Origin of the sequence: Microbacterium yannicii PS01 (assembly GCF_000304335.1) — a bacterium.
In the GTDB taxonomy this organism is placed as follows: Bacteria; Actinomycetota; Actinomycetes; order Actinomycetales; family Microbacteriaceae; genus Microbacterium; species Microbacterium yannicii_A.
In genome coordinates this window covers 1-55,639 of sequence record NZ_CAJF01000022.1, presented here as the reverse complement: position 1 = coordinate 55,639, position 55,639 = coordinate 1, and the positions used below count along the sequence as shown (strand labels likewise).

The following is a 55,639-nucleotide window of genomic DNA, read 5'->3' as shown; positions in this document are numbered from 1 at the left end:
GCAGCAGCCGGACGAGCGTGGACTTGCCCGATCCCGACTCGCCGATGATCCCCACCGACGAGCCCTCGCGCACATCGATGTCGGCATCCGCCAGGGCGGTCGAGAAGCCCTGACGCTCGAACAGCCGCGTCTTCGGCGCGGGATAGCGGCGCGTCAGGCCGCGGGCCCGCAGGAGCATGGTCTGCGATCCATCCGGCTGATCGACCGGAAGTCGCGGGTTCATGATCGTCCCCCCTGAGAATCGTCCCAGCTCCCGGGCCCGGCGGCGGGTCGCCCCACGGGTCGCCACAGCGTCGCCGTCGCATCCCGCAGCAGCCCGCGCGTCACGGCGGATCCCGGAGCAGTGAGCAGCTGCGACACCGGCGCCTCCTCGGCCACGCGACCGTCCTCGAGCACCACGCCGTGCGTCGCGATCTGCGACAGTACGGCGAGATCGTGGGTGATGAACACCAGCGACATGCCGTCGTCGCGCACCAGCGACAGCAGCAGCTCGAGCACGTCCGCCTGGATGGTCACGTCGAGCGCAGTCGTCGGCTCGTCGGCGATGAGCAGGCGCGGCCGGCACGCGAGCGCCATCGCGATCGCGACGCGCTGACGCTGCCCGCCCGAGAGCTGGTGCGGGTAGCGGGCGACGATGCGCTCGGGATCGGGCAGCGCGACGCGGGACGCCTCGGCGACGGCGCGGACGGCGGCATCCCGTTTCGTCAGCCCTTCGTGGATGCGCACCGACTCGGCGATCTGCCGGCCGACGGTGCGGACCGGGTTGAGCGCGGTGCGCGGCTCCTGGAAGACGATGCCGATCTCGTCGCCGCGGAGCGTCGCCAGCTCGCGATCGGGCAGCCCGAGGATCTCGCGGCCGTTCCACCGGACGCTGCCGGTGGCACGGGCGCCGTCGGGGAGCAGCCCCAGGATGGCGAGCGCCGTGACGGACTTGCCCGATCCCGACTCTCCGATGAGGCCGACACGGGCGCCATCGGGAACCTCGAATGAGACGCCGTCGACGACGCGGCGGCCGGCGATCTCGATCGTCAGATCGTGCACCTCGAGGCTCATGCGACGACCTCGTCGGCCCGACGCGTTCGCAATTCAGTCCGCGGGCGCGCTGCCCGGCCGATCGGGCGCGGAATAACGCCGATCTCGACCCCACGGCCGTGCGCGCAGACTGAATTGCGAACCGGCGACGGGGTCACGACACCACCTCCGGGATATGGAGGCGGGCCCGGCGGGTCGCGAAGGGACTGCGAGAGAGGGTCGGGTCGGTCGCTTCGCGCAGGCCGTCGCCCAGGAGGTTCAGGCCCAGCACCGTGAGCGTGATGGCGAGCCCGGGCCAGATCACCGAGAGCGGGTGGACCGTGATGAACCGCTGCAACTCGGCCAGGAGCAGTCCCCACGACGGCTCGGTGACCGGCGCGCCGAACCCGAGGTAGGACAGTCCGGCCTCTGCGAGCACAGCGACGGCCATGCCCCACGACAGCTGCACGATGAACACCGGGGCGACGTTGGGCAGCAGGTGGCGCACGAGGTTCTGCGCGGGGGTCAGCCCCGCCGCGCGGCCGGCCAGCACGAAGTCGCTGTGCAGCACGCGGCGCAGCTCGGGACGGGTGACGCGCGCGATGTTCACGCCGAAGCCGATGCCGACCGACCACACCACGACCCAGAGCGATCCGCCCCAGACCGCCGAGATCATCATCGCGATGATGAGCACCGGGAAGGCGATCAGGATGTCCACGAGCACGGCGACCGACTCACGCAGCCAGCGCGCGGTGAGGGCGCCGAGCGCTGCCAGGGCGATGCCGATCACCGTCGCGACGAGTCCGGCGCCGACCGCGACGAGCACCGTGGTGCGGGCGCCCGCCATCAGCAGGCTCAGGATGTCGCGGCCGGACGCGTCGGTTCCCAGCAGGTGCGGCCAGCCGGGCGGTGCCCAACGGTCGGAGATCTCGACCTGCTGCGGGTCGAACGGGGTCCAGAACACCGCCAGCACCGCTGTCGCGACCACGACTCCGACGACGATGAGCCCGAATCGCCCCGTCGACAGTGCCCACAGCCGGCGCAGCCACGCCCAGCGCGATCGCGGGCGGCGGGCTTCGGCGGGGCCCACGCGCCCGGAGGCTCCGGGCGGCGCGCCAGCGCCGTGTGGAGGGGGCGTGGGGACCGGTCCGCTCACGTCGCCTCCCGCTGACGGGGGTCGATGACGCGGTGCGCGATGTCGACGACGAAGCCGACGATCAGCACGAAGGCGGTCAGCGCGAGCAGCTCGCCCTGCACCTTGGGCAGATCGCGCGCGCTCACGTCGGACACGAGCATGCGCCCGATGCCGGGCAGCGAGAAGAGCTGCTCGATGACGACCGCGCCGACGATGATGCCGGCCACCTGCAGCCCGAGCACCGTGATGACCGAGAGTCCCACGACCGGAAGCCCGTGCCGGATCAGGGCGGCATTGCGGGTGAGGCCCTTGGCCGCCGCGCTGCGCACGAAGTCCTGCCCGACCGCCTGAAGCGTGGCGCTGCGCACGAAGCGCAACAGCATGGCGCCCTCGACGATGCCGATGGTGAGCGCGGGAAGCAGCAGCGCGCGCAGCGCCGCCCACGGCTCGCTCCAGCCCGCCCGCGGGAAGCCCTGGGCCGGCAGCCACCCGAGCCACACCGCGAAGACCACGACGAGCATCATGCCCGCCCACACCACCGGCACCGCGGCGAGCGCCTGCGCGCCCACGCTCAGCGCCGTGCCGTCGGCGCGGCCGCGGCGCAGCGCCGACAGCACGCCGAGCGGGACGCTGATGACCACCGCGATGAGCAGGGACAGGATGCCGAGGGGCACGGTCACCTGGGACTTCTCGGCCAGCTCGTCCACGACGCTCGTGCCCGTCAGCAGCGAGGTGCCGAGATCGCCGCGGAAGACGCCGCCGATCCAGGCGAGGTACTGCTCGGGCAGCGAGCGATCGAGTCCGAGTCGCTCACGGATGCCCGCCACCTGCTCGGGAGTGCTGTTGACTCCCGCGATGAGCTGCGCGATGTCGCCGGGGAGCACCCGGAGAGTCAGGAAGATCAGCACGCTGGCGACGAACAGCCCGAGCAGCAGCAGGGCAGACCTCGTCAGCGCGTACCGGATCACCCGTTGCTCTTGGCGATCTCGGCAAGGCTGAGGCGCTCGTTCACGTTGATCGAGGGCATACCGGCGATGTTAGTCCCGACGGCGATCACCGAGGCTCCGTTGTACAGCCAGTCGGCCGCGGCATCCTCCGACACGATGCGGGCGGCCTCGGCGAGCAGCTCCGCCGCCTCGGACTCGTCGGTCGCTGCCAGCGACTGGGCGTACAGCTCCTGCACCTCGGGGTTGTCGTACGTGAAGTAGTACTCGGGGTCGGCCCAGTTCTCGAAGTCGCGCGCCTCGGTGTGCAGCACGAAGCTGAGCTCGTAGTCCTTGTTGATGTACACGTCGTTGAGCCAGGTCGGGAAGTCGACGGACTCGACCTCGAGCGTGATGCCGACCTCGTTGAGGTCGGAGACGAGGATCTGCGGGATCGTGGTCGCGTAGAAGTTGGGGATCGTGAGCGTGAGCTCGAGATCCTCCTCACCCGCCTCCTCGAGAAGGGCGCGCGCGGCATCGGGATCGTAGGGCGCGACGTCGGCGAGATCCTCATAGCCGGGATCGAGTTCGGGGATCGGGCCGTACTGCGCCTGACCCGAACCCAGTGCTTCGACGATGGCGTCGTGATCGATCGCCTGGCGGATCGCCTGCCGCACGCGCTCGTCGGCGAGGGGCCCCGAGGTCTGGTTGAACGCGAGGGTGCCCTTGTCGGTCGACTTCCCGAGGACGAGAGCGAAGTCGCCGTTCTCCTCGATCTGCTCCTGCAGGTTCGCATCGAACCCGGTGACCACGTCGACCTCGCCGGCGAGCGCGGCGTTCAGGGCAGCCTGGTTGTCGGGGATGTAGTCGAAGACGACCTCCGCGACGCCGGCGGCCTCGCCCCAGTACGCGTCGTTGCGCGCGAACGTGATGCTGTCGCCCTGCCGCCAGTCGTCGAGGACGAACGGGCCGGTGCCGTTCGCCGCCGTCTGGTAGTCGACCGTGTCGCCCTCCTTGAGAACGATGCCCGCGCGGCCGGTGAGGTTCCACAGCAGGGACGAGTCGGGCTGGGCGAGGGTCAGGGTGATCTCCTGGCCCTCCGCCGCGATGCTCGTGACATTCGCCAGCCGCGACGAGTCGCTCCACTCCGGCGTGTTCTTGCGGGTCGTGAGCGACCAGACCACGTCCTGCGGGGTGAGCGCCTGACCGTCGTGGAAGGTCACGCCCTCGCGGAGGGTGAACGTGTACGTCAGTCCGTCCGGAGACACCGTCCAGTCGCTCGCCAGGGCGGGGACGATGTCCTGCTCGGGCGTGCGGGCGACCAGGCCCTGATAGACGTTGTCGACGAGGATCTGGTCCAGCGCCGCTCCGGCCGTCTCGCGGATGTCGAGGTTGCCGGGCTCGAGCACCAGACGGATCGCCACCGACGCATCGGGGTCCGGCTCGCCGGTCGCGCTGGGCGAGGGCTCGGCTCCGCCACCGGCGCAGGCGGTGAGGGCGAGCACGCCCGCGGCGAGCAGAGCGGTCGCGGCGAGGGTGGAGCGACGGAGCATGGAGGTCCTTTCGAACGGGTCCCGGTGCTGAGCGGGTGCCGGCGGGGCGATCGGATCGGTCCCACAGGTGCGGGCTCTCCAGCCTAGGGACTGTGCGATGCGGAGCGGGAACCCGGTACTCGGAACGTAAGAGAACCGTTAGAGCTTCCCACGGCAGCCGCAGGGGCGGGCTCAGCCGGCGAGGGCTGCCGTGCGCAGGCGCTGTCCGAGCTCGATCGGGATCTCCTCCTGGACGTTGTGTCCGGAGGGGACCACCACGACGGATGCCTCGGGCACGCGACCTGCGAATTCCGCGGCATCCACGTCGGTGACATACCCGCGCTCGCCGCGGATCAGGGTGATGCGTGCCGTGACGGCGGCCAGATCCTCCCAGCCAGCCTCGCCGAGGACCGCCGAGACGGCGTCCGCGGCGGGCGCCCCGGAAGGCGCTTCGGCGTCGAGCGTCGAGGGCGGCGCCGCGTTGGCGAGGTGGGCGAAGTGGTGCTTCCACTCCACGCGTCCGTCGGGGCGGACGCGGGAGTTGAAATAGACGCCCCGTTCGGCCCGCCGCCGCGTTCCGCCGCCGAGACCGAACGCCAGCGCGCGGTCGACGAGCTCGTCGCGGGAGGCCCAATCCACCGGGCCGGCGAAGAAGTCGCGGATCTGGGTCGGCCCGGCGTTCGAGTCGACGCCCGGCGTGATGTCGATGACGACGAGCTCGCGCACCAGGTCCGGACGCGAGGCCGCCACCGCCGCGGCGGTGAGCCCGCCGAGCGACTGACCCACGAGCAGCTGCGGCCCTCGGGTCCACGCGGCCATCCCTGCCGCGACGTCGGCAGCGAGCACCCGCCCGACGTATGCCGCGTCGTCGCGCCATGAGGAGTCGCCGTGACCGGGGAGATCGATCGAGAGCGCCGGCAGACCCAGCGCGAGGATGGTGGTGTCCCACGTGTGCGCGTTCAGTCCCGCGCCGTGCAGGAAGGTCACGACCGGGGCGGCTTCGCCGGCACCCGGTGGGATGTAGCGCAGCGCGCTCAGCGTGCGGCCGTCCTCCAGCGTGAGCGAGACGCGCTCGCCGCGGGGGATCTGGCCCTCGATGCCGGTCTCGGCCGCCTGTTCGGCGAGAAAGGAGAACTCGTCAGCGGGAAAGGAGAACTCGTCGGTGGGTTCGCTCACCGGGCCATTCTCTCGCACGCGCCGAGACGAGAGGGCCCGATCCGCGGCGCCGGCGGGTGGGTAGGCTGGCGCCATGACGGAAGAACACCGCGTCCATCTGTCGCGTTCGGCCCCGCCGGCCTACAAGGCGCTCGCGGCGGTCTCGAAGACCGTGGGCGATCTCGCCGGCCAGAGCGGTGTCGACGACCGGCTCAAGGAGCTCGTGCAGATCCACACGTCGCAGCTGAACGGCTGCGCGTACTGCGTGCGGGTGCACATCGAGCGGGCCGTCACGGCGGGTGTCACCGCCGACATCATCGGCCAGATCCCGGTGTGGCGCGACTCGGGCGTCTTCTCCGAACGCGAGCGCGCGGGCCTCGAGCTGGCTGAGGCGTTCGTCTTCATCCACGAGGACGGGATTCCCGATGACGTCTACGACCGAGTCGGCGGCGTGCTGAGCGAGCAGGAGTACGTCGCCCTCAGCTGGATCCTGGTCTCGATCAACGCCTTCAACCGCATCGCCATCGCGGGCCGCTACAGCGTGCCGCCGCGCGACGACCTCTCGCGCGAGGACGACGACGCCAAGACGGGCGCCGCCTGGTGACGACCCCCACCCCGGCCGATCCGGTGGTGCCGGGGGCCGTCAATCTGCGCGACGTCGGCGGTCTGCCCGCCGAGGGGGCGGTCACGCGCCACGGCGTGCTCTACCGGTCGGGCAATCTCGCCCGGCTCGATGCGTCCGGCACGCGGGCGCTCGGGGAGCTGGGCCTGCGGCGCATCATCGATCTCCGTGCGGACGACGAGGTGCGCTACGAGCCGAGTCGCATCGACGGCATCGACGTGGTGACGCAGCGGGTGCCGCTGTTCCTCGGGTCGGTGGAGTCGTTCTTCCGCGACGACATCGGCCTCGACGAGATGTACCGCCGGCTGGTCGAGGACTCCTCGGCGGGCGTCGTCGAGGTCGTGCGCGGCATCCTGGCCGATCAGCCCGTCCTCGTGCACTGCACGGTGGGCAAGGACCGCACCGGGGTGACGGTGGCGCTGACGCTGGCGGCCGCCGGTGTGGACACCGAGGCGGTGGTCGGCGACTATGCGCGCACCGAGGGCCTGCTGCCCGAGCAGCGCAATCGGCGCATCGTCGAGCTGCTGCGCGCCATGCATCCCGGGGCGGTGCACCTCGAGGACCTCGCCACCCGCTCTCCCGCCCCGGTCATGCGTGCGCTCCTCGACGAGGTGAAGGCGCGCTACGGCTCGGTCGCCGACTATCTGCGTGCGCACGGGCTCGCCGACGATGCGCTCACGGAGCTGCGCCGCGTGCTGCTTCGTCGCATATGAGCCGCGGACGGTCGGAGTCGTCATCCACCGTCACGATCCGGTGACTGAGGTAAGGCAACCCTTCTTTCGGTTATAGTGGAGGGGTCATGAGCCACCTCACCACCCCGCACTCCGCGCAGCGCACCGCCGAGCACAGCGCCTCGGCGTGTCGTTCGTCGCGTCACACGCGGGTGCAGCAGCTCATCACAGCCGACGAGTCCTCGCTGGCGGAGCTCGAAGCGCTGCTCGCGACGCTGCCGATCTGCTCGACGGGTCGGGTGTTCATCGAGATCCCCGAGGCCTCGTGGCAGGCCGAGATCTCGGCTCCGAGCCGCATGGTCGTGACGTGGCTCGACCGCTCGCAGCGCAGCGGAGCCCCGGGCACCGGTCGCGGCTGCGCGACCGGCGAGGCCCTCGCACGCGCCGTCACGGCCTGGGCGAACGAGATGCTCTGCGTCGAGGACGACGAGACCCGCATCCACCTTCTCGGCGGCTACCTCGGCACCGCCGACATCGTCGACCACCTCGTGGGGATGGGCGTGCGCCGGGAGTCGATCGACGCGCCCGAGCAGTACGGACTCACCTCGACGCGCTGACGAGTCGGTCAGGCCGCCCCGCGGGGGACGTAGTTGCCGTCCGCCAATCCGGCCTCGATCTCGAACCTGTTGCGCAGCGGGTCGCGCCCGGCGAGAGCGTAGAGCAGAGGCATCAGCAAGCCGTACCGCTGCCATTGGCGCTTGTGGACGGCCTCATGACGCAGCAGAGCCGCCGAGACGCGGTGATCGCCGGTCAGGAAGCACCCGCCCACGCACACGCCGCCCCGTGGGAACGTCGCTCGCGGCATCCCGCGGAACACCCACAAGCCCTCGCGCTTCTCGACGCGACCGGTGCTCCACAGCGATCCCCACACCCAGCCGACCGCGCAGCCGTACCAGTAGCCCACGCGACTGATCGGCGAGTCGAGCAGGAAGGAGGGGATGCACCGGTCGATGCGTCGCCCCCGCGCCACGGCGCGATCCGCCGCGGCGCGCCAGCCCGGCGGCGGGGCGGCGATCGGGCTCACGCGAGGGCCCCGACGACCCGCAGGATCGCGCCCAGATCGTCGGTCGCGGTGGCCGCCGAGGCGGGGGAGTACCCCGCGAGGGACGAGCCGACGAGCGGGACGCGCGCTCTGAGCTGCGACACCGAGGCCGTGAGCTCGGACACGGTGACCCCGAATGGCTCGGGATGCGCGTTGCCGACCACCTCGGCCGGGTCGAGGACGTCGACGTCGATGTGGATGTAGACGGCATCGGCGCCGGTCGCTGCCACCGCATCCGCCAGGGCATCCGGGTCACGCAGCGCGTCGACCGTCAGAGCGGCGATGCCCATCGCCTCGACCGCCTCGAGCTCGGCCTCGTCGAACGAGCGAGCGCCGGCGATCACCACACGGCCGGGCGCGACCGTGCCCGCGTCGATGACCAGGCCCGCGTCGCCGTCACCGAGCACGGCGCGCAGCACCATGCCCGCGAAAGCCCCCGATGGCGACGAGTCGGGAGTGTTGAGGTCAGGGTGGGCGTCGATCCAGACCACGGCGAGTCCGGGTGTGCGGCGCACGGCGTGGGCGATGGGCGCGAGAGCGATGCCGCAGTCGCCGCCGATCGTCAGCACCGGCTCGTGGTCGTCGTCGAGCGCGTCGGCGACCATGTCGTGCACGCGGCGCAGCGAGCTCAGGCGATGGATGCCGCTGCCCTGCGCCTCGCCGGCTTCCATCGGCACGTCGAGCACGGTGGTCGCCGATCGCGGCAGGTCGCCGGCGATCGCGTGCGCTCCGTCGAGCAGCTGCATCGCGCGGGACGACGGACTGCCCTGCCACTGAGGGACCACGAGGTATCGCGTCATCCCCTCATCCTCTCGTACGAGGAGCGGCCGCGGCATCGGGGCCGCGACGGGCCGGGGCGCCGGATCCTCGCGGATTCGGCGCCCCGGTCATCGCTCGTGCGATCAGTTGCCGATCGCGGCCTGCGGCGTACCGCCGGTCTTCAGCGCGGCCAGCCGCGCCTCGACCTCGGTCAGCTCGCCGACGTCCTCGAGCTGGTTGAACTGCGCGTCGAGCGTCGACGCGGCCAGCTCCTGCTTGCCGGTGGCGAGCGCCTCCTGGCGGCGGACCTTGTCCTCGAACCGGCCGAGCTCGCTCGTCGGGTCGAGGACGTCGATCGACTTGACGGCGTCGTGCACCTTGTTCTGCGCCTCGGCGACCTTGGCGCGCGCCAGCAGCTCGGAGCGCTTCGTCTTGAGCTGCTCCAGCTTCTGCTTCATGCCGTTCAGGCCGTCCTTGAGCTTGTCGACCACCTCGTTCTGCGCGGTGATGGTCGGCGCGATCGCCCGGGCCTCGTTCTCCTCGCTGATCTGGCGCTGGAGCGCGATCTTGGCGAGGTTGTCGAACTTGTCGGCGTCGGCGGTGTTGCCGGCCGTGCGCAGCTCGTCGGCCTTGCGGCTCGCGGCGAGGGCCTTGTTGCCCCACTCGGTCGCCGCCTGGATGTCTTCCTGGTGGTCGCGCTCGAGCAGGCGCAGGTTGCCGATCGTCTCGGCGATCGCCGACTCGGCGTCGGCGATCGAGTTGGTGTAGTCGCGCACCAGCTGATCGAGCATCTTCTGCGGGTCCTCGGCAGAGTCGAGGAGCGCGTTGATGTTCGCCTTCATGAGGGTCGAGATTCGACCGAAGATGGACTGCTTCGCCATCGGATTTCCTTCCTTTGTCGGACAGAGTGAGTTCAGGTTCGGGATGCCGGGGCCGCGAAGGGCGAGTGTGGCATCGGTCGCTGTGATCGAGCCGGGGGAGTCAGAAGCGACCACCTCCTCGGCGTCCGCGGGTGCCGCCGCCGCCGAAGCTTCCGGGCCGGAAGCCGCCGCCACCGGACCCACCGCCGAGCATGCCGCCCGGGCCGCCCCCGAGGCCGCCGAGTCCGCCCGAGGAGCGGCCTCCGCCGCCGAGCAGCGAGTTCAGGACGATTCCGCCGAGCACCGCACCCATCATGCCGCCGCCGCCGGACTGCCCGCCGCCGCCGAACATCCCGCCGCCGCCCTGGAAGGCGCCGACGTCGCTTTGGGCGAGCTGGATCGCCAGCCCGGCGAGCTGATCGGCTCGCTGGGCGTGCTGCGCCGCCTGCTCGGGGTCACCCGCCTGCAGCGCCTGGGCACGGGCGAGCGAGGCTCCCGCCTCCGCCAGGCGCGTGCGTGCCTCGGCTCCCACGGCGCCGCGGCGGGCGGTGACGTAGTCCTCGGCCGTCGACACCTGCGCCTGCGCCTGCAGGATGAGCTGACCGGCCATCTGGCGTGCGCGCTGGGCCCGCGCGTCGGCATCCCGCACGCCCTGGACGAGGGCGTCGATCTGGGCGTTGGCCGCCTCGAGGCTCTGCAGCGCGATCAGGGGGCGCTTGGCCGTTCCGGCGAGGTGCGTGCGAGCGGTGTCGAGCTGCTGCCTCGTCGCGGCGATGACCGCGGCGATCCTGCCGTCCGGGTCGGGAAGAGCGGATGCCGCGGCGATGTCGCGCTCGAGCTCGGCGACGAGCGCTGTCGCACTCCTCTCGCCTTCGGCGAGGTCGGAGGCGAGCTTGCCGATCGCCGTCTCGAGCAGTTCCGCCTGGCCGACGGCCTCCTCGGCGGCGCGGATGCCCACCGCTGCCTGGCCGCCCTGGCCACCGCCGATGGCGGCCTGTGCGGCGGCGAGCTGCTCGTCGGCGAACGCGAGACGCTGCCGGGCCTGGTCAGGGTTGTCGGCGACCGTCGAGAGCGCCTCGGGGGCGTACGAGGTCTGCAGGGTCTGCAGGCGCCCCGCGGCCTCGTCGAGAGCTGCGGCGGCCTTGTCGCGCTCGTCCTGCACGCGGGCGAGCGCCTCGGGCGCGTTCTGCTCGAGCTTGCGCAGCTCGTCGAACGCCTCGGCCTTCTCGTCCAGGAGCGCGTTCGCCGCCTCGCAGAGCGCGATGATGCGCTCATTCCAGGCGCGAGCGTCCTGCTCGGAGTCGGGGGTCGCGTCATCCAGCTGCTGCTGGAGGGTGAACGCCTCGTCAAGGCTCTGCTTGGCGGTCACGAGCGCCGCCTCGAACTCGGAGGTCGCGGCATCCCCGAACTGCGCGCGAGCGAAGCCGAGCTCCTGCGCACTGGTCTTCAACGCATCGTCGGTCTCGACGAGGAGCGATGCCCCGCGCCGCTCGAGCTCTTCCAGGCTCGGCTGCGCGACCTCGGGGGCTCCGGGACCTCCCGCCACCGCACCCTTCCGGCGTCGTCGCACCAGCACCACGATCAGCACCACGCCGACCACGACGGCGGCGATGACGAGGATCCAGGTGAGAGCCGCCCCGCCGCCGGAACCGCCGGCGCCAGCGCCGCCGAGCGCGGACTGCATGCTGTCCGCGGCGGCGGTGATCGCCCCCGCGTAGTCGCCGTCGGTCAGGTGGGGCCGTACGTCGGCCTCGATGTCGCTGAGCTGCTGCTCGCTGAGGGGCCCGCTGCTGTCCGCAGAGATGTAGAACTGCCGGCCGTCGGTCGCGACGGCGAGCAGATACTGGACCGGGCCGAGACCGTTCTCCTGGGCGACGGCGTCGGCCCACTGCTGCCGATCCGCGGGGTTCGTGAAGTCGTCGACGAACACCACGTACAGCTGCGCATCGGTCGCCTCCGACAGGGACTCCAGTCGCGCCTGTGCGTCGTCGACCTCACCGGCCGAGAGCACCTGCGCGTCGTCTGTCACGTAGCCCGATCCGAGCGGAACGGGATCGGTCGCCCACGCGGATCCTGTGATCGCGGTGAGGGCGACCGCGGCAGCCGCCGTCAGCGCCGCAACCCATCGCGCACGCATCGATTTCCCCTCCGGGACGCGGAACCATGCCCCTCACGCGAGTCTATGCAGGCCCGGGCATGACGCGGTAGCCCGCGATGCCGGGCGGCCGCCTCCGCGGGTCGCTGCCCGAGGGAGGAGGGAGGACCGGGTAGCCTTTCCGATCCGAGGGAGGACCATGGACGATCGCTACGGCACCGACGTGCTCGCCGCCGGGTTCCGGGGGCATGGAAGGCGAGAGCTGGCGCGGGTCGAGGCATCCCGCGATCTCGTGATCGAAGTCGCCGACGACGGATTCTGCGGCGCGGTCGTGGCCGTGTCGGGCGGCATGGTGGAGCTCGAGGACCGGCATCGCCGGCGACGGCTGTTCCCGCTCGGACCCGGGTTCCTCATCGACGGCGCCGACGTCGTGCTCATCCCGCCGAGCGCGGCACCCGCAGCGGGCGGGCCGCGTCGCACCGCCTCCGGTTCGTTCGCGGCGGCCGACAGCCGCGCCCGCACGGCCCGCGCCAGCCGCATCCTCGTCGAGGGCCGCCACGATGCGGAGCTCGTCGAGAAGGTGTGGGGCGACGACCTGCGGGCAGAGGGTGTGGTCGTCGAGTACCTGCAGGGCATCGACCTGCTCGAGGCCGCACTCGACGAGGAGCCCCCGTCGGCCTCCCGCCGCTACGGCGTGCTGGTCGATCACCTCGTGCCCGGTTCGAAGGAGTCGCGCGTCGCCGATGCGATCGGCCGCGGCCGGCACGGCGCGCACGTGCTGATCGTCGGGCATCCGTGGATCGACGTCTGGCAGTGCGTCACGCCTCAGGCCATGGGCATCGAGCGCTGGCCCGTGGTGCCCCGGGGCATCGAGTTCAAGGTCGGCGTGTGCCGTGCGCTCGGCTGGCCGGCCCGGGACCAGGCCGACCTCGCCCGCGCCTGGCAGCGCATCCTCGGGTCGGTGAAGTCGTATCGAGACCTCGAGCCGGCGTTCCTCGGCCGGGTCGAGGAGCTGATCGACTTCGTGACACAGCCCTAGGCCGGCCGGACGCCACGGGTGAGAGCCGCCTCGAGCGCTGGGTAGCCTGGACGGGTGCCCGATCCCGCCCCCGCGCCCCTGCCCGCCAACGCCGACGACCGCCGGTACCGCGATCGCCCGGTGTCGTTCGTGCGCCGCAGCGGGCGGATGTCGGAGGCGCAGGAGCGTGCGTGGAGCGACCTTGCCGCCGCGTACGTGATCGACGCCCCTCGCGACGCCGCCGCGACCAGCATCCTCCCGGGCTCCGCCGTCGACCCGGCCGCAGTCTGGGGGCGCAGCGCCCCTCTCGTGGTCGAGATCGGCTCGGGACAGGGGCATGCCATCGTGCACGCCGCCTCGTCCCGCCCCGAGGCCGACTTCCTCGCGATCGAGGTGTTCCGCGCCGGCCTGGCCCGCACCATGCTCGACGCAGACCGGGCCGGTGTGCGCAATCTGCGGCTCGTCGAGGCGAACGCCCCCGAAGTGCTGCAGCACCTGCTGCCCGAGGCATCCGTCTCCGAGCTGTGGGTCTTCTTCCCCGATCCGTGGCACAAGAAGAAGCACACCAAGCGCCGGCTGGTCACACCCGAGTTCGCCGGCATCGCGGCCCGCGCCCTTCGCGACGGCGGCACGCTGCGCCTGGCGACGGACTGGGAGGACTACGCGCTGCAGATGCGGGAGGTCCTGGGCGCGGCAGAGGATTTCGACTCGGCGTTCGCGGGGGAGTGGGCCCCGCGTTTCGAGGGCCGTACGCTCACCGCGTTCGAGCGGAAAGGTGCCCGCGTCGGGCGCGAGATCCGCGACCTCTCGTACCGGCGGCGGTCGCGCCCGTGAGTCTTCGACCGCCCTCGTCCGCACTCCGGCTGGTGAGCTGATGCCCGCTCATCCCGGACTGACCGACATTCCCGCGCGCCGCGCGTGGTCGTGGGGGCTCGTTCCCGCTCTCCTGGTGTGCCTTGCGGCGCCGGCCTTCTTCGTCGTGCGGGTGCCGTGGATCGGGTGGGCGCTGCTGGCCGCCGGCCTCGTCGCGGCACTCGCGATGCGGCGGGCGGATGCCGCGGCCCCGCCGACGCCGCAGCTCACGACGACCGCGGATCGCGGCATCCCTCGTCCGCCCTCGCTCCTGCGCGATCTGTCTCTGATCGCCGTCGGCATGCTCATCGTCAGCGCCATCCCGCTCGAAGCCGAGCTCGACAACATCGCTTTCGTTCGCTTCGGCCTTGCGCTCGGAGGAGCGGTCGCGGTGCCGTACGCGATCTCGCGCTGGATCTACCGTGACGGCGCCGACGGGCGGGGGGCGATCCGCTTCCCGTGGCGCGGCGGCGGACGGTGGACCACGTTCCAGTGGACGTGGCTGGTGGCGGTGCTGGTGCTCGGCTGGCTGATCCTGCCCTTCTACTTCATCTCGTCCGGCGTCTATCAGAACTGGCCGGTCGTCGACACCCCCGACCTCATCGCGCGCCTCTTCGTCGGCGTCGGGGCGGTCGGCATCTGGGACGAGCTGTTCTTCATCTGCACCTGCTTCGCGCTGCTGCGCCGCCATTTTCCCGACTGGCAGGCCAACGGGCTGCAGGCGGTCGTGTTCGTGTCGTTCCTGTGGGAGCTCGGGTACCGCGCGTGGGGTCCGCTGCTCACGATTCCGTTCGCGCTGCTGCAGGGCTTCATCTTCTTCAAGACCCGCTCGCTCGCCTACGTCGTGACGGTGCACCTGCTGTTCGACGCCGTCGTCTTCCTCGTGCTCGTGCACGCGCACAATCCAGGGATGCTCGACTGGCTCTTCCTGGCGTGAACCCGCCACGCGGCTGCACACGCGCTGCCCAGAGGCTGCACAGGCCCGTCGGCTAGCCTGGATCATGGATCCCGACCGGATCCCCGGACGACGGATCAGTACCCGGTGAGCGACAAGACTGGCCAGGAGAACAGTCATGTCGTGGGTCATCCTCATCGTCTCGGGCGTCCTCGAAGCCGTCTGGGCCACCGCGCTCGGCAAGTCCGAGGGCCTCACCAAGCTCTGGCCGAGCGTCGTCTTCGGCGTCGCGCTGGTGGCGAGCATGGGCGGCCTCGCGTGGGCCATGCGCGACATCTCGACCGGTACGGCGTACGCCGTCTGGGTCGGCATCGGCGCCGCCCTCACCGTCGCCTACGCCATGATCACCGGCGCCGAGGCCTTCTCGATCGTCAAGCTGCTGCTGATCCTGGGACTCGTCGGCTGCGTCGTCGGACTCAAGCTCGTCGCGCACGAGTGACCCGGCCGCGCTACGGCCTGGCACACTGACGGAAGTCTCACGGTTTGCCGGCCACCGTGCCAAGGTGGGACGTGCCGCCTCAGCGGAGGAAGGCCACCCCACCAGGGAGCAGGAATGCAGCGTCCCCTCGCCGGGCTGACCGCCCGCAACCTCGTCACCGAGCTCACCGCGGGTGTGACGCTGCTGGCCATCGCGATCCCGCTGAACATCGGGTACGCGCAGATCGCGGGGCTGCCGCCGACGGCCGGTCTGTACGCGCTCATCGTGCCGACGGTGGTCTACGCGCTCGTGGTGTCGTCGCGTCAGGTGGTCGCGTCGCCGGATGCCGCGGCCGCGGCCCTCGTCGCCTCGTCGGTCGGAGGGCTGGCCGCGGCGGGGAGCGCGAGCTATGCGACGCTCGCGCTGGCGCAGGCGATCATCTGCGGTGTGATGTTCACGCTGCTGTCGGTGTTCAAGCTCGGGTTCCTCGCGAACTTCCTCTCGAAGCCGATCCTGATCGGATTCGTCGGCGGGCTCGCACTCGACATCATGGTGAGCCAGATCGCGAAGATGCTGGGCGTCAAGATCGATTCCGGCGACGAGTTCGTCGACAAGGTGGTGGGCTTGGTCACCGGAATCGGCACGACGAATCCCTGGTCGGTGTGCATATCCGTGGTCTCGGTTGCCATCCTGCTGGTCGGGCGGAGGCTCGTCGGAAGCGTGCCGTGGGCGCTTGTGGTGCTGGTGCTGACGACGGTCGTCGTCGTGATGACGGGGCTCGATCAGCGCGGCGTGGACGTGCTCGGCGAAGTGCCCGCCGGTGCACCGGCGCTGACCTGGCCGGTCATCGACTGGGCGATGTGGCTCGCGCTGATCCCGTCGGCGATGGCGCTGACGCTCGTCACGACCGCCGAGGGACTGCTCGTGTCGCGGTCGTACTCCGAGCGGCACCGGTACCCGTTCCACGCGAATCGCGACCTTCTGGCCTTCGGCCTGTCGAACGTGGCCGCCGGCGCGCAGGGCAGCTTCGCCGTCGGATCGTCGACCTCGCGCACGGCGGCGATGGATCAGGCGGGATCGCGCACGCAGCTTCCTTCGCTCGTCCTGGCGGCGGGCACGCTGATGCTTCTGCTCTTCGGCACCGCGCTGCTCTCCGACATCCCCTCGCCGGCGATCGGGGCGGTCGTGGGTGTCGCGATCCTTCCGCTGCTGGGCGTCCGCGAGTTCCGGGACCTCTGGCGGAAGGACAGGTTCGAGTTCGCGATCGGCGCCTCTTGCTTCCTCGTCACGCTGCTGGCGGGTGCGATCCCCGGCATCCTGGTGGCGTTCGTGCTGGCGCTGGTGAACATGGCGCGGCGCGCGGCGAACCCGGCGATCGACGTGCTGGCCGCGGGGGGAGACCCCCAGGAGTCCCTGCTGTCGGATGCGCCTGAAGGCACCATGACCGCGCCGGGAGTGCTCGTCATCCGGCTCGCGGCGCCGCTCTTCTTCGCGAATGGCGCGGTGTTCGCGGGCGCCGTCAAGCGCGCCGTGACCGCGGCGAGCGATCCGGTGACGCACGTGGTCATCGACATGGAGGCCGTCACCGATGTCGATGTCACAGGCGCCGAGGCGTTCGAGTCGCTGATGGAGTGGCTCGACGATGAGGGCGTCCTGCTGGCGTTCAGCCGTATGCGCCCGCAGGCGCGGCAGCGGCTCGTACAGCTGGGACTGCTCGAGGAGCAGCCGGTCTTCGCCACGAATCGCGCGGCGATCGCCGCTCTCGCTCCCCGCCAGAGCTGACTCAGGCGCGTCCGACCAGCTCGGCCAGCAGCGCGACGGCCCGATCGACGGTGGCCTGGAGGATCTCCTCGGGCTCGCCGTCCATAGCCAGCGCGACGTGTCCGGCAGACCCGTCGAGGGCCCAGCCCAGGAACACCGTCCCGGCGGGATGACCGCCCTCGGATCCGGGGCCGCCCACGCCGGTCGTCGACACGGCGATGTCGGTCTGCAAGAGCTCCTGCGCACCGCGTGCCATCTGCTCCGCGCATTCGGCCGACACCGGGTCCAGGCCCGCAGTGACTCCGAGCACGGTGACCTTGGTCTGCGTCTGGTAGGCGATGACACCCCCGCCGAACCACTCTCCGGCGTTCATGCCCTTTCCGACGGTGCCGGCCAGCAGTCCGCAGGTGAGCGACTCCGCCACCGCCACGCGGAGGCCTTTGCGCCGCGCTTCCTCTGCCACGTCCTGGATCGTGTCGCTCATCGTCCGTCCTCGCCTGCCTTTCCGGTCCGAGCCAGGGTAGGCCATCCGCTCCCGCGGTTCTCATTCGGCACGCGGAGCCCATCCGCGTCTCACGCAGATGTGTGCGCCGCGGCGAGGTCACCACCTGGCCGCACACGGGTGAGCGAGACTTAAGCATGCTCACACGGCGACGCATCACTGCGCTGTCCGCACTTCTCCTCGTCGGCTGCCTCTCGGGGTGCGGGCTCGCGGTGCCGGCCGACCCTGACGGCACCCTCGATCGCGTGCGCGGCGGGGAGCTGCGCGCCGGAGCGTCGGCATCCGGCTCGCTCGTGACGGTGAACGGCGACGAGGTGGACGGCTCGCTCGTCGAGCTGGTCGAGGGCTTCGGGGCCTCCCTCGAAGCCGAGGTCGAATGGACGGTCGGCAGCGAGGAGGAGCTCGTCGATGCGCTCGAGGCGGGATCCCTCGACCTCGCGGTGGGGGGCATGACCGATAGGACGCCGTGGTCCGATCGCGTCGGGGTGACCCGCGGGTACACCGGGATCCCCGGATCGGACGGGCGCACGGTGGTCATGCTCGTTCCGATGGGCGAGAACGCATGGCAGAGCGAGCTCGAACGCCACCTCGACGCGGAGGTCGGCCGATGAAGTCGATGGGGCGCACCGATCTTCCGCCGACCCAGCAGGAAGCGATGCGCAGCGCCGTGCGGTGGGAGTGGTTCACGATCGGCTACACCTGCGTGACGATCGTCGTCATCGCATTCGTGGTGGGCAACTCGCAGGCGATGCGGACGGCGTGGATCGAAGACATGCTCTCTCTCATCCCGCAGGTGACCTTCCTGATCGCGCTGCTCTTCATCCGCCGCCGGCCCACACAGCGGTTCCCGTTCGGGCTCCACCGCGTCATGGGAGTGGGGCACCTCGTAGCCGGCGTCGCACTGCTGGCCGTCGGCGGCAACCTGGCGTACGAGTCGATCAGCGGCCTCGTCCGTGCCGAGCATGCGTCGATCGGGACCATTCAGCTCTTCGGCTACACCATCTGGCTCGGGTGGCTCATGATCGCGGCGATGAGTGCGATCGTGGTCGGCCCGTTCATCTACGGTCGTGCGAAGTCCAGGCTGGCCGTGGTGCTGCACAACAAGCTGCTGTACGCCGATGCCGACATGGCGAAGGCCGACTGGCACACCAATGCGGCCTCGATCATCGGAGTGCTCGGCATCGGCGTCGGCTGGTGGTGGCTGGACGGGGTCGCGGCGCTGTTCATCTCGCTCGGCATCGTGTGGGACGGCTGGCGCAACGCCCGGGCTGCCGTGCGCGACCTCATCGATCAGCGGGCGCGGACACAGGACGACGCCGGGCCGCACCCGCTCATCGACCGCATCGCCCGGCGCGTCGACGAGCTGGCGTGGGTGAGCGAAAGCGCCGTGCGCATGCGCGACATGGGGCAGGTGTTCCACGTCGAGGTGTTCGCCGTGCCGGTACGCGAGAAGGTGCGCGTACGAGAGCTGGAAGAGGCGCGAGCAGCGGTGAGCGCACTGGACTGGAAGGTGCAGGACATCGTGGTCGTCCCGACCCACACGCTTCCCGCCGAGGCGCAGCGCGCCGGCCAGGCACGCTGACCTGCACGAGCGCCGCGCAGCACTGCGTCAGGCGATCAGGTCCCGCTCCGCCTCGTGGTCGGGCTCGTGCGCGGCGGGCGGTACCGGCTCGGGCACAAGGTGGAGCCCTGCGGGTGAATTGGCCGTGTACGCGAGCGCGTCGATCCACGCCGGATTCAGCCGCGGCATCCTGCTGCCGTAGTACTTGTACACGAGCGAGCAGCGAGGGTGGACCCAGACCGTGGTGCGCCCGTCCCCGATGCTCGCGTCGTCGCGCCACGTGAAGTGGAAGGGTTCACCACGGCGCAGCTTCGTACCGATCACCAGCTGCAGATGGGCGAGCGTCCGATCGTCGAAATCGACCTTGACCGTTCCGTCGTAGATCAGCTTTCCCATGGCGTGCCTCCCCACGGAGCGCGTCGGAGATGGAGAGCGCGAGGTCGCAGACGGCGTCTCTCGGTGTGCTCGGTTCTCATCATCCTCCGATGCCTGTCCGGTCGCTACCTATCGGGCCGTTCGAGTGGGGGGTGGCCGTCGCCCTGGTCATTCGCTCTCCACTGAGCTGACGTGATGCGGTGCTCCCACCGGTTTCGACTCGGCCGAGCCTCGCTGACGCAGGAACATCGAGAGCGCGATCATCGCGCCCACCGCGAGGAACTCCGACTGCCAGTTCTGCAACGTGCGGCTCCAGAAGTCCGGTGTGCTCAGATACTCGAGCCAGCTCATCGACGGCTGGCCGTGCTCGGCGTTCTCGGAGTTCATCACCACCGTTCCCGCGAGGGACTGCGCGAACCACGACAGCGCGAACACCGCGCCCATCACGATCAGGAGCGAATTGGAGAAGAGCGTCTGACGGATGCCGCGGGCCCGCGCCCACTCGGGAGAGTCCGGCTGCGCGTGCTCGCCGATCAGCTGCTCCTCGTCGCTGCCGACGCCCTCGTCGCCCGGCTTCTTCGACTCGGGAGAGCCGCGCTGCACCAGCCAGATGGTGGCGGCGATGAACAGGAAGAACTGTAGGAACTCCGACTGCCAGTTCTCGGCGACGTCGACGACGAACTCCGACGACGTCACGAACGCGCCGAACGACTCCATAGGCAGGCCGTGCTGCTCCTGGGTCTCGTTGAACTGCAGCCATCCCGCGATGGATTGCGCGGCGAGTGTCACGATGAAGAGCCCGCCGAACAACAGACTGAGGGCGTTGTCGCGAATCGGTCGCACCACGTCACCGCCCCGCCAAGGGGATCGCGATCATGTAGGCGAGTCCGACCGCCAGCACCGCGATCCAGGACCAGAACACCACCGCTTCTCCGCGCCGCGCGCCTTCCTCTTCCGGAGTGAAGTCAGCCATGATGCCCTCCTCCCGACGACGTGCCGATCGATGCCATCAGCTCATCCTGTCGTCGCAGCACGCGGGCTGTCAGGGCCTTGACAGGGGGACGCCACCTGGGGAAAGGGGACGTGCGAGAGGCCGACCCTCACGGACCGGCCTTCAGCCTCACGCCACTGGTGCCCCCGACAGGAATCGAATCTGCGAGGTCCGTTACCCGAATCCTGTACGTTGTCCACGCGACCAGCGCTCTCGCGCGCATCGGTCTATGGCAGGACGATCTCGAAGTTCGGGTCGCCGGGGCTGAGGACGCTGAAGAGCCGCTCCAGCACGCCGAAGTCTCCGGTCACGGAGAGACCGTCGGACTGGAGGTCGCCGCCGGCGAGACGGATCAAGCGCTCCTTCTCGAGGCTCAGATGCAGGGCGGCATCCGTATCCGGTTCACGGACCCGTTCGACGTAGACGAGGACGCCGTTGCGGAGCGTGACATGAAAATCTCGGTTGAGGTCGCTGATCGTGATGTCGAATGCGAGGTCGAGGTCCCAAGCGTTGGGGCCATCGATCGTGATCGCGATTGCGTCGAACACCTGCTCGGGACTGAGCTGGGCAAGGATTGCGGGCGCATTGGTCACGGTCGGTGTGCCGAAGTTTCCGCCGCGTAGTTCGGTGGCGCCCGAGAGGAAGAAGTTGCGCCAGGTGCCGTTCTCCGACCCGTAGCCGAGCTGTTCGAGCGTGTCGGCGTAGAGAGCCTTGACGGCTCCGTTGGACGCGTCGACGAAGACGGCGTGATCGAGCAGCGTGGCAGCCCACCGGAAGTCGCCGGTGTCGTACGCGGCGCGCGCCATCTCGAGCACCCTGTCGATACCGCCGATCGCCTCGACGTAGCGCTCGGCGAGAGCGGCAGGAGGATGGGGCCAGAGGCGGGCGGGATTGCCGTCGAACCAGCCCATGTAGCGCTGGTAGATGGCTTTGACATTGTGGCTCACCGAGCCGTAGTACCCGCGGGCGTGCCACGCGTTCTCCAGCGCGGGCGGGAGCTGGATCACCTCTGCGATTTCAGCTCCGGTCAATCCCTGATTCAGCAAGCGCAGCGTCTGGTCGTGCAGGTAGCCGTAGAGGTCGCGTTGCAGGCTGAGGAATTCGACGATCTCGGCGTTGCCCCACGTCGGCCAATGATGGGAGGCGAACACCACCTGGGCGCGACCGCCGAATCGCTCGATAGCCTCGGTCAGATACCGCGACCAGACATTCGGATCACGCACAAGCGCACCGCGAAGGGTGAGCAGGTTGTGCAAGGTGTGAGTTGCGTTCTCCGCCATGCACAGCGCTTCGTATCGCGGAATGTAGAAGTGCATCTCGGTGGGTGCTTCGGTTCCGGGCGCCATCTGGAACTCGAACTCGACCCCGTCGATGGTGTGGGTCTCGCCGGTCGTCGTGATCTCGAGCGTCGGGGCGAGGAGAGTCGCCTCGCCGGTCGACGTCGTCTGGCCGAGCCCGGCACCGACCGCGCCCCTCGTGCCGCGGGGCAGTGCGGCGCCGTACATGTAACCGGCGCGCCGGCCCATTGCAGTGCCCGCGTAGACGTTCTCGGCGACCGCGTGCTCGACCAGACCCTCGGGCGCGATGATCGCAACGTCTCCGGCGTCGACCTCCGGCTGGGTGACGATGCCCTGCACGCCGCCGAAGTGGTCGATATGAGAGTGAGTATGGATGACGGCAACGATCGGCCGGTCGCCGCGGTGCTCGCGATACAGCGCGGCAGCTGCCGTCGCGGTCTCCTTCGAGATGAGCGGATCCACCACGATCACGCCCGTGTCACCCTCGATGAACGACATCACCGAAAGGTCCAGACCGCGCACCTGGTACAGACCGGGCACGACCTCGAACAGTCCATGCTTCGCGACCAGCTTGCTCTGTCGCCAGAGACTGGGATTCACCGTGTCCGGCGCCGCGCCGCCGTCAAAGAAGTCATAGGTGGAGGCATCCCACACCACCTCACCGTCTGCGTCCAGAACCCTGGGCTCCGCAAGCGTTCCAATGAACCCCTTCTCCGCAGCAGCGAAGTCAGCGTCATCATCGAACGGCAAACGGGACGTCAGATCTGCGTGCGCGGCGACGATCGCACTAGTCGCTTCCGGATTACCCATGTCTCGATCCCTTTCAACGGGGCGCAGTTGCCCGGGCCTTCAGTTTGGCCAGGCGTCTTGCGTGAGACAACCGCTTGAGATGGCCATCCAACGTTCCGCCGTGTTGTGCACGCCACCCTCCCGCACGCAAGGGATCGCTCAGCGGGCGCTCATGAGGTCATTGCTGGACGAATCGGATGGGCAGGTCAGCGATGTGCAGCCCGGAGGATCGAATGGCGTCCTCGATCGCGGGGTGCTGCTGATCCGGGTGTGCGCGGTGGTCCGATCAGGCACTATTGCTGGTGCGTGATTCGCGGGGTGGCAAAGATTGCTGAGGCGAGTGCTGTCCCGATTGCGGCTCCGATGAGTTGTGCGGCGATGAAGGGCAGCACCGAGGTGGGTGCGATGCCGGCGAAGGTATCGGTGAAGATGCGTCCCATGGTGACGGCGGGGTTCGCGAAGGATGTGGAGCTGGTGAACCAGTAGGCGGCTCCGATGTAGGAGCCGACCGCGACGGCGATCGTGGGGACGCTGCGGCCGGTGCGTGAGAGCCCGACGATGAGCAGCACCAGTCCGGTTGTCGCAACGACTTCTGCGAGGAAGGTCGCGGGTGTGGCGCGGTCGGTGCTCGAGAGCGCAGCCGGCGTGGCGAACATGACGTTGGCGAGGAGGGCGCCGCTGATCGCCCCGGCGATCTGCGCTGCGATGTAGACGCCGAGCGCGCTTCCGGTGAGTCCGGTGCGGTCGCGTCGGCCCAGGGTGTAGTCGGCGAGGGAGATGACGGGGTTGAAGTGTGCTTCCGAGACGGGTGCGAACAACAGGATGAGCACGCCGAGGCCGAGCGCGGTGGCGATGGCGTTCTCGAGTAGTTGCAGGCCGGTGTCGGTCGACAGTCGTTGTGCGGCGATGCCGGAGCCGACGACCACGGCGACGAGCAGTCCGGTGCCGAGGAACTCCGCGAGAGCGCGTCGCCAGAGCGGCGCGCTCGTGATCACGGGGGCGTCGACGGTCACGGGGTGGTGACCGGGCTGAGCTCGGTGAGTAGTTCCTCGACGTGGCGGCGGATCTCGTCGCGGACCTGGCGGATGCCATCGAGGTCGAGGTCGGCGGGGTCTTGGAGGTCCCAGTCGAGGTAACGCTTGCCGGGGTAGAACGGGCAGGCGTCGCCGCAGCCCATGGTGATCACGGCGTCCGCGGCGCGCACGACGTCGTCGGTGAGCGGCTTGGGGAACTCTTCGCTGACGTCGATACCGACCTCTGCGAGCACCGCGACGACACTGGGGAGGATGCCAGAGCCGGGCTGCGAACCGGCGGAACGGACGTGCACGCGGTCGCCGGCAAGGTGCCGCGTGATCGCGGCGGCCATCTGGGAGCGACCGGAGTTCTGCACGCAGACGTAGAGGATCTCGGGAACCGGCTTGGCGATCATTCCCCGCGACTGGGCGAGTGCGGTGAGCCTGTCGCGGGAGAACTTCTCCGCGATGGATGGCAGATGCGTGGACACGGTCGCGGTGCGGGCGAGTGCTGTGTAGGACTCGAACACGACCCGCTCAACGGTTTCCGCGTTGACCATCCCGGTGAACTGCTGCGCGAGGCGCTCGGCCGCCCGATGCAGCACCTCATCCGGCGACAGCAGTCCGTCCTGCCCGCGCGCGCCAGTCACGACCGCTCCCCGGCCGGGACGAGCTCACCGATGAGCGATTCGACGCGGGCGCGGATGTCGTCCCGGATCCGACGGACTGCTCCGGCATCCTGCCCGGCAGGGTCATCGAGCTGCCAGTCTTCGTAGCGCTTGCCTGGGAAAATCGGGCAGGCGTCGCCGCAGCCCATCGTGATGACCACGTCGGACTCTTTCACGGCGTCGACGGTAAGCAGCTTCGGGGTGTTGCCTGCGATGTCGATGCCCTCCTCGGCCATCGCCTGAACGGCGACCGGGTTGATCTGGTCCTTCGGCTCAGATCCGGCCGAAAGCACCTCGATGCGGTCGCCGGCAAGGGACTGCAGGTAGCCGGCGGCCATCTGGGAACGGCCGGCGTTGTGGACGCAGACGAACAGGACGGTGGGCTTGCTCATGAGTGATCTCCGCTTCTCTCGCTCTAAAGCATAGACCGCCATCTATGTTTTATGAGACGGGCGAAGATGAGGGCTGGATGAACAGTTCGGAAAGCAGGTCCCGGACGCGACGGTCGATGTCATCTCGGATGCCGCGGACGGTGGGGAGGGGTTTGTCGACGGGATCTTCGAGGTCCCAGTCCAGATAGGTGCGACCGGGGTAGACGGGACAGGCGTCGCCGCAACCCATGGTGATGACCACGTCCGCGGCCTTGACGGCATCGTCGGTGAGAGGCTTGGGGAATTCGCCACCGACCGATACGCCGATCTCGTCGAGCGCGGTCACGATGGCCGGTCGCACCGAGACGGCAGGGGCCGAACCGGCGGTGCGGACGATGACGCGGTCACCGGCAAGGTGGCGCAGGATCCCGGCGGCGAGTTGGGATCGGCCGGCGTTCTGGACGCAGACGAACAAGACCGTCGGGGTGCCGCCGTGATCGTCCCCGCGGGCGAGGTCGTCAAGCCGTGAGGCGGCGAACGCCGCAGTGCGGGACGCCAGCAACGGTGCGGTGCTGCCTGCAGCGAGGAGGTCGCGACTGTCGGCGATGTAGCGGGCGACGGTCTCCCGGTTGAACGTGCCGCGGTAGCGGGCGGCGAGGTCATCCGTGACCCGCTCCCAGTCCGGGTCTTGCTGACTCACGCCAGCGCCGCCGAGGAGCGAGTTGACGCGCTCCTGGTGGTCGGGGTGGACCGAGTACCAGACCCGGCGGCCGTCGCGTTCGCGGATCACGACACCTTCGGCGTGCAACGCGGCCATATGGTGACTGACCGTCGGCTGCCGCAGGCCGAGCTCGTCCGCCAGTTTCCCCACCAGAGCTCGCCGGTCAGGCGAGGCGCCGATCAGCTGCAGAATCCGGGCACGCGTCGGGTCCGCGACCACACTGAGCGCTGAGCCGGCGGTGCGAGAAGTCATAGACAGCAGTCTATGACTTCAGTGAGTGGACGGTCCCGTCAGGTCCATGCAGTGACGGCGTTGGCAACGACGCCCAGCGCATCAGTCCGCAACATGCCCGCCAGGCGGCGCCTCGGGAAGTTCTGCGTCGTCGTGGTCAGTCGGAGTGGCCGTTCGCCGGGGCGGAAACGGACAGATCAATGGCGTCGAGGTGGTTGATGATCGCCTTCGTCACCTCGCGCATCCGCGGGTACGGGAATGGGTGTCCGGCGTCTTCGAGCCAGAGCCCGTGGGCTGACGGGATGCCTGCGGCGAGCCGGTGACCGTGCTCGATCGGCAGAAACGCGTCGTGCTGTCCGTGGATAACGAGGGTGGGTGTCATGATCGTGCCCAGCAACGGGTCGCGAGAGCGTGTCACGGTAACGGCAGCCTGATGTTGCCGCAAAGCACGGAGGTTGATCCCACCACGCTCGCGGAGGTCGTAGAGAACGATCTTCGTCCACGCCTCCACATCGACAGGATCGTCCCCACCCTGCGCGATCAAGCCAGCGAGCAGCTCCTTCACGAGGTTCGTCTCACCGCCCAGAATGCGGTAACGCAGCAGTGGAAGACCCGCAATCGCAGACCTGATCAGCGACCACGTCCGCGGTCCGGGCATGGTGGTGTCGGTCGGGTCGGCGGAAGTCGACATCAGCGTGAGCGCTGGACACGTTCTGGGTACGCGATCGCGATCTCTTGGGCGATGAATCCTCCGAGGGAGAGCCCGACGACGTGAGTGCGGTCGATGCGGAGCTCGTCGAGGACGGCGACTCCATCGCGCGCCATGTCAATCAGCGAGTACGGATGCTGTCCGCTCCAGTTCGGCATCCGACTCGACGCACCGGTGCCGCGCTGGTCGTACCTGACCACCCGGTACCCCGCATCCGACAGTGCACGCAGGAACGCAGGTGGCCAGTACAGCGAGCTCGCACCGAGTGAGATATTCAGCAGAACGACACCTCTCTCGGCACCGACCGGGGGAATGCACTCGTACCAGATCGGGACGCCGCTGGACTGCGCATACCCCGTCTCGCCTACGACCACCCCGGTCACCGGGCCGGATCGAATGCGCGAGATGGTCTCCGCCGTGTCGCGCGGCAGACGCGGCCCTCGCAACGCAAGAACGGTGAGTCCGGCGAGCCCCAACCCTGCCGATGCCAGCACCACCCACTTCCTCATCGGCTCAGCATACGGACGAGTCGTCGCGTATGGCTTTGTCGATGATGCTCGCCAGCATTCGGCACTCGACGTCTATGCGGACCTCTTCGACGACGATCTGGACGCCGTTGCGGCCGCTCTCGATCGAGCCAAGCGCGCTACAGATGTTTGTCAAAGTGTTGTCACGAGAAAGGGATCGAGAGTCTTGATGACTCTCGATCCCTTGTCCCCACTGGTGCCCCCGACAGGAATCGAACCTGCGACCTTTGGTACCGGAAACCAACGCTCTATCCCCTGAGCTACGGAGGCGTGCCGATCGAGATTACCATCCCGGCGCACGCGATCCCGCCGGTCAGGGGGCGACGAGCTGCTCGTCGTGAGGCGCCTCGGCCACGACCTCCGGCTGCTCGCTCAACGCACGGATGGCCGCGGCGACGCGCCCGGCGAGGTACGCATGGCCCTCGGTGGACGGGTGATCGCGCCCGACCGGACCCGAGTCGATGACCTGCGCGTAGTTGGCGGTCGAGATCCAGTCGTCGCCCAGAGGCGAGACGTACCACCAGCCGCGCGCACCGGCCAGCTCCTGCAGGTCCGCGTCGATCCGCCGGGTGGCGTCTTCGACCGGCAGCACCTGGGGTGCCGGTCCGAGGATCACGATGCGGGCGTCGGGGTAGCGGGCCTCGAGCGCATTCCACGCGGCGGTCACGGCATCCCGATACCCGTCCGGATACAGTCGACGGTCGTTGATCGACCCTTCGAGGATCACCAGGTCGGGGTCGAGCGCCGGGTCGAGCTGTGCGATGCGCTCGCCGTACGCCGGCCCGTCGAGACCCGGCTTCAGGTAGCCGCTGCCGCGCACCCCGTCGACGATCGTCTCCCAGCCGAGCTCGCCGGCCAGTCGGTAGGCGAAACCGAGCGACGGAGACAACGCGGCGGAGCCGTAGACCCACGAGTCGCCGAACACCAGGACGCGAGCACCCTCGGGAAGGCTCAGCGCCGCCGGGGCGGTGACGGCAGCGCCGCCGTTCTCGGCGGCGACCGCGCCGACGGGCTCGAGCGCGGCTCCCGGTCGCAGCACGGCCACCAGGCACACGGCGGCCACGGCGAGCGCGGCACCCAGCAGGGGCAGGCCTCCCCACGCGCCATCGACTCGCCGTCGGCGCGTCGAGCGGAGCCACTGGGAGCGTGGGCCCAGTCGCCGTCCACGGAGGCGACCGGGCGCGTGCATGCATAGAGGGTAAGTCACTTCACCGCACGTCGCTGACACCCGGGCGCAAGGTGGGGAAAGACCGCGCAGATCCTGAGCCGGGACGGCAGGCTTGGAACCCGCCGAGAGTGATTCCACACCCGCGCGGGCAGTTCGCCGCGGCGTGCGAGGATGTCTCGGTGCAACGCGTGGTGACCGCCGAGATGGACCTCGACCTCGGGGGCTCCGTCGACCTCATCTTCCAGATCGCCGCGTCCCAGGCGGTGCCCGTCTCGAACGAGCGGCTCACCTTCACCCAGGGCGACCGTGTCTACACGCCGACCGAGATCGTCGACCAGTCCGGCAGCCGCCTGCACCGTCTGCAGGGCGAGGCCGGCCGGGTCGAGGTCCGCTACGAGGCGACCGTCGACGGACAGGTCGCGACCAGCCGCACCAGCGATCTCGAGGCGATCACCTATCTGCGCCCGAGCCGGTACTGCCAGTCGGATGAAGTGTTCCAGCAGGCCCGGCGCCAGTTCCGCGGCCTCTCGGGGCACGAACTCATCGCCGCCGTCTCCGAGTTCGTCTCATCGAGCACTACCTACACACCCGGGCTCAGTCAGGGCACCGACAGCGCGGTGACGACGCTCATGACCGGCCAGGGCGTCTGCCGCGACTACGCCCACGTCGTGATCGCGCTGCTGCGGGCGATGGACATGCCCGCGCGGTACGCCGCCTGCTACGCGCCGGGTCTGCAGCCCATGGATTTCCACGCCGTCGCCGAGGCGTATCTCGACGGCGCCTGGTACGTCATCGACGGGACGCGCCTGGCGAACCGCCGCTCGCTCGTGCGCATCGCGACGGGACGGGATGCCGCGGACTGCGCGTTCCTCAGCTATCACGGCGGGTACGTGGGCTTGCAGCGGCTGCGTGTGGACGCGTGGGTGGTGCCCGATGACGCGTCCCTGACCGGATTCGACGCGCAGCGCTCGGCGCTGCCCGACGTCGCCGACCCGGCGCTCGACGACTTCACGGCACTGATCCAGCTCGGCTGAGCGAGCCAGGGGCGCCGGCCCCGGCGAACTAGACTGGGGCGGTTATGAATCCCGATGCCCTCTCCGCCGCACTGCTCGCCGTCGTCGCCCCGCTCGCCGAGGCGCGACGACCGGGTTCGTCGGAGGGGCTGACCGCCGGCGACCTGCCGCTGGAGCGGCCCAAGAACCGCGATCACGGCGACTGGGCGTCCAATGCCGCCCTCAAGCTCGCCAAGGCCGTCGGTGCGAACCCCCGCGAGCTCGCGACCGAGATCGCCGCCGGCCTCGCCGAAGTCGACGGGATCGCGGGCGTCGAGGTCGCCGGGCCCGGCTTCATCAACATCCGGCTGGATGCCGCGGCCGCCGGCGCGCTGGCGAAGACGATCGTCGATGCCGGCGCCGCGTTCGGGACGAACGACTCGCAGCGGGGCAACACGATCAACCTCGAGTTCGTCAGCGCCAACCCGACCGGTCCGATGCACATCGGGCACACGCGGTGGGCGGCCCTCGGTGACTCGATGGCGCGCCTGCTGCTCGCGAGCGGGGCGACGCTGGTGCGCGAGTTCTACATCAACGACGCGGGCGCGCAGATGGAGCGCTTCGGGCGATCCGTGCTCGCGGCGATCAAGGGCGAGCCGACGCCCGAGGACGGGTACGCCGGCGCGTACATCGACGAGCTCGCTCGCCGGGTCGCCGCGGCACGGCCCGACATCGTGGATCTGGACGGCGTGGAGCAGGTCGAGGCCGCACGGGACCTCGCCTATGAGCTGCAGCTCGGCGAGCTGCAGGCGTCGCTCGAGAAGTTCAACGTGCACTTCGACGTGTGGTTCTCGGAGCGCACTCTGCACCGCAGGCCCGCCGACGGCGGCCCGAGCCTCGTCGACGAGGCCGTCGACCGGCTGCGCGCGCAGGGGCATGTCTTCGACGAGGAGGGTGCCGTCTGGGTGCGCACCACCGACTTCGGCGACGACAAGGACCGCGTCATCCGCCGCTCCAACGGCGAGTACACCTACTTCGCCGCCGACGCCGCGTACTACCTCAACAAGGGCGACCGCGGCTTCGCCCACAAGATCTACCTTCTCGGCGCCGACCACCACGGCTACGTCCACCGCCTGAAGGCTCTCGCCGGTGCTGCCGGCGATGACCCCGACAAGGACATCGAGGTGCTCATCGGGCAGCTGGTGTCGGTCAACGGCGCGCGGCTCAGCAAGCGCGCCGGAAACATCATCGAGCTCGACGACCTGCGCGACTGGATCGGCACCGATGCACTTCGGTACTCGCTCGCGCGGTACCCCGCCGACTCGCCCCTCACGCTGGACCCCGAGATCCTGCGCAAGCGCACGAACGACAACCCGGTCTTCTACGTGCAGTACGCCCACGCCCGGACGCACAACGTCGGTCGCAACGCCGAGGCGTCCGGCGTCGACCGCTCCGAGTTCGCGCCCGAGACCCTCACCCACGTGACCGAGTCGGCGCTGCTCGGGGCGCTTCAGGAGTTCCCTCGGGTCGTCGCCTTCGCCGCCGAGGTACGCGAGCCGCACCGCGTCGCCCGCTACCTCGAGGAGCTCGCCGGCCTGTACCACCGGTGGTACGACAACTGCCGCGTGATTCCGCTCGGCGACGAGACCGTCGAGGCGGTGCACCGGACGCGGTTGTGGCTCAACGACGCCACCGGTCAGGTGCTGCGCAACGGACTGACCCTGCTCGGCGTCGGCGCTCCCGAACGGATGTGAAGCGATGACCGCGGGCGACACGCAGCCGACTGAGCCCCTTCCGGACTGGGCGCGGCTCGAGGAGTCCGCCGAGCCGCCGCGTCGCCGGCGTCGCTGGGGGTGGATCGTCGCCCTCATCGTGGTGGTCGGGCTGGTCGTCGGCGCCTGGTTCGCGGCCGAGGCGATCGCCCGGCAGGTCGTGACCGGCATCGTGCAGGATCAGGTGCGCTCGCAGCTGTCGCTGCCCGCCGAGCAGCCGATCGACGTCGACATCCCCGGCGTCCTGATTCCGCAGCTCATCGGCGGCACGCTCGATCAGATCACGGTGTCATCGCCGGATGTCGTGATCCAGCAGTTCGAGGGCGATGTCTCGGTGACCGCGCGCGAGGTCCCGATCCGCAACGCGACCGCGATGAGCGGTGCCGACGCGGTCGTGCGCCTCGACGCGGAGCAGCTGCGCGCCCTCATGTCGACCGTCGAAGGCTTCCCCGCCGACAGCCTCGGCCTCGCGGCTCCGAACGTCACCATGGCCACCGATCTGCAGCTGTTCGGCATTTCGTTCCCGGTAGGGGCGGCCCTGACTCCGAGCGCGGTCGAGGGTGACATCGTCCTCACCCCGGCCTCGGTGCGCCTCGGCGAGAACGACGTCACCGCCGATGCGCTGCGCGAGCAGTTCGGCGACCTCGCAGGCACGGTGCTGCGGGACTGGACGGTCTGCATCGCGCAGTATCTGCCTTCGGGAGCGACACTGAGCGGGGTCGCCGTCGAGGGAGAAGAGCTCGTCGCCTCCTTCGACGTCGCCGGCGGCATCCTGTCGGATCCGGCTCTGCAGGCGAACGGCACGTGCGGATGAGCCGCCGTCGCCGAGCGTCACACGCCACGGGACCCCGATGCCAGGTGCCCTAGACTTCTAGCACCGCCGGGCGCGTGACCCCTCCGGTTCGCGGCCGTCGCATCCGGTGCGCAGCGCGCCCGTGATATCCGCGCCGTCCCGGACCCCGGACGGCTCCCCGCGTCGAAGCTCCCACCGATTGGCCCACCCGTGTCCGCCGACCCGCACTCCCGCCCCGTCGCACCGGCATGGCTGGTCGCCCCGCGCGACGCCAATCTGCTGTCTCCGGCGGTATGGCCCGAGAACGCCCGCCGTGCCGCCGACGGCGGGATCGAGCTGGGCGGTGTCCCGGCGAGCGAGCTGCGCACGCGTTTCGGCACCCCGCTCTACGTCCTCGACGAGGACCAGGTCCGCGCGACCGCGCGTCGCACCCTCGACGCGTTCCAGGCTGCAACGGCGGTGCACGGCGTGCGGGCGCGCGTCTATTACGCGGGCAAGGCGTTCCTGAGCACCGAAGTGGTGCGCTGGGTCACCGAAGAGGGTCTCGCCGTCGACGTGTGCACCGGTGGAGAGCTCGCGGTGGCGCTCGCCGCGGGGGCTGAGCCGGGCCGCCTCGGCTTCCACGGCAACAACAAGTCCGTGGCCGAGCTGGAGCGCGCCGTCGAGGTGGGCGTGGGGTCGATCGTCATCGACAGCCTCATCGAGATCGAGCGCCTCGCCGCCATCGTCGAACGGCGCGGCGCGACGCAGGCCGTGCTGCTGCGCGTGAACAGCGGCGTGCACGCCGAGACGCACGATTTCCTCGCCACGGCGCACGAGGACCAGAAGTTCGGCTTCACCCTCACGGATGCTGCGGCCGCCGTCGCCCGGATCCGCGAGCTCCCGGGCCTGCAGTTCGTCGGCCTGCACTGCCACATCGGGTCGCAGATCTTCGGCACGGCCGGCTTCGAGGAGTCCGCGGCTCGCATCGTCGAGCTGCACGCCGAGCTTCTCGAGGGCGGCGACCTGCCGGTGCTCAACCTCGGCGGCGGATTCGGCATCGCCTACACCTCGGTGGACGACCCGACGCCCATCGAGCAGCTCGCGGCCGGCATCGCCGACGCGGTCGCCCGGCAGTGCGAGGTGCGCGGCATCCCGATCCCGGATCTCGCGTTCGAACCGGGCCGCGCGATCGTCGGCCGCGCCGGCGTCACGCTGTACGAGGTCGGGACGACCAAGCCCGTGGCGCTCGGGGGCGGCGCCACTCGCCTGTACGTGAGCGTCGACGGCGGCATGAGCGACAATCCCCGCGCAGCCCTCTACGGTGCCCAGTACTCGGCGCGCATCGCCTCACGCTCCAGCGACGCCGAGCCGACGCTGGCGCGCGTCGTCGGCAAGCACTGCGAGTCGGGCGACATCGTGGTGGATGCCGAGTACCTTCCCGCCGACGTCTCCCCGGGCGACCTGCTCGCGGTGCCGGCCACCGGCGCGTACTGCTTCTCGCTCGCGAGCAACTACAACTACGTCCCCCGCCCGCCCGTGGTGGCGCTGCGCGGGGGAGAGGCGCGCGTGATCGTGCGCGGCGAGTCGGTCGACGACCTGCTCGCGCGCGACGCCGGCCCCGCCACGACCCCCAGGGAAGGGATCGCATGACCGACTACCGACGTCTTCGCGTCGCACTGCTCGGAGCCGGCTCGGTCGGCTCACAGGTCGCAGGGCTGCTCCAGCAGCATGCCGACGAGCTCGCCGATCGTGCGGGAGCCCGGCTCGAGCTGGTCGGGATCGCGGTGCGCGACGTCGACGCCCGGCGCGACGTCGAGCTGCCGCGGGAGCTGCTGACCACCGACGCCGAGCAGCTCATCGTGGGCGCCGACATCGTCATCGAGCTGATGGGCGGCATCGAGCCGGCCCGCACCTACGTGCTCGCGGCGATCAACTCCGGCGCCGATGTGGTCACGGGCAACAAGGCCCTCCTGGCGACCCATGGACCCGAGATCTTCGATGCCGCCGACCAGGTCGGCGCCGAGGTCTACTACGAGGCCGCTGCCGCGGGCGCGATCCCGATCATCCGCCCGCTGCGCGACTCGCTCGCCGGCGACCGCGTGCAGCGGATCATGGCGATCGTCAACGGCACCACCAACTACATCCTCGATCGGATGGACACCGAGGGCGCGGAGTTCGCCGACGTCCTCGCCGACGCGCAGCGCCTGGGCTACGCAGAGGCCGATCCGACGGCCGACGTCGAGGGCTTCGACGCGGCGCAGAAGGCCGCGATCCTGGCGAGCCTGGCGTTCCACACGGCCGTGCCGCTGGACGCGGTCCACCGCGAGGGCATCACGTCGATCGACAAGGCGATGATGGACTCGGCACGCCACGCCGGCTACGTCATCAAGCTTCTCGCCGTGTGCGAGCGACTCACCGGGGAGTCCGGGGATTCGATCTCGGTGCGGGTGTATCCGGCCCTCATCGACCGCGCGCACCCGCTGGCGAGCGTGCACGGCGCCAACAACGCCGTCTTCGTCCAGGCCGAGGCCGCGGGCAACCTCATGTTCTACGGCGCCGGGGCCGGCGGCGTGCAGACGGCGTCCGCCGTGCTGGGCGACGTCGTCTCGGCCGCGCGCCGGCACATCGCCGGCGGCGTGGGCGTCGGGGAGTCCACGCTCGCGAACCTGCCGGTCGTGCCGGTCGGTCGCGTCACGACGCGCTACCAGATCACCCTCGAGGTCGACGATCAGGCCGGTGTTCTGGCGACCGTCGCAGGAATCCTGAGCGAGGGTCGCGTCTCGATCGCGACACTCGAGCAGACCGTCGCCGGGGAGCACGCCGCGACGGCGCGGCTCGTCGTGGGCACGCACAAGGCATTGGAGCAGGACCTCAGCGAGACGGTCGACCGTCTCGCCGCGAGCGGCGTCGTCGAGCGCGTCGTCTCGGTCCTGCGTGTGGAAGGAGACTGACCGACATGGCAGCACACGTCTGGCGCGGAGTCCTGCGCGAATACGCCGACCGTCTGGGCGTCACCGACGCCTCGACCGTCGTCACCCTCGGCGAGGGCGGCACGCCGCTCCTTCCGGCACCGGCCCTGTCGCACCGCACCGGCGCCGACGTCTGGGTGAAGTTCGAGGGCATGAACCCGACCGGCTCGTTCAAGGACCGCGGCATGACCGTCGCCGTCTCGCGCGCGATCGAGCACGGCGCGAAGGCCGTCATCTGCGCCTCGACGGGCAACACGTCCGCCTCGGCGGCGGCCTATGCGGCGCACGCCGGAATCACCGCGGCCGTGCTGGTGCCCGAGGGCAAGATCGCCATGGGCAAGCTCAGCCAGGCCGTCGCGCACAACGGCCGGCTCATCCAGATCCGCGGCAACTTCGACGACTGCCTCGAGATCGCCCGGGAGCTGGCCGACAACTATCCGGTGCACCTCGTCAACTCGGTCAACCCCGACCGCATCGACGGGCAGAAGACGGCGGCCTATGAAGTCGTCGAGCAGCTCGGCGACGCGCCCGACTTCCACTTCATCCCGGTCGGCAACGCCGGCAACTACACGGCGTACACCCGCGGGTACCGCGAAGAGGCCGCGTCCGGCGTGTCGACGCGGGTGCCCCGCATGTTCGGCTTCCAGGCCGCGGGCTCGGCCCCGCTCGTGCGGGGCGAGGTCGTGAGGAACCCCGAGACGGTCGCCAGCGCGATCCGCATCGGCAACCCGGCGTCGTGGGAGCTCGCCCTCGAGGCGCGCGAGGCCACCGACGGCTGGTTCGGCGCCATCGACGACGACCGCATCCTGGCGGCGCAGAAGCTGCTCGCGGGCGAGGTCGGCATCTTCGTCGAGCCGGCCTCGGCGATCAGCGTCGCCGGCCTCCTCGACCGGGTCGAGCAGGGCGTCGTCCCCGCGGGCGCGCGCGTCGTGCTGACTGTCACCGGCCACGGCCTGAAGGACCCGCAGTGGGCGCTGCGGAACGCCGACGGCAGCCAGGTCGAGCCGACCGTGGTCGACGCCTCGACGTCGGACGTGGCATCGGTTCTCGATCTCGCACCCGTCCAGGCCACCACGTGAACGCAGCCGTCTCTCCGGCGCCGGGGCGACGGATCGTCGTGCGGGTGCCGGCGACGAGCGCGAATCTCGGCCCGGGCTTCGACACGCTCGGGCTCGCACTCAGCGTCTACGACGAGCTCGAGGTCACGACGCTCACCGAGGGATCGTTCGAGATCCACGTCGAGGGGGAGGGCGCCGACGACGTGCCCCGGGATGCCTCGCACCTCGTCGTGCGCGCCATCGCCTACGCGTACGAGTCGGTGGGGCGACGGATGCCGGGGCTGCGGCTCGTGGCGAAGAACGTCATCCCGCACGGGCGCGGGCTCGGTTCGTCCGGCGCCGCCGTGGTGTCGGGCCTGCTCGCGGCCAAGGGCCTGCTCGAAGGAGACGTCGAGTTCGGACCCGACGCGCTACTGCGCCTCGCGACCGAGCTGGAGGGTCACCCCGACAACGTCGCACCGGCGCTGTTCGGGGGTCTCACCATCGCGTGGGTCGACGAGGGCGCCCCGCAGCACAAGAAGCTGCTGGTGCACCGCGGCGTCTCGCCGCTGGTCTTCGTGCCCGAGTTCACCATGTCGACCAAGCTCGCCCGCAGTCTGCAGCCGCTGCAGGTGCCCCGAGAGGACGCCGTCTTCAACGTCTCGCGCTCGGCGCTGCTGATCGCCGCCCTCACGCAGAGTCCCGAGCTGCTGCAGGCGGCCACCGAAGACAAGCTGCATCAGAACTACCGTGCGAGCGCGATGCCCGAGACCGACGCGCTCGTGCGCGCACTGCGCGGAGCCGGATTCGCCGCGGTCGTCTCGGGCGCCGGACCGAGCGTCCTCGTGCTCGCCGACGGCCCCGGACGACGCCTCGAGGCGGCGGCGCTTGCGAGCACGGTGACCGACACCCCGTGGGAAGCCCTCATGCTCGCCGTCGACTTCAAGGGTGGTACAGTGAGGGAGTACGCGGAGGGTTCCACGTAAACACGTGAATCTGGCCTCCGTCGCAAATCTGCGAAACCACCGCACGGCCGCCGTGCCTGTAGACGGTCTCTGAGCACCATCTCGGTCCTTCACTCCGTCAACGGGTCTCTCGGCGGGTTCAGCAACCGGCCCTCGGCCGGGAATGAGCCGCCGAGCAGCCTGCGCCGTGCGATCGTGCACATTCCGTTCGTTTCACAAGGGAGAACTCGTGGAGTCCATCTCCGAGATCCACACCGACGCCGAGGCCGAAGAGCGCGTGGAAGCGCCTGACGCCCCCGAGAACGTCGAGACCACCGCCGCGTCCGAGGACGCCGGCACCCCGCAGCCCGAGGGCACCGAGCCCGCGGCGGCCGGCGAGGGCGATGGCCCCGTCGAAGCCGAGGCTGCCGCAGCAGAGCTCGACGCCGCTGAGGCCGAGTCCGCTGAGGCCGAGCCCGCCGCGACGCCTGCGGCCGACACCGACGAAGCCGCGCCTGCTGCCGAGGCCCCCGCCGAGCCGGCTGAGCCGGCCGAGCCCGCCGTCGAGGCTCCGGCCGAGCCCGCCGTCGAGGCTCCGGTCGAGGAGCCCGCTCCGGTCAAGGCGCCGCGCAAGCGCGCTCCGCGCCGTGCGAAGAGCACGGATGCCGCCGCGAAGGCCGCCGCCGAGACTGTCAGCGAGCCCACCCCCGAGGCTCCGGTCGATGCCGCGGCCGAGCAGGCCGCCGAGGTCGCTCCGGCAGCGGAGGAGCAGCCCGCAGCCGCCGCACCGGCCGAGGACGCGGCATCCGCGCCCGCCGAGGCCGCCGCCGACACCTCCGCGCCCGCCGACACGTCCGGCGAGACCGCCGAGTCGGGCGACCAGAACGCCGAGGGCGAAGGCGGCGAGACGCCGAGCCGCGGCCGTGGCCGCAGCCGCAGCCGCAGCCGCAACCGCAACCAGAGCGGCGGCGCCCAGAACGGCAGCCAGGGCGGCAACGCTCAGGGTGGCAACGCACAGGGTGGCCAGTCCGCTCAGGCGCAGCCCGCCGAGTCGACCAAGGCCGACAGCTCCGACGACGACCAGCCCCAGGGCAACGGTCGCAACCGTCAGCGCAACAAGCGCCGCGGCGCCCAGACGACCGACGAGTTCGACACCGAGATCGGCGAGGACGACGTCCTGATCCCGATCGCGGGCATCCTCGACGTGCTCGACAACTACGCGTTCGTCCGCACCACCGGCTACCTCCCGGGCCCGAGCGACGTCTACGTCTCGCTCGGCCAGGTCAAGAAGTACAACCTCCGCAAGGGCGACGCCGTCGTCGGCGCGATCAAGCAGCCGCGTGAGGGCGAGCAGTCGAGCCGTCAGAAGTACAACGCGCTGGTCAAGGTCGACGCCGTCAACGGCCTGTCGGTCGACGACGCAGCGACCCGTGTGGAATTCGGAAAGCTCACGCCGCTGTACCCGCAGGAGCGCCTGCGCCTCGAGACCGCACCCGAGAAGCTGACCCAGCGGATCATCGACCTGGTCGCGCCGATCGGCAAGGGCCAGCGCGGCCTCATCGTCGCCCCGCCCAAGGCGGGCAAGACGATCGTGCTGCAGCAGATCGCGAACGCCATCGCGACCAACAACCCCGAGGTCCACCTCATGGTCGTGCTGGTCGACGAGCGCCCCGAAGAGGTGACCGACATGCAGCGCACCGTCAAGGGCGAGGTCGTCGCGTCGACCTTCGATCGGCCCGCCGAGGATCACACCACGGTCGCCGAGCTCGCGATCGAGCGCGCCAAGCGCCTCGTCGAGCTCGGCCGCGACGTCGTCGTGCTGCTCGACTCGATCACGCGCCTCGGTCGCGCCTACAACATCTCGGCCCCGACCTCCGGTCGCGTGCTGACCGGCGGCGTCGACGCCTCGGCGCTGTACCCGCCCAAGCGCTTCTTCGGCGCGGCGCGCAACATCGAGAACGGCGGGTCGCTCACGATCCTCGCGACCGCACTGGTCGAGACCGGCTCCAAGATGGACGACGTCATCTTCGAGGAGTTCAAGGGTACCGGCAACAGCGAGCTGCGTCTCAGCCGGCAGCTCGCCGACAAGCGCATCTTCCCGGCCGTCGACGTGAACGCGTCGAGCACCCGCCGTGAAGAGATGCTGCTGTCGGCCGACGAGGTCAAGATCACCTGGAAGCTGCGTCGCGCCCTGGCGGGCCTCGACACCCAGCAGGCCCTCGAGGTCGTGCTGGGCAAGCTCAAGGAGACGCAGTCCAACGTCGAGTTCCTGGTGCAGATGCAGAAGTCGATCCCGGCTCCCGCAGCCGGGCACGGCGGTGGCCACAGCCACGCGCACGACAACAGCATCCGCTGAGCTCGTCGAAGCGTGAGCTTGTCGAAGCGCGATCCGGGGATGTTCGAGTCGGTCCGGGGACTGATCGAGGAGCATGCCGCCGTCCAGGCGGAGCTCTCCGATCCCGCGGTCCACGCCGACGCGGCGCGCGCCAAGCGCGTCAACCGGCGCTACGCCGAGCTGTCGCGGATCGTGAAGGCGCACGAGGACTGGGTCTCGGCATCCGACGATCTCGACGCCGCGCGCGAACTCGCCCGTGAGGACGAGGCCTTCGCCGAGGAGGTGCCGGGGCTCGAGGAGCGGCTCGCCGATGCCCAGGAGCGCCTGCGGCGCCTGCTCATCCCGCGCGATCCCGACGACGCGCGCGACGTGATCATGGAGATCAAGCAGGGGGAGGGCGGCGCCGAGAGTGCGCTGTTCGCCGCCGACCTGCTGCGCATGTACCTGCAGTACGCGGCGTCGAAGGGCTGGAAGACGGAGCTCCTGGAGCGCAACGAGTCCGACCTGGGCGGCTACAAGGACGTGCAGGTCGCGATCAAGGGATCGTCGAGCGACCCCGCGCAGGGCGTGTGGGCGCATCTGAAGTACGAAGGCGGCGTGCACCGCGTGCAGCGCGTGCCGGCGACCGAGTCGCAGGGCCGCATCCACACGTCGACCACGGGGGTGCTGGTCTTTCCCGAGGTCGATGAACCCGACGAGATCGAGATCAACCAGGCCGATCTGAAGATCGACGTGTTCCGCTCATCCGGCCCCGGCGGGCAGTCGGTCAACACGACCGACTCGGCGGTGCGCATCACGCACGTGCCGACGGGCATCGTCGTGTCGATGCAGAACGAGAAGTCGCAGCTGCAGAACCGGGAGGCCGGCATGCGCGTGCTGCGAGCCCGGCTGCTGGCGCGTCAGCAGGAGGAGCGGGATGCCGCAGCCTCCGACGCCCGCAAGTCGCAGATTCGCGGCATGGACCGGTCCGAACGCATCCGCACGTACAACTTCCCGGAGAACCGCATCGCCGATCACCGCACCGGCTACAAGGCGTACAACCTGGATCAGGTGATGGACGGTGCGCTCGAGCCCCTCATCGCGTCGGCGATCAGCGCCGACGAAGAGGCGCGGCTCGCGGCTCTCGGCTCGGACGACTGAGCCTCCTCGCCGCTCCCGCTACCGGACGCGCGGCGGGGTGGGCGATAGGGTCGGCGAGTGTTCGCATTTCTGATCCGCGCCGTGACCTTCATCGTCTCGGCGGCGGTCGGGCTGATCATCGCCGACCTACTCCTCGAGGGCTTCCACATCCGCTGGGGCGACTGGTGGGGCTTCGTGCTCGCGGTGCTGATCTTCGCGCTGATCCAGAGCGTCCTCGCGCCGCTGGCCTCGCGACTCACGCGCCGTCATGCGCCGGCGCTGCTCGGGGGCATCGGCATCCTGTCGACCTTCATCTCGATCGTGATCGTCGTGCTCATCCCCGGCGCCGGCATCGGCATCTCGCAGCCACTGGCATGGGTCGTCGCGCCGCTCATCGTGTGGATCGTCACGGCGCTCGCCACCTGGCTCGTGCCGCCGCTGTTCATCAAGGACGACCGTCACGACGCGCGCAGGGCATAGCGCGAGTGGATGCCGCAGCCTCACCGCATCCGCGTCGTCGGGAATCCGGGGCTCGGGGTCGATCACGCTCGCGGCCGCCGTCGCCCGGCGGGGCGGGGTCAGATGTGGTACTCGGGGGTCGTCAGCAGGGCGCGGGTGTCGTCACCGGCACGACGGACGCGCGGTTTCGCGGGGATGCCGACCAGCACGCTGTCGGCGGGCGCGTCCTTCGTGACGACGGCGTTCGCGCCGATGACGGAGCCCGCGCCGACCGTGATCGGGCCGAGAACCTTCGCCCCGGCGCCGATCGCGACCCCGTCCTCGATGGTCGGGTGACGCTTGCCGCCCTCGCGCTGCCGACCGCCCAGCGTCACACCGTGGTACAGCATGACGTCGTCGCCGACCTCGGCGGTCTCGCCGATCACCACCCCCATGCCGTGGTCGATGAAGAAGCGGCGCCCGATGGTGGCGCCGGGGTGGATCTCGATCCCGGTGAGCCAGCGGGTGATCTGCGAGCCGGCGCGCGCGATGAATCGCGCTCGTCGAGTCCACAGGGCGTGCCAGACGCGATGCGCCCAGATGGCATGCAGGCCGGGATAGAGCACGGCGATCTCGACTCCGCTGCGGGCGGCGGGGTCGCGCAGCTTGGCGGCGGCGACGTCTTCGCGCACACGCGCCAGGAATCCGATCCGCTCCGGCAATTCGATCGTCACTTCTTCTCCGTCTCGGGCTCGCGAAGGTGCTCGTAGAGCGCGGTCGACAGGTAGCGCTCACCCGAGTCCGGGATGATCACGACGATGCGCGCGCCGGCCGCCTCGGGGCGGGCGGCGATCTCGAGCGCCGCCCAGACGGCCGCCCCCGCCGACATGCCGGCGAGGATCCCCTCGCGGGTGGCCAGCTCGCGTGCGACGCGGATCGCGTCGTCGAACTCGACATCGATGATCTCGTCGACGACGGAGCGGTCCAGCACATCGGGCACGAAGTTCGGCCCGATTCCCTGGATGCGATGACCGCCGGCGCGGCCCTCGGTGAGGACGGGGGAGTCCTTCGGCTCGACGAGCACCACCTTCGCCTGCGGGTTGCGCTGCTTGAGCACCTGGCCGACGCCCGTCACGGTTCCGCCGGTGCCCGACCCGGCCACGAACCAGTCGACGCGGCCCTCGGTGTCGCGCCAGATCTCCTCGGCGGTCGTCCGGCGATGGATGGCGGCATTCGCCTCGTGCTCGAACTGCCGCGCCAGGATCGCCCCCGGAGTCTCGGCGACGATGCGCTTGGCGGTGTCGACGGCCTCGGTCATGCCCTTGTGGGGATCGGTCAGCACGAGCTCCGCCCCGTAGGCCTTGAGCAGGGTGCGCCGCTCCTTCGACATCGACGCCGGCATCGTGAGGATCACCTTGTAGCCGCGAGCGGCACCGATCAGCGCGAGCGCGATGCCGGTGTTCCCGCTCGTCGACTCGACGATCGTGCCGCCCGGCACGAGCTCTCCTGCCGCTTCGGCTGCCTCCACGAGGGCGTACCCGAGGCGATCCTTGACCGAGGAGCCGGGGTTGTAGAACTCCAGCTTCGCCAGCACCTCGGCGCCCAGACCTTCGGTGAGCGCGTTCAGGCGCACCAGGGGAGTCTCACCGAAGGCGGTGGTGATGTCGGAATGGATGCCGGGCATGGAGCTCCTGAAGGGTGACGGTGAGACGACGACGGCGCGACGGCGCCCGAGCGGGTCGGTCGTTCGCCATCGCGCCCGGCGCCTGCGTCAATCCTCGCGCAGATCCTCGTAGAGCGCGGTCGAGAGGTAGCGCTCGCCGAACGACGGGACGATGACCACGATGTTCTTGCCCTCGGCCTCGGGACGCGCGGCGATCTGCAGGGCGGCCCAGATGGCGGCACCCGACGAGATGCCGACCAGGATGCCGTCCTTCGTCCCGACGGCGCGGGCCGTCGAGATCGCGTCGGGGAACTCCACGTCGATGACCTCGTCGATGACGCCCTGGTCGAGGATCGCGGGGATGAAGTTGGGTCCGATGCCCTGGATCTTGTGGGGTCCCGGGGTGCCCTTGGTCAGCAGCGGCGAGTCCGCCGGCTCGACGGCGATCACCTTCGCGCCCGGAGCGCGCTCCTTGAGCACCTGTCCGACGCCGGTGATGGTGCCCCCGGTGCCGATGCCGGCGACGAAGTAGTCCACCTGGCCGTCGGTGTCTCGCAGGATCTCCTCCGCCGTCGTCTTGCGGTGGATCGCGGGGTTCGCCTCGTTCTCGAACTGACGAGCCAGGACAGCGCCGGGGATCTCTGCGACGAGCTCCTCGGCCTTCGCGACGGCGCCCTTCATACCGCCGGCCGGGTCGGTGAGCACGAGTTCGGCGCCGTAGGCCTTCAGCAGCAGGCGACGCTCGACCGACATGGAAGAGGGCATCGCCAGGACGACGCGGTAGCCGCGGGCCGCGCCGACCATGGCGAGCGCGATGCCGGTGTTGCCGCTCGTGGCCTCGACGATGGTCCCACCCGCCTGCAGCTGCCCGGAGGCCTCCGCGGCGTCGACGATCGCGATGCCGAGGCGGTCCTTGACGCTCGAGGCGGGGTTGTAGAACTCCAGCTTGGCCAGCACGTTGCCGCCGACGCCTTCCGTCACGCGGTTCAGGCGCACGAGCGGGGTGTTTCCGAAAGCAGAGGTGATGTCGGGATGGATGCCGGTCATGTCGGGGCCTTTCGCGGGTTCACGGCGGAGTCGACCACCAGCCTAGGGGGGAGGCTCTCGCGCGCGAGGACGGTGAGTCCTTGTGTGACGACGGCCGGGCCGGGCACGCGCCGGGCTTAGGCTGGGTGGCCGACATGGCTTCTCCCGACAGCTCCCTCGCGCTCTCCGACGCGCTTCAGCGCGCCGCCGCCCGGCTCGCCGAAGCCGGGATCCCCGATCCCGTCGTCGATGCAGAGCTGCTCACCGGCTTCGTCCTCGGCTCGGGCCGCGGGGGAGTGCAGGCGGCGGCCCTGCGGGGCGACGCCCTCGACCCGGGCGACGCCCGGCGCCTCGAGGAGCTGGTCGCGCGTCGCGCGACGCGCGAGCCGCTGCAGCACATCACCGGTCTCGCCCCGTTCCGCCACCTCGAGCTGCGCGTGGGCCCTGGCGTCTTCGTGCCGCGGCCCGAGACCGAGGTCGTCGCGCAGCTGGCGATCGACGCGCTGCGCGCCGCGGCATCCGCTTCTCCGATCGCGGTGGATCTCGGCACCGGCAGCGGGGCGATCGCCCTCTCGATGGCGACCGAGGTCCCCCACGCTCAGGTCTTCGCCGCCGAGAACTCGGTCGATGCGTTCGTGTGGACGAAGGAGAACTTCGCGCACGTGGGCGCCGACAACGCCCGGCTGGCGTTCATCGACCTCGCGCAGGCCTTCCCGGAGCTGGATGGCACGGTGTCGGTCGTGGCGTCCAACCCTCCGTACGTTCCGGATGCCGCGATCCCGCGCGACCCGGAGGTGCGGTTCTTCGACCCGCCCGCCGCGCTCTACGGCGGCGCCGACGGCCTGGACGTCGTGCGCGTGCTCAGCGCCGTCGGCCTGCGCCTGGCCCACCCGGGCGGGACGATCGTCATCGAGCACGGCGAGTGGCAGGGCGCCGAGATCCGCGAGCTCCTCGCGGCCGACGGCTGGCGGGCCACCGCGACGCACCCCGACCTGACGATGCGCGACCGGGCGACCACCGCCCTGCGGCCCTGAACACGACCCCGTAGAGCCGGGGCGTGGGGTCGGCCCCGCTGCGAACTGGGCCGGGGCGTGGGGTCGGCCCCGCTGCGAACTGGGGCGGGGCGTGGGGTCGGCCCGCTGCGAACTGGGGCGGGGCGTGGGGTCGGCCCGCTGCGAACTGGGGCGGGGCGTGGGGTAGGCCCCGCTCCGAATTAGACTGTGGGCGATATGTCCCCCATCTTCGACTGCCGTGACGAGGCGGAGCTGCTCTCCGGCATGCGTCAGGCGCGCCAGGCCATCGGGCGCGGCGAACTCGTGGTGATGCCGACCGACACCGTCTACGGCGTCGCCGCCGACGCGTTCGACGCGAAGGCCGTCGAGCGCCTGCTCGCTGCGAAGGGCCGGGGCCGGCAGTCGCCGCCGCCGGTGCTCGTCGCCGGGCTGACGACGCTGCGCGCCCTGGTCGCGGAGGTACCCGAGCCGGTCGAGCGCCTGGTCGAGGCGTTCTGGCCGGGTGGCCTGACGATCGTGCTGCCGGCGCAGCCGTCGCTGTCGTGGGACCTCGGCGACACCCACGGCACGGTGGCGGTGCGGATGCCCGCCCACCGCATGGCACTGGAGCTGCTGGAGGAGACGGGGCCGCTCGCGGTCTCGAGCGCGAACCTCACCGGCATGGCGGCCGGCATCACGGCGGAGGACGCGCAGGGGATGCTGGGCGACAGCGTCGCCGTCTACCTCAGCGACGGGCCCTCGAAGACCGGGGTCGCTTCGACGATCATCGACGCCACGAGCCTCGTGGGCGGCGACCGGCCTCTCATCCGCGTCCTGCGGGAAGGCGCCATCGATCGCGCCGCCCTCCGGGAGGTGCTCGGCGACCTGCTCGAGCCGGACCCCGAGCCAGACTACCCGGCCCCACCGGCTGCGCCCGTCGAACGGCCCGTCGATCCCGCGACAGAGCCGGAGCCCTCGCAGCCGAAACGCGACGGCGCGTGAAGCAGTACGTCTTCACGATCCTTCTGACCGCGGCGGTCACCTTCGTCCTGTCGTGGGCGGTGTGGCGACTGAGCCTCAAGTACAAGCTGTACCCGGGCATCCGCGAGCGCGACGTCCACAAGACGCCGACGCCGCGCCTGGGCGGCATCGCCATGTTCCTCGGGGTGGTGGCGGCGTTCGCGGTCTCGTCGCAGCATCCGTTCTTCGCCATCGTCTGGTCGCAGCCGCATGAGGTCTACGCGCTGCTGGGGGCGACGGCGCTCATCGTCGTCGTCGGCGTTCTCGACGACCTGTGGGATCTGGACTGGACGATCAAGCTCGGCGCGCAGTTCCTGGCCGCCGGCGTCATCGCCTGGTTCGGCAAGCTGCAGATCTACACGCTGCCGCTGGGCGGCATGACGATCTTCTCGAGCTGGGCGAGCTTCGCATTGACGGTGTTCTCGATCGTCGTCGTGATGAACGCGGTGAACTTCATCGACGGGCTCGACGGCCTCGTGGCCGGCGTCTGCCTGATCGCCAACGCGGTGTTCTTCGCGTACTCCTACATGCTCGTGCGCGACACCGGCGAGAGCTCGTTCTTCAACCTCGCCTCCTTCATCGCGGCGGTGCTGATCGGCGCGTGCATCGGCTTCCTGCCGTTGAACTGGAGTCCGGCGCGCCTGTTCATGGGCGATGCCGGCGCGCTCATGCTGGGCCTGCTCATGGCGTGCTCGGCCATCGCCATCACCAGCAACTTCGACCCCGCCATGATGGGCGACAACGACCAGTTCGGCCGTTCGCAGCTGCTCGGTGCCTTCATCCCGATCCTGCTGCCCGTCGTCGTGGTGCTCCTGCCGCTGCTCGACTTCGGTCTCGCCGTCGTGCGCCGCATGAGCAGGGGCAAGTCGCCGTTCTCTCCCGACCGCAAGCACCTGCACCACCGCATGCTCGACATGGGGCACTCCGACCGCGATGCCGTGCTCATCTTCTATGCGTGGACCGCGCTCGTGAGCCTGTCTGTGCTGCTGATGTACATCGGCACCACGCTGGAGTGGCCCGGCGACTACCTCATCGGCGTCGCGTACGGCGTGGTCGGCGTCGCGGCCTGTCTCGTCGTCACCTTCCTGCCCTCGCGTCGCCGTCCGCGCGCGAGCTCCCACCGTTCGGCGCCCACCCCGGCGTCCGACCCCACCATCCCGGAGATCGCCCGATGACCCCCAGCCCCGTCTCCAGCACGCCGATCCTGCGCACCGTCCTGGTGTGGTCGGGCACGGTGACCGCCGTGCTCGCTGTCGTCGGCGCGGTCGTCGGCTACCTCGTCGCGGGAACGACCGGGCTGTGGAGCGCGCTGGTCGGCGTGCTCGTCGCGGCGGTGTTCCTCGGGATCACCGGCGCCAGCATCCTGATCGCCAACCGCTGGTACGGCCAGGAGCTGTACGTGCCGTTCTTCTTCGCGATCGTGCTGGGCGGGTGGATCCTCAAGTTCATCGTCTTCATCGTCGCGCTGCTGGTGCTGCGCGACCAGCCGTGGGTGCAACCCACCGTCTTCTTCGTCGCCGTCGTGGTGAGCGTCCTGGCCTCGCTCCTGGTCGACGTGGTGGTGCTGCTGCGCATGCGGGTGCCGCACGTCAGCGACGTCGAGCTGCCGACCGACCCGGATGCCGGAGACCGCACCGACGGGCACGGCTCGGGTCGGCCCGGACCCGCGGCGGATTCCGGGCCCTCACAAGTTTGATAGGCTGACTGAGCGCCCGCCCGCTCGCTCTGCGAGCGCTTGCGGAGTGACGCTCACCGACCATCGTCGCAAAGGTTCTTGACCGATGCCCCGAAGCTGGAGCCAGCGCTGACTACTCAAGCTGCGACCCTGATCGCCCCCTTTGCCGCCGACGCGCCCCCGGAGTTCCACGGGCCGTCGATCGACGAGTTCTTCCCCGAGGTGCTCTTCAGCCTGGCGGGGGTTCCGGTCACGCGGATCCACCTGATCCAGTTCCTGGCGACCGCCGCGATCGTTCTGATCTTCTGGCTCGGCACCCGCCGCATGAAGGTCGTGCCCGGCCGGTTCCAGAGCCTGGTCGAGATGGGCCTGGACTTCGTCCGGGTGAACATCGGCGAAGACCTGCTCGGAAAGAAGGACGCCCAGCGCTTCCTTCCGATCCTCACCACGATCTTCTTCATGGTGCTGTTCATGAACATCACGGGGATCATCCCGTTCCTGAACATCGCCGGAACCGCGATCGTCGCCGTGCCGCTGACGCTCGCCGTCGTGAGCTATGTCACCTTCATCTACGCCGGCATCAAGAAGAGCCCGAAGAACTTCTTCAAGAACTCGCTCTTCCCGTCGGGCGTGCCGTGGCCGATCTACATCATCGTGACGCCGATCGAGCTGATCTCGACCTTCATCATCCGGCCGGTCACGCTCACGCTCCGACTCCTCATGAACATGATGGTCGGCCACCTGCTGCTCGTGCTCTTCTTCGCGGCGACGCAGTTCTTCCTCATCGACATGGGCGGCTGGTGGTCGGCGCTCGCGGCCGGGTCGCTCGCGTTCGGCTTCATCTTCACCCTGTTCGAAATCCTGGTGGCCGTCCTCCAGGCGTACGTCTTCGCTCTCCTCACCGCGGTCTACATCCAGCTCGCGGTCGCGGAAGAGCACTAAGCGGGTCGGCCCGTAAAGCCGCCCATAACCGAAAGGAAACACCCCCGTGGACGCAACTACGGTTCTCGCCGAGCTCAGTGGCAACGTCGCGACGATGGGCTACGGCCTCGCGGCCATCGGCCCGGCCATCGGCGTGGGCATCGTCGTCGGCAAGACGATCGAGGGCGTGGCTCGCCAGCCCGAGCTCGCCGGCCGCCTGCAGGTGCTCATGTGGATCGGTATCGCCTTCACCGAGGCGCTCGCCTTCATCGGCATCGCCACGTACTTCATCTTCACCTCCTGATCGTCGACTTCCAGCCCTAAGGAGACAGGATGCTGAACGCTCTTGTCGCGTATGCGGCGGAGGAAGGTGCGGCCCCCAACCCGCTCATCCCCGCCTGGTACGACATCATCTGGTCGGCGGTCTGCTTCGTCGTCATTCTCTTCATCTTCTGGAAGGTCGCTCTTCCGCGGATGAAGAAGATGCTCGACGAGCGCTCGACGGCGATCGAAGGCAACATCGCGAAGGCCGACGAGGCGCAGCGCAAGGCCGAGGCGGCTCTCGAGGAGTACACCGCCCAGCTCGCCGACGCCCGCAAGGAGGCCGGTGAGATCCGCGACGCCGCCCGCGAGGACGGCCGCAAGATCGTCGCCGAGGCCAAAGAGACGGCGACCGCCGAGGCTGCGCGCCTGACGGCGACGGCGCACTCGCAGATCGAGGCCGAGCGCCAGACCGCTCTGGTGTCGCTGCGCAGCGAGGTGGGCACGCTCGCCCTCGACCTGGCCGGCGGCGTGATCGGTGAGACGCTGACGGACGACCAGAAGGCCCAGGCCGTGGTCGACCGCTTCCTCGCCGAGCTCGAGGCATCCGAAGGAGCCAAGGCGTAATGGGCAGCGCGACCACTCAGGCCCTCGCGGCGACGACCGCGGCGCTCAGCGCCGCGTCGGGCGTCGACCTCGACGTGGCCCGCGAGCTCTTCGCGGCGGCACGCGCGGTGGGCGACTCGTCGCAGCTGAGCGGCGCGCTGGCCGACTCCTCCGCGCCGGTCGCGGCGCGGCGCAAGGTCGTGAGCGACGTGTTCGGCACGGCCGTGGCGCCTGCGACGGCATCGCTGCTGACGACGGCCGTCGAGCAGCGGTGGTCGACGCCGGCCGACCTCGTCGACGGGATCGAAGAGCTCGCGGTGCGGGCAGCGGCGATCGCCGACGGCTCGGCCGATGTCGAGGACGAGCTGTTCCGCTTCTCCCGGACCGTCGCGGGCAACTCCGAGCTCGAGCTCGCACTGGGCAGCCGGCTCGGAGACGCCTCCGCCAAGGGAGCGCTCGTCCAGACGCTGCTGAGTGGACGTGCGAGTGCTGCCGCGACTCTCATCGCATCATCCCTCGTCCAGCAGCCGCGCGAGCGCCGCGTCCGACAGCTGCTCTCGCGGGCGACGAGGATCGTGGCCGATCAGCGCGGGCGCAAGGTCGCGACGGTCTTCGCCGCGTCGCCGCTGAGCCCCGCGCAGACAGACCGCCTCGCCGCGGCCTTGTCGGCGCGGTACGGGTCGCGCGTGTCGATCAACACCGTCGTCGACCGAGCCGTGGTCGGCGGACTGCGCGTGCAGATCGGCGACGACGTCATCGACGCGAGCGTGTCGTCGCGCCTGGCCGATCTTCGCCAGCGGCTGGCCGGCTAGTACAGACTTCCCGCCGAGCGCGGAGATCTCGGGGCCTCGTCCCCACCCACACGAACTTTGAAACAAAGGGAAGACAATGGCAGAACTGTCAATCAGCCCCGACGTCATCCGTGACGCGCTGAAGGATTTCGTCGCCGCCTACGAGCCCACCGGGGCCGCGGCGACCGAGGTCGGCACCGTCATCGATGCCGCCGACGGCATCGCGCACGTCGAGGGCCTGCCCGGCGTCATGGCGAACGAGCTCGTGACGTTCGAGGACGGCACGCTCGGCCTCGCACAGAACCTCGACGAGCACGAGATCGGCGTCGTCGTGCTGGGCGAGTTCTCCGGCATCGAAGCCGGCAACTCCGTGACCCGCACGGGCGAGGTGCTGTCGGTGCCGGTCGGCGAAGGTTACCTCGGCCGCGTGGTCGACCCGCTGGGCAACCCGATCGACGGTCTCGGCGAGATCACCGGCATCGAGGGCCGTCGTGCACTCGAGCTGCAGGCGCCCGGCGTCATGCAGCGCAAGTCGGTGCACGAGCCGCTCCAGACCGGCATCAAGGCCATCGACGCGATGATCCCGGTCGGCCGCGGCCAGCGCCAGCTCATCATCGGCGACCGCCAGACCGGCAAGACGGCCATCGCGATCGACACGATCATCAACCAGAAGGCCAACTGGGAGTCCGGCGACAAGGACAAGCAGGTTCGCTGCATCTACGTCGCCATCGGTCAGAAGGGCTCGACGATCGCGGCCGTCAAGGGCGCGCTCGAGGACGCCGGGGCCATGGAGTACACGACGATCGTCGCGGCTCCCGCCTCCGACCCCGCCGGCTTCAAGTACCTCGCCCCCTACACCGGCTCGGCCATCGGCCAGCACTGGATGTACGACGGCAAGCACGTGCTCATCATCTTCGACGACCTGACCAAGCAGGCCGAGGCCTACCGAGCCGTGTCGCTCCTCCTGCGCCGCCCGCCGGGCCGCGAGGCGTACCCCGGCGACGTGTTCTACCTGCACTCGCGTCTGCTCGAGCGCTGCGCGAAGCTGTCGGACGAGCTGGGCGCGGGCTCGATGACGGGCCTGCCGATCATCGAGACGAAGGCGAACGACGTGTCGGCCTACATCCCGACCAACGTGATCTCGATCACCGACGGCCAGATCTTCCTGCAGTCGGACCTCTTCAACGCCAACCAGCGTCCCGCGGTCGACGTCGGCATCTCGGTGTCGCGCGTCGGCGGCGACGCCCAGGTCAAGTCGATCAAGAAGGTCTCGGGCACGCTGAAGCTCGAGCTGGCGCAGTACCGCTCGCTCGAGGCGTTCGCGATGTTCGCGAGCGACCTCGACCCCGCATCGCGTCGCCAGCTGGCCCGCGGTGCGCGCCTGACCGAGCTGCTCAAGCAGCCGCAGTACTCGCCGTACCCGGTGGAGGAGCAGGTCGTCTCGATCTGGGCCGGCACCAACGGGAAGCTGGACTCGATCGAGGTCGAGGACGTGCTCTCGTTCGAGCGCGAGCTGCTGGACTACCTTCGCCGCAACACAACGGTGCTCGACACGCTTCGCGACACGAACGTCCTCGACGACGACACCGTCGCCGAGCTCGCGAAGAGGACCGACGAGTTCATCCTCGAGTTCCAGGCCGGCAAGGGCCAGGCGATCGGTCGCCTCGGCCACGAAGAGGTCGCGGCCGCAGAGGTCGATGACGTGAACCAGGAGAAGATCGTCAAGGGCCGCCGCTAAGGCGACACCGGACTAGGACAATGGGCGCACAACTCCGGGTCTACAAGCAGAAGATCAGCACTGCTCAGACGACCAAGAAGATCACGAAGGCGATGGAGCTCATCGCGGCTTCGCGCATTCAGAAGGCGATGGCGCGCGTGCGCGCGTCCTCGCCGTTCGCGCGAGCCGTGACGCGAGCCGTCTCCGCCGTGGCGACGCACTCCAACGTCGAGCACCCCCTCACCCGAGAGCGCGAGGTCATCCGCCGGTCCGCCGTCGTGATCTTCGCGTCCGACCGGGGCCTGGCGGGCGCGTTCAACTCGCAGATCCTCCGTGAGGGCCTCGAGCTGGCCGAGCTGCTGCGGCAGCAGGGCAAGGAGCCGGTGTTCTACCTCATCGGCCGCCGGGCCGTCGGGTACTTCCAGTTCCGTCGCATGGAGTCCGCTGCGGAGTGGACGGGCGACACCGACACCCCGCACTTCACCACGGCCGAAGAGATCGCGGCGACACTGCTCGACGCGTACGACCGCGGTGGCGAAGACGGCGGCGTCGACGAGATCAACCTCGTCTACAACCGCTTCGTCAGCATGATGACCCAGACGCCCGAGACCGTGCGCCTGCTGCCGCTCGAGGTCGTCGAGGCCGAGGAAGCGGCATCCGCCCAGGTGTATCCGCTGTACGAGTTCGAGCCGGACGCCGGCGTCGTCCTCGATGCGCTGCTGCCGGTGTACATCCAGAGCCGCGTGTTCAACGCGCTGCTCCAGTCGTCGGCCGCCAAGCACGCCGCGACGCAGAAGGCGATGAAGTCGGCCAGCGACAACGCCGACAAGCTCATCACCGACTACACCCGCCTGCGCAACAACGCGCGTCAGGCCGAGATCACGCAGCAGATCGCCGAGATCGTCGGCGGCGCCGACGCCCTGTCGTCCGGCAAATAGACCACACGAAAGAGAAGAAGCCATGAGCCTCACCGCAGAGAAGACGCAAGCCCCGGTCGTCGGGCGGGTCGCCCGTGTGACCGGTCCGGTCGTCGACATCGAGTTCCCGCACGACGCGATCCCCGACATCTACAACGCGCTGAAGACCACGATCGTCATCGAGGGCGAGTCCAACGAGATCACTCTCGAGGTCGCTCAGCACCTGGGTGACGACCTCGTCCGCGCCATCGCGCTCAAGCCGACCGACGGCGTCGTCCGCGGCCAGGAGGTGCGCGACACCGGCGAGCAGATCACCGTGCCCGTCGGCGACGTCACCAAGGGCAAGGTCTTCAACGTCACCGGCGAGGTTCTCAACGCCGAGCCGGGCGAGACCATCGAGATCACCGAGCGCTGGCCCATCCACCGCAAGGCGCCGAACTTCGACCAGCTCGAGTCGAAGACCCAGATGTTCGAGACCGGCATCAAGGTCATCGACCTGCTGACGCCGTACGTGCTCGGCGGCAAGATCGGCCTCTTCGGCGGTGCGGGCGTCGGCAAGACGGTCCTCATCCAGGAGATGATCCAGCGCGTCGCGCAGGACCACGGCGGCGTGTCGGTGTTCGCCGGTGTCGGCGAGCGCACCCGCGAGGGCAACGACCTCATCCACGAGATGGAGGAGGCGGGCGTCTTCGACAAGACCGCCCTCGTCTTCGGTCAGATGGACGAGCCGCCGGGGACGCGTCTGCGCGTCGCCCTGTCGGCGCTCACGATGGCGGAGTACTTCCGCGACGTCCAGAAGCAGGACGTGCTGCTCTTCATCGACAACATCTTCCGCTTCACGCAGGCCGGATCCGAGGTCTCCACCCTCCTCGGCCGCATGCCGTCCGCAGTGGGATACCAGCCGAACCTCGCCGACGAGATGGGTGTGCTCCAGGAGCGCATCACCTCGACCCGCGGTCACTCGATCACCTCGCTGCAGGCGATCTACGTGCCCGCCGACGACTACACCGACCCGGCTCCGGCGACCACGTTCGCCCACCTCGACGCCACGACCGAGCTCTCCCGCGAGATCGCGTCGAAGGGTCTGTACCCGGCCGTCGACCCGCTCACCTCGACGAGCCGCATCCTCGACCCCCGCTACATCGGTGAGGACCACTACCGCGTGGCCACCGCTGTGAAGCAGATCCTCCAGAAGAACAAGGAGCTGCAGGAGATCATCGCGATCCTCGGTGTCGACGAGCTCTCCGAAGAGGACAAGATCGTCGTGTCGCGCGCACGACGCATCCAGCAGTTCCTCTCGCAGAACACCTACATGGCGAAGAAGTTCACCGGCGTCGAGGGCTCCACCGTCCCGATCAAGGAGACGATCGAGTCGTTCGACGCGATCGTCAAGGGCGACTTCGACCACGTCGCCGAGCAGGCCTTCTTCAACGTCGGCGGCATCTCGGACGTCGAAGAGAACTGGGCACGCATCCAGAAGGAGAACGGCTGACATGCCACTCAAGGTGAGCCTCGTCTCCGCGGACGCGGAGGTCTGGTCGGGTGAGGCGTCGCTCGTCGTCGCCAAGACCGTCCTGGGCGAGATCGGCTTCATGCCCGGCCATGAGCCGGTGCTGGCCATCCTCGCTGAGGGTCAGGTGCGCATCACCGAGACCTCCGGCTCGAAGATCATCGCCAACGCGCAGGACGGATTCCTCTCCATGGAGGGCGACGACCTGACGATCGTGGCGGGCAACGCGGCGCTGATCGCCTGACGCTGTCACATCTGTCCGCCTCGGCCGGTTCCCCTGGGAACCGGCCGAGGCGTCTTTCCGGAAGCGCCCATGCTGATCCTCCTGCCTCCCTCCGAGACGAAACGCTCGGGCGGCCGACGTGCGCCGCTCGACACGGCCTCCCTTTCGCTCGGGGGGTCTGACTCCGCAGCGTGAGACGGTCGTCGACGCGCTCATCGCGCTGTCGGCCGACGAGGACGAGGCCGCGCGCGTGCTGAAGCTCGGCCCGACGCAGCGCGGCGAGGTCGCGGTGAACGCGCAGCTGCGGACGTCGCCGACGATGGCGGCGGTCGATCGCTACACCGGAGTGCTCTACGACGCGCTGGACGCGGCATCCCTCGACGCCGTCGCCCGCCGCTGGATCGGCGGTCATGTCCTGGTGCACTCGGCGCCGTTCGGGCCCGTGGGCGGACTCGACCCGATCCCGGCGTACCGGCTGGGGGCGTCGTCGTCGATCCCCGGGCTTCCGGCGCTGCGACGCGTGTGGGCGGATGCCGTCACCACCGCTCTCGCGGAGGCCGCACCGCGCTTCGTGCTCGACCTGCGCTCTGAGGCCTATGCGGTGCTCGGTCCGGTACCCGGCGGGATCCCCTCCCGCTACGTGCGGGTCGTGAGCGAAGGTCCCGGCGGGGCGGTGCGTGCGCTCAACCACTTCAACAAGCACGCGAAGGGCGCGCTCGTTCGTCGCCTGGCCGCCGAGCGGCCGCGCCTCGGGTCCGCCGCAGCGTTCCTGCGCTGGGCGGACGCGGCAGGACTCCGAATGCGCGAGAACGCGACCGGCGAGCTGGAGCTGTTCGCGAGCCCCTAGCGTCAGCCCCGGGTGTTCTCGGCCGTGCGCTCGGTGTTCTCGGCGATCGCGATCAGGGCGACGACGCCCTCGATGACGAACCTCAGCAGGATGATCGCGAGGAAGGTCAGCACCGGTACGATCACGAGCGTGGCGACGATGGCGCTGATGCCGCCGCCGACGTTGTACCAGAGCAGCGAGATGCCGCCGATGAGGCCGCTGACGAAGTAGACGATGAACCCGATGCCGATGGCGATCAGTCCGACGAGGTAGAAGACGCTCGCCAGTCGCCGCGTGATGAAGGTGCGGAACGACAGGTCGAACAGCGCCGAGAAGAACCCGCGCCCGATGTCGCCGGCGTCGCCTCCGACACGGGGGACCCCGGTGTCGTCGGGGTCGGCGCCGGGGCCGTAGCCAGATGTCGTGGTGCGCGCATCGGTCTCACGGGCGACCTCCGCAGCGGACCGCTCGGGAAGCGGCGGGGGAGAGGACGGGTTCTGAGCGGTCATCGAGACTCCTTCGCTCGGGACGGATGTGCCCAGGCTATCCACCGCGGCGCGACGGGGGCCATCCCCCCGACACGGCCGTAATGCTGACACGGCGGCGCGCGCGTCGATAGCATGTGAGCCGCGGGGCTGCTTGCCTCGCCATCGTGGTCTTCACGATGTCGTTCGTGGCCCTGGGAGGCCGTAAATGACCGACTATTCCGACTACGGGGCTGGTTACGTGCTGGCCTGGATCTTCATCTTCCTTCCGCTCTTCCTCTTCTTCGCCGTCATCGGGTACGTCCTGACCTCGTGGTTCCTGATGAAGATCTTCGAGAAGGCGGGAGTGCAGGGGAAGTGGCGCGCGTGGGTGCCGATCTACAACACCCTGATCTTCGTCAAGCTCGGCGACCTCAACCCGTGGTGGCTGCTGGTGCTCTGGGGTGGCACCATCGTGCTGGGCTGGGTCCCCGTGCTCGGCACCATCATCGGGATCGCGGCGTTCCTCTACACGCTGCTCGCCGCCTGGCGCGTGGGTCTGAAGCTGCAGAAGGAAGCCGTCTGGCTGATCCTGTACTTCTTCCTCTCCATCGTGTGGCTCGGCATCAACGCGTTCGACCGGTCGCGCTGGAACACCGCCATCCCCGCGGCACCGTGGGCGGGCAACTTCCTCGCCGACAAGACCGTGTGGTCGGGCGTTCCCAGCCAGGCACCCGCCGGCGGCTACCCCGCGAACCCCGCGACGGCTCCGGGCGGCTACGCCCCTCCCGCCGGCTACCAGCCTCCGGCCGGATACACCGCGCCGCCGGCACCGCCCTCGGGCTACACCGCG

60 protein-coding genes, 1 tRNA gene and 1 riboswitch (1 of these 62 cut by a window edge) are annotated in these 55,639 nt (G+C 69.9%); of the genes, 34 read left to right on the top strand and 27 right to left on the bottom strand.

The features are described 5' to 3' along the window. From WYM_RS13050 to WYM_RS13025, 6 genes are all read right to left on the bottom strand, one after another. Positions 1–223: the 5' end (the start) of an ATP-binding cassette domain-containing protein gene (locus WYM_RS13050; RefSeq protein ID WP_019181290.1), read on the bottom strand. Its footprint begins 668 nt before the window's first position; the window shows 223 of its 891 coding nt (coding positions 1–223); the start codon lies at positions 221–223; its stop codon lies beyond the left edge, outside the window. Further along, on the bottom strand, positions 220–1,053 hold the full coding sequence (locus WYM_RS20225; RefSeq protein ID WP_019181289.1) for an ATP-binding cassette domain-containing protein: 834 nt from the start codon (positions 1,051–1,053) through the stop codon (positions 220–222). Before WYM_RS20225 ends, WYM_RS13050 begins: the two co-directional genes overlap by 4 nt. 133 nt (positions 1,054–1,186) lie before the next feature. Further along, entirely contained in the window at positions 1,187–2,101 is a 915-nt protein-coding gene (locus WYM_RS13040) for an ABC transporter permease (protein ID WP_019181288.1), read from the bottom strand. Between the two features lie 62 nt (positions 2,102–2,163). Continuing rightward, positions 2,164–3,114 (bottom strand): ABC transporter permease, encoded by a 951-nt coding sequence (locus WYM_RS13035; protein WP_019181287.1) that lies wholly within the window; start codon positions 3,112–3,114, stop codon positions 2,164–2,166. Then, on the bottom strand, positions 3,111–4,622 hold the full coding sequence (locus tag WYM_RS13030) for an ABC transporter substrate-binding protein (protein ID WP_019181286.1): 1,512 nt from the start codon (positions 4,620–4,622) through the stop codon (positions 3,111–3,113). The genes WYM_RS13035 and WYM_RS13030 overlap by 4 nt, the downstream gene beginning before the upstream one ends. 171 nt (positions 4,623–4,793) lie before the next feature. Next, positions 4,794–5,777, bottom strand: a complete 984-nt coding sequence (locus WYM_RS13025) for an alpha/beta fold hydrolase (protein WP_019181285.1) — start codon at positions 5,775–5,777, stop codon at positions 4,794–4,796. A gap of 73 nt (positions 5,778–5,850) precedes the next feature. On the opposite strand from WYM_RS13025, the gene WYM_RS13020 reads away from it, so the two are divergent. From WYM_RS13020 to WYM_RS13010, 3 genes are all read left to right on the top strand, one after another. Then, positions 5,851–6,360 (top strand): carboxymuconolactone decarboxylase family protein, encoded by a 510-nt coding sequence (locus tag WYM_RS13020; protein ID WP_019181284.1) that lies wholly within the window; start codon positions 5,851–5,853, stop codon positions 6,358–6,360. After that, positions 6,357–7,091 (top strand): tyrosine-protein phosphatase, encoded by a 735-nt coding sequence (locus tag WYM_RS13015; protein WP_019181283.1) that lies wholly within the window; start codon positions 6,357–6,359, stop codon positions 7,089–7,091. Before WYM_RS13020 ends, WYM_RS13015 begins: the two co-directional genes overlap by 4 nt. Before the next feature lie 86 nt (positions 7,092–7,177). Further along, positions 7,178–7,666 (top strand): SIP domain-containing protein, encoded by a 489-nt coding sequence (locus tag WYM_RS13010; RefSeq protein ID WP_019181282.1) that lies wholly within the window; start codon positions 7,178–7,180, stop codon positions 7,664–7,666. An 8-nt stretch (positions 7,667–7,674) separates the two neighbouring features. Here WYM_RS13010 and WYM_RS13005 read toward each other — a convergent pair whose 3' ends face one another. The 4 genes from WYM_RS13005 to WYM_RS12990 all read right to left on the bottom strand — a co-directional run bounded on the left by WYM_RS13005 (position 7,675) and on the right by WYM_RS12990 (position 11,907). Then, on the bottom strand, positions 7,675–8,133 hold the full coding sequence (locus WYM_RS13005; protein ID WP_019181281.1) for a hypothetical protein: 459 nt from the start codon (positions 8,131–8,133) through the stop codon (positions 7,675–7,677). Continuing rightward, positions 8,130–8,951 (bottom strand): arginase family protein, encoded by an 822-nt coding sequence (locus WYM_RS13000; protein WP_019181280.1) that lies wholly within the window; start codon positions 8,949–8,951, stop codon positions 8,130–8,132. Before WYM_RS13000 ends, WYM_RS13005 begins: the two co-directional genes overlap by 4 nt. A 102-nt stretch (positions 8,952–9,053) precedes the next feature. After that, positions 9,054–9,791 carry a PspA/IM30 family protein gene (locus WYM_RS12995; protein ID WP_026059802.1) on the bottom strand — a complete coding sequence of 246 codons (738 nt, stop codon included), beginning with the start codon at positions 9,789–9,791 and terminating at the stop codon, positions 9,054–9,056. A gap of 100 nt (positions 9,792–9,891) precedes the next feature. Next, a complete protein-coding gene (locus WYM_RS12990; protein WP_019181278.1) occupies positions 9,892–11,907 on the bottom strand; it encodes a TPM domain-containing protein in 2,016 nt (671 codons plus the stop codon). 157 nt (positions 11,908–12,064) lie between these two features. Here WYM_RS12990 and WYM_RS12985 point away from each other — a divergent pair, with 157 nt between their 5' ends. From WYM_RS12985 to WYM_RS12965, 5 genes are all read left to right on the top strand, one after another. Next, positions 12,065–12,904 (top strand): DUF3097 domain-containing protein, encoded by an 840-nt coding sequence (locus tag WYM_RS12985; protein ID WP_019181277.1) that lies wholly within the window; start codon positions 12,065–12,067, stop codon positions 12,902–12,904. A gap of 54 nt (positions 12,905–12,958) precedes the next feature. Further along, on the top strand, positions 12,959–13,717 hold the full coding sequence (gene trmB, locus WYM_RS12980) for a tRNA (guanosine(46)-N7)-methyltransferase TrmB (RefSeq protein WP_019181276.1): 759 nt from the start codon (positions 12,959–12,961) through the stop codon (positions 13,715–13,717). Between the two features lie 40 nt (positions 13,718–13,757). Further along, positions 13,758–14,672: a CPBP family intramembrane glutamic endopeptidase gene (locus tag WYM_RS12975; protein WP_051008131.1), complete on the top strand. Its 915-nt coding sequence runs from the start codon at positions 13,758–13,760 to the stop codon at positions 14,670–14,672. A 62-nt stretch (positions 14,673–14,734) separates the two neighbouring features. Continuing rightward, positions 14,735–14,799, top strand: a riboswitch (guanidine-III (ykkC-III) riboswitch). 9 nt (positions 14,800–14,808) lie between these two features. Then, a complete protein-coding gene (locus WYM_RS12970) occupies positions 14,809–15,129 on the top strand; it encodes a DMT family transporter (RefSeq protein ID WP_019181274.1) in 321 nt (106 codons plus the stop codon). 114 nt (positions 15,130–15,243) lie between these two features. Next, a complete protein-coding gene (locus WYM_RS12965; RefSeq protein WP_019181273.1) occupies positions 15,244–16,890 on the top strand; it encodes a SulP family inorganic anion transporter in 1,647 nt (548 codons plus the stop codon). A 1-nt stretch (position 16,891) separates the two neighbouring features. Here WYM_RS12965 and WYM_RS12960 read toward each other — a convergent pair whose 3' ends face one another. After that, positions 16,892–17,353 (bottom strand): CinA family protein, encoded by a 462-nt coding sequence (locus tag WYM_RS12960; RefSeq protein WP_019181272.1) that lies wholly within the window; start codon positions 17,351–17,353, stop codon positions 16,892–16,894. 155 nt (positions 17,354–17,508) lie between these two features. On the opposite strand from WYM_RS12960, the gene WYM_RS12955 reads away from it, so the two are divergent. Next, positions 17,509–17,982: a hypothetical protein gene (locus tag WYM_RS12955; protein WP_019181271.1), complete on the top strand. Its 474-nt coding sequence runs from the start codon at positions 17,509–17,511 to the stop codon at positions 17,980–17,982. Next, complete coding sequence (locus WYM_RS12950) at positions 17,979–18,953, top strand: cation diffusion facilitator family transporter (protein WP_019181270.1); 975 nt, start codon at positions 17,979–17,981, stop codon at positions 18,951–18,953. Before WYM_RS12955 ends, WYM_RS12950 begins: the two co-directional genes overlap by 4 nt. A 27-nt stretch (positions 18,954–18,980) precedes the next feature. Here WYM_RS12950 and WYM_RS12945 read toward each other — a convergent pair whose 3' ends face one another. The 12 genes from WYM_RS12945 to WYM_RS20210 form a co-directional block, all read right to left on the bottom strand. Continuing rightward, positions 18,981–19,328 (bottom strand): hypothetical protein, encoded by a 348-nt coding sequence (locus WYM_RS12945; protein ID WP_019181269.1) that lies wholly within the window; start codon positions 19,326–19,328, stop codon positions 18,981–18,983. Between the two features lie 147 nt (positions 19,329–19,475). Then, the gene (locus tag WYM_RS12940; protein WP_019181268.1) at positions 19,476–20,150 is read right to left on the bottom strand and encodes a DUF6766 family protein; all 675 of its coding nucleotides are present in this window, start codon (positions 20,148–20,150) and stop codon (positions 19,476–19,478) included. Positions 20,151–20,154: 4 nt separating this feature from the next. Continuing rightward, a complete protein-coding gene (locus tag WYM_RS22385) occupies positions 20,155–20,280 on the bottom strand; it encodes a hypothetical protein (protein WP_019181267.1) in 126 nt (41 codons plus the stop codon). 245 nt (positions 20,281–20,525) lie between these two features. Next, positions 20,526–22,406, bottom strand: coding sequence for an alkyl/aryl-sulfatase (locus WYM_RS12930; RefSeq protein WP_026059798.1), 1,881 nt, complete (start codon positions 22,404–22,406; stop codon positions 20,526–20,528). A 272-nt stretch (positions 22,407–22,678) separates the two neighbouring features. Further along, a complete protein-coding gene (locus WYM_RS12925) occupies positions 22,679–23,398 on the bottom strand; it encodes an aquaporin (RefSeq protein ID WP_019181265.1) in 720 nt (239 codons plus the stop codon). Further along, a complete protein-coding gene (locus tag WYM_RS12920; protein ID WP_019181264.1) occupies positions 23,395–24,048 on the bottom strand; it encodes an arsenate reductase ArsC in 654 nt (217 codons plus the stop codon). The genes WYM_RS12925 and WYM_RS12920 overlap by 4 nt, the downstream gene beginning before the upstream one ends. Beyond that, positions 24,045–24,458 (bottom strand): arsenate reductase ArsC, encoded by a 414-nt coding sequence (locus WYM_RS12915; RefSeq protein WP_019181263.1) that lies wholly within the window; start codon positions 24,456–24,458, stop codon positions 24,045–24,047. Before WYM_RS12915 ends, WYM_RS12920 begins: the two co-directional genes overlap by 4 nt. Before the next feature lie 49 nt (positions 24,459–24,507). Beyond that, on the bottom strand, positions 24,508–25,410 hold the full coding sequence (locus WYM_RS12910) for a metalloregulator ArsR/SmtB family transcription factor (protein WP_083866231.1): 903 nt from the start codon (positions 25,408–25,410) through the stop codon (positions 24,508–24,510). A 136-nt stretch (positions 25,411–25,546) separates the two neighbouring features. Continuing rightward, complete coding sequence (locus tag WYM_RS21160) at positions 25,547–26,080, bottom strand: alpha/beta fold hydrolase (RefSeq protein ID WP_019181260.1); 534 nt, start codon at positions 26,078–26,080, stop codon at positions 25,547–25,549. Then, a complete protein-coding gene (locus WYM_RS20220; protein WP_083866230.1) occupies positions 26,080–26,607 on the bottom strand; it encodes an alpha/beta fold hydrolase in 528 nt (175 codons plus the stop codon). The genes WYM_RS21160 and WYM_RS20220 overlap by 1 nt, the downstream gene beginning before the upstream one ends. Positions 26,608–26,819: 212 nt before the next feature. Beyond that, positions 26,820–26,895: transfer RNA gene (locus tag WYM_RS12890), tRNA-Arg, on the bottom strand. 43 nt (positions 26,896–26,938) lie between these two features. Next, positions 26,939–27,814: an SGNH/GDSL hydrolase family protein gene (locus tag WYM_RS20210; RefSeq protein WP_083866229.1), complete on the bottom strand. Its 876-nt coding sequence runs from the start codon at positions 27,812–27,814 to the stop codon at positions 26,939–26,941. 158 nt (positions 27,815–27,972) lie between these two features. On the opposite strand from WYM_RS20210, the gene WYM_RS12880 reads away from it, so the two are divergent. The 10 genes from WYM_RS12880 to WYM_RS12835 all read left to right on the top strand — a co-directional run bounded on the left by WYM_RS12880 (position 27,973) and on the right by WYM_RS12835 (position 40,216). Beyond that, the gene (locus tag WYM_RS12880; protein WP_026059796.1) at positions 27,973–28,827 is read left to right on the top strand and encodes a transglutaminase-like domain-containing protein; all 855 of its coding nucleotides are present in this window, start codon (positions 27,973–27,975) and stop codon (positions 28,825–28,827) included. A 44-nt stretch (positions 28,828–28,871) separates the two neighbouring features. After that, on the top strand, positions 28,872–30,539 hold the full coding sequence (locus WYM_RS12875; RefSeq protein WP_019181255.1) for an arginine--tRNA ligase: 1,668 nt from the start codon (positions 28,872–28,874) through the stop codon (positions 30,537–30,539). Positions 30,540–30,543: 4 nt separating this feature from the next. Beyond that, positions 30,544–31,371: a DUF2993 domain-containing protein gene (locus WYM_RS12870; protein ID WP_019181254.1), complete on the top strand. Its 828-nt coding sequence runs from the start codon at positions 30,544–30,546 to the stop codon at positions 31,369–31,371. A 189-nt stretch (positions 31,372–31,560) separates the two neighbouring features. Beyond that, positions 31,561–32,982 carry a diaminopimelate decarboxylase gene (gene lysA, locus WYM_RS12865; protein WP_019181253.1) on the top strand — a complete coding sequence of 474 codons (1,422 nt, stop codon included), beginning with the start codon at positions 31,561–31,563 and terminating at the stop codon, positions 32,980–32,982. Next, positions 32,979–34,283: a homoserine dehydrogenase gene (locus tag WYM_RS12860; protein WP_019181252.1), complete on the top strand. Its 1,305-nt coding sequence runs from the start codon at positions 32,979–32,981 to the stop codon at positions 34,281–34,283. Before lysA ends, WYM_RS12860 begins: the two co-directional genes overlap by 4 nt. Before the next feature lie 5 nt (positions 34,284–34,288). Then, the gene (gene thrC, locus WYM_RS12855; RefSeq protein ID WP_019181251.1) at positions 34,289–35,380 is read left to right on the top strand and encodes a threonine synthase; all 1,092 of its coding nucleotides are present in this window, start codon (positions 34,289–34,291) and stop codon (positions 35,378–35,380) included. Then, positions 35,377–36,324, top strand: a complete 948-nt coding sequence (thrB, locus tag WYM_RS12850) for a homoserine kinase (RefSeq protein WP_019181250.1) — start codon at positions 35,377–35,379, stop codon at positions 36,322–36,324. The genes thrC and thrB overlap by 4 nt, the downstream gene beginning before the upstream one ends. A 208-nt stretch (positions 36,325–36,532) precedes the next feature. Continuing rightward, positions 36,533–38,638 (top strand): transcription termination factor Rho, encoded by a 2,106-nt coding sequence (rho, locus tag WYM_RS12845; protein WP_019181249.1) that lies wholly within the window; start codon positions 36,533–36,535, stop codon positions 38,636–38,638. A gap of 39 nt (positions 38,639–38,677) precedes the next feature. Further along, entirely contained in the window at positions 38,678–39,757 is a 1,080-nt protein-coding gene (gene prfA, locus WYM_RS12840; RefSeq protein ID WP_019181248.1) for a peptide chain release factor 1, read from the top strand. Between the two features lie 57 nt (positions 39,758–39,814). After that, a complete protein-coding gene (locus WYM_RS12835; RefSeq protein WP_019181247.1) occupies positions 39,815–40,216 on the top strand; it encodes a phage holin family protein in 402 nt (133 codons plus the stop codon). Positions 40,217–40,314: 98 nt separating this feature from the next. Here WYM_RS12835 and epsC read toward each other — a convergent pair whose 3' ends face one another. The 3 genes from epsC to cysK (WYM_RS12820) all read right to left on the bottom strand — a co-directional run bounded on the left by epsC (position 40,315) and on the right by cysK (WYM_RS12820) (position 42,884). After that, positions 40,315–40,884: a serine O-acetyltransferase EpsC gene (gene epsC, locus WYM_RS12830; RefSeq protein WP_157525187.1), complete on the bottom strand. Its 570-nt coding sequence runs from the start codon at positions 40,882–40,884 to the stop codon at positions 40,315–40,317. Between the two features lie 20 nt (positions 40,885–40,904). After that, positions 40,905–41,858, bottom strand: a complete 954-nt coding sequence (cysK, locus tag WYM_RS12825) for a cysteine synthase A (protein ID WP_019181245.1) — start codon at positions 41,856–41,858, stop codon at positions 40,905–40,907. Between the two features lie 87 nt (positions 41,859–41,945). Beyond that, positions 41,946–42,884, bottom strand: a complete 939-nt coding sequence (gene cysK, locus WYM_RS12820) for a cysteine synthase A (protein WP_019181244.1) — start codon at positions 42,882–42,884, stop codon at positions 41,946–41,948. A gap of 134 nt (positions 42,885–43,018) precedes the next feature. Here cysK (WYM_RS12820) and prmC point away from each other — a divergent pair, with 134 nt between their 5' ends. The 13 genes from prmC to WYM_RS20200 all read left to right on the top strand — a co-directional run bounded on the left by prmC (position 43,019) and on the right by WYM_RS20200 (position 54,343). Beyond that, a complete protein-coding gene (gene prmC, locus WYM_RS12815; RefSeq protein ID WP_026059794.1) occupies positions 43,019–43,897 on the top strand; it encodes a peptide chain release factor N(5)-glutamine methyltransferase in 879 nt (292 codons plus the stop codon). Positions 43,898–44,092: 195 nt separating this feature from the next. Continuing rightward, entirely contained in the window at positions 44,093–44,857 is a 765-nt protein-coding gene (locus WYM_RS12810; protein WP_019181242.1) for an L-threonylcarbamoyladenylate synthase, read from the top strand. After that, on the top strand, positions 44,854–46,050 hold the full coding sequence (locus tag WYM_RS12805) for an MraY family glycosyltransferase (RefSeq protein WP_019181241.1): 1,197 nt from the start codon (positions 44,854–44,856) through the stop codon (positions 46,048–46,050). Before WYM_RS12810 ends, WYM_RS12805 begins: the two co-directional genes overlap by 4 nt. Beyond that, positions 46,047–46,571, top strand: a complete 525-nt coding sequence (locus WYM_RS12800; RefSeq protein WP_019181240.1) for a hypothetical protein — start codon at positions 46,047–46,049, stop codon at positions 46,569–46,571. Before WYM_RS12805 ends, WYM_RS12800 begins: the two co-directional genes overlap by 4 nt. A gap of 78 nt (positions 46,572–46,649) precedes the next feature. After that, positions 46,650–47,492: a F0F1 ATP synthase subunit A gene (atpB, locus tag WYM_RS20205; protein WP_019181239.1), complete on the top strand. Its 843-nt coding sequence runs from the start codon at positions 46,650–46,652 to the stop codon at positions 47,490–47,492. A 46-nt stretch (positions 47,493–47,538) separates the two neighbouring features. Then, positions 47,539–47,775, top strand: a complete 237-nt coding sequence (atpE, locus tag WYM_RS12790; protein WP_019181238.1) for an ATP synthase F0 subunit C — start codon at positions 47,539–47,541, stop codon at positions 47,773–47,775. 29 nt (positions 47,776–47,804) lie between these two features. Then, positions 47,805–48,359, top strand: coding sequence for a F0F1 ATP synthase subunit B (locus WYM_RS12785; protein ID WP_019181237.1), 555 nt, complete (start codon positions 47,805–47,807; stop codon positions 48,357–48,359). After that, positions 48,359–49,150 (top strand): F0F1 ATP synthase subunit delta, encoded by a 792-nt coding sequence (locus tag WYM_RS12780; RefSeq protein WP_019181236.1) that lies wholly within the window; start codon positions 48,359–48,361, stop codon positions 49,148–49,150. The genes WYM_RS12785 and WYM_RS12780 overlap by 1 nt, the downstream gene beginning before the upstream one ends. A 76-nt stretch (positions 49,151–49,226) precedes the next feature. Further along, positions 49,227–50,867: a F0F1 ATP synthase subunit alpha gene (gene atpA / locus WYM_RS12775; RefSeq protein ID WP_019181235.1), complete on the top strand. Its 1,641-nt coding sequence runs from the start codon at positions 49,227–49,229 to the stop codon at positions 50,865–50,867. A 20-nt stretch (positions 50,868–50,887) separates the two neighbouring features. Continuing rightward, positions 50,888–51,784: a F0F1 ATP synthase subunit gamma gene (locus WYM_RS12770; RefSeq protein ID WP_019181234.1), complete on the top strand. Its 897-nt coding sequence runs from the start codon at positions 50,888–50,890 to the stop codon at positions 51,782–51,784. 22 nt (positions 51,785–51,806) lie between these two features. Beyond that, positions 51,807–53,255, top strand: coding sequence for a F0F1 ATP synthase subunit beta (atpD, locus tag WYM_RS12765; RefSeq protein WP_019181233.1), 1,449 nt, complete (start codon positions 51,807–51,809; stop codon positions 53,253–53,255). Position 53,256: 1 nt separating this feature from the next. After that, positions 53,257–53,517, top strand: a complete 261-nt coding sequence (locus WYM_RS12760) for a F0F1 ATP synthase subunit epsilon (RefSeq protein ID WP_019181232.1) — start codon at positions 53,257–53,259, stop codon at positions 53,515–53,517. Positions 53,518–53,635: 118 nt separating this feature from the next. Then, positions 53,636–54,343, top strand: coding sequence for a YaaA family protein (locus WYM_RS20200; RefSeq protein WP_019181231.1), 708 nt, complete (start codon positions 53,636–53,638; stop codon positions 54,341–54,343). Between the two features lie 2 nt (positions 54,344–54,345). Here the strand turns inward: WYM_RS20200 and WYM_RS12750 are convergent, their stop codons facing one another. Next, the gene (locus WYM_RS12750) at positions 54,346–54,831 is read right to left on the bottom strand and encodes a DUF4282 domain-containing protein (RefSeq protein ID WP_019181230.1); all 486 of its coding nucleotides are present in this window, start codon (positions 54,829–54,831) and stop codon (positions 54,346–54,348) included. 184 nt (positions 54,832–55,015) lie between these two features. Here WYM_RS12750 and WYM_RS12745 point away from each other — a divergent pair. Then, on the top strand, positions 55,016–55,639 hold a 624-nt coding region (locus WYM_RS12745), incomplete at its 3' end, for a DUF5684 domain-containing protein (protein WP_026059792.1).

What these genes read in the sequence shown, in the direction of transcription:
- WYM_RS20225 (WP_019181289.1), bottom strand. Translation starts at nt 1,053, where the DNA reads ATGAGCCTCGAGGTGCACGATCTGACGATCGAGATCGCCGGCCGCCGC.
- WYM_RS13030 (WP_019181286.1), bottom strand. Translation starts at nt 4,622, where the DNA reads ATGCTCCGTCGCTCCACCCTCGCCGCGACCGCTCTGCTCGCCGCGGGC.
- WYM_RS13020 (WP_019181284.1), top strand. Translation starts at nt 5,851, where the DNA reads ATGACGGAAGAACACCGCGTCCATCTGTCGCGTTCGGCCCCGCCGGCC.
- WYM_RS13010 (WP_019181282.1), top strand. Translation starts at nt 7,178, where the DNA reads ATGAGCCACCTCACCACCCCGCACTCCGCGCAGCGCACCGCCGAGCAC.
- WYM_RS13000 (WP_019181280.1), bottom strand. Translation starts at nt 8,951, where the DNA reads ATGACGCGATACCTCGTGGTCCCTCAGTGGCAGGGCAGTCCGTCGTCC.
- WYM_RS12995 (WP_026059802.1), bottom strand. Translation starts at nt 9,791, where the DNA reads ATGGCGAAGCAGTCCATCTTCGGTCGAATCTCGACCCTCATGAAGGCG.
- WYM_RS12990 (WP_019181278.1), bottom strand. Translation starts at nt 11,907, where the DNA reads ATGCGTGCGCGATGGGTTGCGGCGCTGACGGCGGCTGCCGCGGTCGCC.
- WYM_RS12985 (WP_019181277.1), top strand. Translation starts at nt 12,065, where the DNA reads ATGGACGATCGCTACGGCACCGACGTGCTCGCCGCCGGGTTCCGGGGG.
- WYM_RS12975 (WP_051008131.1), top strand. Translation starts at nt 13,758, where the DNA reads ATGCCCGCTCATCCCGGACTGACCGACATTCCCGCGCGCCGCGCGTGG.
- WYM_RS12970 (WP_019181274.1), top strand. Translation starts at nt 14,809, where the DNA reads ATGTCGTGGGTCATCCTCATCGTCTCGGGCGTCCTCGAAGCCGTCTGG.
- WYM_RS12965 (WP_019181273.1), top strand. Translation starts at nt 15,244, where the DNA reads ATGCAGCGTCCCCTCGCCGGGCTGACCGCCCGCAACCTCGTCACCGAG.
- WYM_RS12960 (WP_019181272.1), bottom strand. Translation starts at nt 17,353, where the DNA reads ATGAGCGACACGATCCAGGACGTGGCAGAGGAAGCGCGGCGCAAAGGC.
- WYM_RS12955 (WP_019181271.1), top strand. Translation starts at nt 17,509, where the DNA reads ATGCTCACACGGCGACGCATCACTGCGCTGTCCGCACTTCTCCTCGTC.
- WYM_RS12950 (WP_019181270.1), top strand. Translation starts at nt 17,979, where the DNA reads ATGAAGTCGATGGGGCGCACCGATCTTCCGCCGACCCAGCAGGAAGCG.
- WYM_RS12945 (WP_019181269.1), bottom strand. Translation starts at nt 19,328, where the DNA reads ATGGGAAAGCTGATCTACGACGGAACGGTCAAGGTCGATTTCGACGAT.
- WYM_RS22385 (WP_019181267.1), bottom strand. Translation starts at nt 20,280, where the DNA reads ATGGCTGACTTCACTCCGGAAGAGGAAGGCGCGCGGCGCGGAGAAGCG.
- WYM_RS12930 (WP_026059798.1), bottom strand. Translation starts at nt 22,406, where the DNA reads ATGGGTAATCCGGAAGCGACTAGTGCGATCGTCGCCGCGCACGCAGAT.
- WYM_RS12915 (WP_019181263.1), bottom strand. Translation starts at nt 24,458, where the DNA reads ATGAGCAAGCCCACCGTCCTGTTCGTCTGCGTCCACAACGCCGGCCGT.
- WYM_RS12910 (WP_083866231.1), bottom strand. Translation starts at nt 25,410, where the DNA reads ATGACTTCTCGCACCGCCGGCTCAGCGCTCAGTGTGGTCGCGGACCCG.
- WYM_RS21160 (WP_019181260.1), bottom strand. Translation starts at nt 26,080, where the DNA reads ATGTCGACTTCCGCCGACCCGACCGACACCACCATGCCCGGACCGCGG.
- WYM_RS20220 (WP_083866230.1), bottom strand. Translation starts at nt 26,607, where the DNA reads ATGAGGAAGTGGGTGGTGCTGGCATCGGCAGGGTTGGGGCTCGCCGGA.
- WYM_RS20210 (WP_083866229.1), bottom strand. Translation starts at nt 27,814, where the DNA reads ATGCACGCGCCCGGTCGCCTCCGTGGACGGCGACTGGGCCCACGCTCC.
- WYM_RS12875 (WP_019181255.1), top strand. Translation starts at nt 28,872, where the DNA reads ATGAATCCCGATGCCCTCTCCGCCGCACTGCTCGCCGTCGTCGCCCCG.
- WYM_RS12870 (WP_019181254.1), top strand. Translation starts at nt 30,544, where the DNA reads ATGACCGCGGGCGACACGCAGCCGACTGAGCCCCTTCCGGACTGGGCG.
- WYM_RS12860 (WP_019181252.1), top strand. Translation starts at nt 32,979, where the DNA reads ATGACCGACTACCGACGTCTTCGCGTCGCACTGCTCGGAGCCGGCTCG.
- thrC (WP_019181251.1), top strand. Translation starts at nt 34,289, where the DNA reads ATGGCAGCACACGTCTGGCGCGGAGTCCTGCGCGAATACGCCGACCGT.
- prfA (WP_019181248.1), top strand. Translation starts at nt 38,678, where the DNA reads ATGTTCGAGTCGGTCCGGGGACTGATCGAGGAGCATGCCGCCGTCCAG.
- cysK (WP_019181245.1), bottom strand. Translation starts at nt 41,858, where the DNA reads ATGCCCGGCATCCATTCCGACATCACCACCGCCTTCGGTGAGACTCCC.
- cysK (WP_019181244.1), bottom strand. Translation starts at nt 42,884, where the DNA reads ATGACCGGCATCCATCCCGACATCACCTCTGCTTTCGGAAACACCCCG.
- prmC (WP_026059794.1), top strand. Translation starts at nt 43,019, where the DNA reads ATGGCTTCTCCCGACAGCTCCCTCGCGCTCTCCGACGCGCTTCAGCGC.
- WYM_RS12810 (WP_019181242.1), top strand. Translation starts at nt 44,093, where the DNA reads ATGTCCCCCATCTTCGACTGCCGTGACGAGGCGGAGCTGCTCTCCGGC.
- WYM_RS12800 (WP_019181240.1), top strand. Translation starts at nt 46,047, where the DNA reads ATGACCCCCAGCCCCGTCTCCAGCACGCCGATCCTGCGCACCGTCCTG.
- WYM_RS12785 (WP_019181237.1), top strand. Translation starts at nt 47,805, where the DNA reads ATGCTGAACGCTCTTGTCGCGTATGCGGCGGAGGAAGGTGCGGCCCCC.
- WYM_RS12780 (WP_019181236.1), top strand. Translation starts at nt 48,359, where the DNA reads ATGGGCAGCGCGACCACTCAGGCCCTCGCGGCGACGACCGCGGCGCTC.
- atpA (WP_019181235.1), top strand. Translation starts at nt 49,227, where the DNA reads ATGGCAGAACTGTCAATCAGCCCCGACGTCATCCGTGACGCGCTGAAG.
- WYM_RS12770 (WP_019181234.1), top strand. Translation starts at nt 50,888, where the DNA reads ATGGGCGCACAACTCCGGGTCTACAAGCAGAAGATCAGCACTGCTCAG.
- atpD (WP_019181233.1), top strand. Translation starts at nt 51,807, where the DNA reads ATGAGCCTCACCGCAGAGAAGACGCAAGCCCCGGTCGTCGGGCGGGTC.
- WYM_RS12760 (WP_019181232.1), top strand. Translation starts at nt 53,257, where the DNA reads ATGCCACTCAAGGTGAGCCTCGTCTCCGCGGACGCGGAGGTCTGGTCG.
- WYM_RS12750 (WP_019181230.1), bottom strand. Translation starts at nt 54,831, where the DNA reads ATGACCGCTCAGAACCCGTCCTCTCCCCCGCCGCTTCCCGAGCGGTCC.